Origin of the sequence: Pseudarthrobacter sp. TAF60_1 (assembly GCF_052113505.1) — a bacterium.
Lineage (GTDB): Bacteria > Actinomycetota > Actinomycetes > Actinomycetales > Micrococcaceae > Arthrobacter.
In genome coordinates this window covers 56674-112861 of the sequence record NZ_JBFRDI010000001.1, presented here as the reverse complement: position 1 = coordinate 112861, position 56188 = coordinate 56674, and the positions used below count along the sequence as shown (strand labels likewise).

General features: G+C 63.3%; 58 protein-coding genes and 1 tRNA gene (2 of these 59 running past the window's edge). 47 read left to right on the top strand and 12 right to left on the bottom strand.

Annotated features, from left to right (window positions below; all coding sequences use genetic code 11):
- The 3 genes from AB4Y73_RS00575 to AB4Y73_RS00565 all read right to left on the bottom strand — a co-directional run.
- Nucleotides 1-523, bottom strand: partial view of an RNA degradosome polyphosphate kinase gene (locus tag AB4Y73_RS00575; RefSeq protein ID WP_441867211.1) — the start only. Its footprint begins 1727 nt before the window's first position; only the first 523 of its 2250 coding nucleotides appear in the window; its start codon is at nucleotides 521-523; the stop codon falls past the left edge of the window.
- 144 nt (nucleotides 524-667) lie between these two features.
- Nucleotides 668-1639, bottom strand: a complete 972-nt coding sequence (mshD, locus tag AB4Y73_RS00570; protein WP_441867208.1) for a mycothiol synthase — start codon at nucleotides 1637-1639, stop codon at nucleotides 668-670.
- Between the two features lie 230 nt (nucleotides 1640-1869).
- Complete coding sequence (locus tag AB4Y73_RS00565; protein WP_190987352.1) at nucleotides 1870-2568, bottom strand: winged helix-turn-helix transcriptional regulator; 699 nt, start codon at nucleotides 2566-2568, stop codon at nucleotides 1870-1872.
- Between the two features lie 378 nt (nucleotides 2569-2946).
- On the opposite strand from AB4Y73_RS00565, the gene AB4Y73_RS00560 reads away from it, so the two are divergent.
- The 6 genes from AB4Y73_RS00560 to AB4Y73_RS00535 all read left to right on the top strand — a co-directional run bounded on the left by AB4Y73_RS00560 (nucleotide 2947) and on the right by AB4Y73_RS00535 (nucleotide 8324).
- Entirely contained in the window at nucleotides 2947-3681 is a 735-nt protein-coding gene (locus AB4Y73_RS00560) for a permease (RefSeq protein ID WP_441867934.1), read from the top strand.
- A 168-nt stretch (nucleotides 3682-3849) separates the two neighbouring features.
- On the top strand, nucleotides 3850-4464 hold the full coding sequence (locus AB4Y73_RS00555; protein ID WP_441867204.1) for an FABP family protein: 615 nt from the start codon (nucleotides 3850-3852) through the stop codon (nucleotides 4462-4464).
- Nucleotides 4465-4554: 90 nt separating this feature from the next.
- On the top strand, nucleotides 4555-5277 hold the full coding sequence (locus tag AB4Y73_RS00550; protein WP_441867201.1) for a flavodoxin family protein: 723 nt from the start codon (nucleotides 4555-4557) through the stop codon (nucleotides 5275-5277).
- A gap of 42 nt (nucleotides 5278-5319) precedes the next feature.
- A complete protein-coding gene (gene ygfZ, locus AB4Y73_RS00545; protein WP_441867198.1) occupies nucleotides 5320-6402 on the top strand; it encodes a CAF17-like 4Fe-4S cluster assembly/insertion protein YgfZ in 1083 nt (360 codons plus the stop codon).
- Complete coding sequence (locus tag AB4Y73_RS00540; RefSeq protein ID WP_441867195.1) at nucleotides 6402-6797, top strand: ankyrin repeat domain-containing protein; 396 nt, start codon at nucleotides 6402-6404, stop codon at nucleotides 6795-6797. Before ygfZ ends, AB4Y73_RS00540 begins: the two co-directional genes overlap by 1 nt.
- Nucleotides 6798-6800: 3 nt before the next feature.
- Entirely contained in the window at nucleotides 6801-8324 is a 1524-nt protein-coding gene (locus AB4Y73_RS00535) for a DHA2 family efflux MFS transporter permease subunit (protein ID WP_441867192.1), read from the top strand.
- An 8-nt stretch (nucleotides 8325-8332) separates the two neighbouring features.
- On the opposite strand, the gene AB4Y73_RS00530 is transcribed toward AB4Y73_RS00535, so the two are convergent.
- The 5 genes from AB4Y73_RS00530 to AB4Y73_RS00510 form a co-directional block, all read right to left on the bottom strand.
- Nucleotides 8333-9049, bottom strand: coding sequence for a GNAT family N-acetyltransferase (locus tag AB4Y73_RS00530; RefSeq protein ID WP_441867189.1), 717 nt, complete (start codon nucleotides 9047-9049; stop codon nucleotides 8333-8335).
- Between the two features lie 27 nt (nucleotides 9050-9076).
- Nucleotides 9077-10102 carry an ATP-dependent 6-phosphofructokinase gene (locus AB4Y73_RS00525; protein WP_255768072.1) on the bottom strand — a complete coding sequence of 342 codons (1026 nt, stop codon included), beginning with the start codon at nucleotides 10100-10102 and terminating at the stop codon, nucleotides 9077-9079.
- A gap of 204 nt (nucleotides 10103-10306) precedes the next feature.
- Nucleotides 10307-10558: a PspC domain-containing protein gene (locus tag AB4Y73_RS00520; RefSeq protein WP_441867184.1), complete on the bottom strand. Its 252-nt coding sequence runs from the start codon at nucleotides 10556-10558 to the stop codon at nucleotides 10307-10309.
- A 3-nt stretch (nucleotides 10559-10561) separates the two neighbouring features.
- Nucleotides 10562-10855, bottom strand: coding sequence for a hypothetical protein (locus AB4Y73_RS00515; protein ID WP_441867181.1), 294 nt, complete (start codon nucleotides 10853-10855; stop codon nucleotides 10562-10564).
- A 1-nt stretch (nucleotide 10856) separates the two neighbouring features.
- Entirely contained in the window at nucleotides 10857-12401 is a 1545-nt protein-coding gene (locus AB4Y73_RS00510; protein WP_441867178.1) for a PspC domain-containing protein, read from the bottom strand.
- Between the two features lie 125 nt (nucleotides 12402-12526).
- On the opposite strand from AB4Y73_RS00510, the gene AB4Y73_RS00505 reads away from it, so the two are divergent.
- Both AB4Y73_RS00505 and AB4Y73_RS00500 read left to right on the top strand, forming a co-directional pair.
- A complete protein-coding gene (locus tag AB4Y73_RS00505) occupies nucleotides 12527-13987 on the top strand; it encodes an ATP-binding protein (protein WP_441867175.1) in 1461 nt (486 codons plus the stop codon).
- On the top strand, nucleotides 13984-14667 hold the full coding sequence (locus tag AB4Y73_RS00500; RefSeq protein ID WP_441867172.1) for a LuxR C-terminal-related transcriptional regulator: 684 nt from the start codon (nucleotides 13984-13986) through the stop codon (nucleotides 14665-14667). Before AB4Y73_RS00505 ends, AB4Y73_RS00500 begins: the two co-directional genes overlap by 4 nt.
- Before the next feature lie 157 nt (nucleotides 14668-14824).
- Here the strand turns inward: AB4Y73_RS00500 and AB4Y73_RS00495 are convergent, their stop codons facing one another.
- Nucleotides 14825-16042: a pyridoxal phosphate-dependent aminotransferase gene (locus AB4Y73_RS00495; RefSeq protein ID WP_441867169.1), complete on the bottom strand. Its 1218-nt coding sequence runs from the start codon at nucleotides 16040-16042 to the stop codon at nucleotides 14825-14827.
- A gap of 271 nt (nucleotides 16043-16313) precedes the next feature.
- Between AB4Y73_RS00495 and AB4Y73_RS00490 the strand changes: the two genes are divergently transcribed.
- The 9 genes from AB4Y73_RS00490 to rplL all read left to right on the top strand — a co-directional run bounded on the left by AB4Y73_RS00490 (nucleotide 16314) and on the right by rplL (nucleotide 22913).
- Nucleotides 16314-16386 (top strand) — tRNA-Trp (locus AB4Y73_RS00490).
- An 81-nt stretch (nucleotides 16387-16467) separates the two neighbouring features.
- Nucleotides 16468-16752 (top strand): preprotein translocase subunit SecE, encoded by a 285-nt coding sequence (gene secE / locus AB4Y73_RS00485; RefSeq protein WP_441867166.1) that lies wholly within the window; start codon nucleotides 16468-16470, stop codon nucleotides 16750-16752.
- A gap of 116 nt (nucleotides 16753-16868) precedes the next feature.
- Nucleotides 16869-17732 (top strand): transcription termination/antitermination protein NusG, encoded by an 864-nt coding sequence (nusG, locus tag AB4Y73_RS00480; RefSeq protein ID WP_441867163.1) that lies wholly within the window; start codon nucleotides 16869-16871, stop codon nucleotides 17730-17732.
- Between the two features lie 130 nt (nucleotides 17733-17862).
- Complete coding sequence (gene rplK, locus AB4Y73_RS00475; protein ID WP_024365990.1) at nucleotides 17863-18294, top strand: 50S ribosomal protein L11; 432 nt, start codon at nucleotides 17863-17865, stop codon at nucleotides 18292-18294.
- Nucleotides 18295-18470: 176 nt separating this feature from the next.
- Nucleotides 18471-19178 (top strand): 50S ribosomal protein L1, encoded by a 708-nt coding sequence (gene rplA, locus AB4Y73_RS00470; RefSeq protein WP_306903109.1) that lies wholly within the window; start codon nucleotides 18471-18473, stop codon nucleotides 19176-19178.
- Between the two features lie 143 nt (nucleotides 19179-19321).
- On the top strand, nucleotides 19322-20434 hold the full coding sequence (locus tag AB4Y73_RS00465; protein WP_441867157.1) for a GNAT family N-acetyltransferase: 1113 nt from the start codon (nucleotides 19322-19324) through the stop codon (nucleotides 20432-20434).
- Nucleotides 20435-20442: 8 nt separating this feature from the next.
- Nucleotides 20443-21561: a GNAT family N-acetyltransferase gene (locus AB4Y73_RS00460; protein ID WP_441867932.1), complete on the top strand. Its 1119-nt coding sequence runs from the start codon at nucleotides 20443-20445 to the stop codon at nucleotides 21559-21561.
- A 294-nt stretch (nucleotides 21562-21855) separates the two neighbouring features.
- On the top strand, nucleotides 21856-22455 hold the full coding sequence (gene rplJ / locus AB4Y73_RS00455; RefSeq protein WP_441867154.1) for a 50S ribosomal protein L10: 600 nt from the start codon (nucleotides 21856-21858) through the stop codon (nucleotides 22453-22455).
- A gap of 80 nt (nucleotides 22456-22535) precedes the next feature.
- Nucleotides 22536-22913, top strand: coding sequence for a 50S ribosomal protein L7/L12 (gene rplL / locus AB4Y73_RS00450; protein ID WP_164205871.1), 378 nt, complete (start codon nucleotides 22536-22538; stop codon nucleotides 22911-22913).
- A gap of 118 nt (nucleotides 22914-23031) precedes the next feature.
- On the opposite strand, the gene AB4Y73_RS00445 is transcribed toward rplL, so the two are convergent.
- Nucleotides 23032-23535, bottom strand: a complete 504-nt coding sequence (locus AB4Y73_RS00445; protein WP_441867150.1) for an aminoacyl-tRNA deacylase — start codon at nucleotides 23533-23535, stop codon at nucleotides 23032-23034.
- Nucleotides 23536-23551: 16 nt separating this feature from the next.
- Nucleotides 23552-24751 carry an acetyl-CoA C-acetyltransferase gene (locus AB4Y73_RS00440; protein WP_441867147.1) on the bottom strand — a complete coding sequence of 400 codons (1200 nt, stop codon included), beginning with the start codon at nucleotides 24749-24751 and terminating at the stop codon, nucleotides 23552-23554.
- A 222-nt stretch (nucleotides 24752-24973) separates the two neighbouring features.
- Here AB4Y73_RS00440 and AB4Y73_RS00435 point away from each other — a divergent pair, with 222 nt between their 5' ends.
- From AB4Y73_RS00435 to AB4Y73_RS00395, 9 genes are all read left to right on the top strand, one after another.
- Entirely contained in the window at nucleotides 24974-25441 is a 468-nt protein-coding gene (locus AB4Y73_RS00435; protein WP_441867144.1) for a hypothetical protein, read from the top strand.
- A 296-nt stretch (nucleotides 25442-25737) separates the two neighbouring features.
- A complete protein-coding gene (rpoB, locus tag AB4Y73_RS00430; protein WP_441867141.1) occupies nucleotides 25738-29247 on the top strand; it encodes a DNA-directed RNA polymerase subunit beta in 3510 nt (1169 codons plus the stop codon).
- Between the two features lie 97 nt (nucleotides 29248-29344).
- Nucleotides 29345-33244, top strand: a complete 3900-nt coding sequence (locus AB4Y73_RS00425; protein ID WP_441867139.1) for a DNA-directed RNA polymerase subunit beta' — start codon at nucleotides 29345-29347, stop codon at nucleotides 33242-33244.
- 348 nt (nucleotides 33245-33592) lie between these two features.
- A complete protein-coding gene (gene rpsL, locus AB4Y73_RS00420) occupies nucleotides 33593-33967 on the top strand; it encodes a 30S ribosomal protein S12 (protein ID WP_011692814.1) in 375 nt (124 codons plus the stop codon).
- Nucleotide 33968: 1 nt separating this feature from the next.
- Nucleotides 33969-34439, top strand: a complete 471-nt coding sequence (gene rpsG / locus AB4Y73_RS00415) for a 30S ribosomal protein S7 (RefSeq protein WP_011692813.1) — start codon at nucleotides 33969-33971, stop codon at nucleotides 34437-34439.
- Between the two features lie 69 nt (nucleotides 34440-34508).
- Nucleotides 34509-36623 carry an elongation factor G gene (gene fusA / locus AB4Y73_RS00410; RefSeq protein ID WP_441867134.1) on the top strand — a complete coding sequence of 705 codons (2115 nt, stop codon included), beginning with the start codon at nucleotides 34509-34511 and terminating at the stop codon, nucleotides 36621-36623.
- 264 nt (nucleotides 36624-36887) lie between these two features.
- Nucleotides 36888-38078 carry an elongation factor Tu gene (gene tuf, locus AB4Y73_RS00405; protein ID WP_441867131.1) on the top strand — a complete coding sequence of 397 codons (1191 nt, stop codon included), beginning with the start codon at nucleotides 36888-36890 and terminating at the stop codon, nucleotides 38076-38078.
- Nucleotides 38079-38232: 154 nt separating this feature from the next.
- A complete protein-coding gene (locus AB4Y73_RS00400) occupies nucleotides 38233-42696 on the top strand; it encodes a hypothetical protein (RefSeq protein WP_441867128.1) in 4464 nt (1487 codons plus the stop codon).
- 38 nt (nucleotides 42697-42734) lie between these two features.
- Nucleotides 42735-42860, top strand: coding sequence for a hypothetical protein (locus AB4Y73_RS00395; protein WP_441867125.1), 126 nt, complete (start codon nucleotides 42735-42737; stop codon nucleotides 42858-42860).
- A gap of 9 nt (nucleotides 42861-42869) precedes the next feature.
- Here AB4Y73_RS00395 and AB4Y73_RS00390 read toward each other — a convergent pair whose 3' ends face one another.
- Nucleotides 42870-44306: a GH1 family beta-glucosidase gene (locus AB4Y73_RS00390; protein ID WP_441867122.1), complete on the bottom strand. Its 1437-nt coding sequence runs from the start codon at nucleotides 44304-44306 to the stop codon at nucleotides 42870-42872.
- Between the two features lie 456 nt (nucleotides 44307-44762).
- Between AB4Y73_RS00390 and rpsJ the strand changes: the two genes are divergently transcribed.
- The 21 genes from rpsJ to secY all read left to right on the top strand — a co-directional run.
- Nucleotides 44763-45071, top strand: coding sequence for a 30S ribosomal protein S10 (gene rpsJ, locus AB4Y73_RS00385; RefSeq protein WP_038464699.1), 309 nt, complete (start codon nucleotides 44763-44765; stop codon nucleotides 45069-45071).
- 17 nt (nucleotides 45072-45088) lie between these two features.
- The gene (gene rplC / locus AB4Y73_RS00380; RefSeq protein WP_108599010.1) at nucleotides 45089-45739 is read left to right on the top strand and encodes a 50S ribosomal protein L3; all 651 of its coding nucleotides are present in this window, start codon (nucleotides 45089-45091) and stop codon (nucleotides 45737-45739) included.
- A gap of 4 nt (nucleotides 45740-45743) precedes the next feature.
- Nucleotides 45744-46367 carry a 50S ribosomal protein L4 gene (gene rplD, locus AB4Y73_RS00375; RefSeq protein WP_190987323.1) on the top strand — a complete coding sequence of 208 codons (624 nt, stop codon included), beginning with the start codon at nucleotides 45744-45746 and terminating at the stop codon, nucleotides 46365-46367.
- Entirely contained in the window at nucleotides 46364-46669 is a 306-nt protein-coding gene (gene rplW, locus AB4Y73_RS00370) for a 50S ribosomal protein L23 (RefSeq protein ID WP_090950936.1), read from the top strand. The genes rplD and rplW overlap by 4 nt, the downstream gene beginning before the upstream one ends.
- A 29-nt stretch (nucleotides 46670-46698) precedes the next feature.
- Nucleotides 46699-47538, top strand: a complete 840-nt coding sequence (rplB, locus tag AB4Y73_RS00365) for a 50S ribosomal protein L2 (RefSeq protein WP_164205891.1) — start codon at nucleotides 46699-46701, stop codon at nucleotides 47536-47538.
- A 12-nt stretch (nucleotides 47539-47550) separates the two neighbouring features.
- On the top strand, nucleotides 47551-47832 hold the full coding sequence (rpsS, locus tag AB4Y73_RS00360; RefSeq protein WP_011692805.1) for a 30S ribosomal protein S19: 282 nt from the start codon (nucleotides 47551-47553) through the stop codon (nucleotides 47830-47832).
- 38 nt (nucleotides 47833-47870) lie between these two features.
- Nucleotides 47871-48236 (top strand): 50S ribosomal protein L22, encoded by a 366-nt coding sequence (gene rplV, locus AB4Y73_RS00355; protein WP_003803798.1) that lies wholly within the window; start codon nucleotides 47871-47873, stop codon nucleotides 48234-48236.
- Nucleotides 48237-49070: a 30S ribosomal protein S3 gene (rpsC, locus tag AB4Y73_RS00350; protein ID WP_441867114.1), complete on the top strand. Its 834-nt coding sequence runs from the start codon at nucleotides 48237-48239 to the stop codon at nucleotides 49068-49070.
- Nucleotides 49071-49487, top strand: a complete 417-nt coding sequence (rplP, locus tag AB4Y73_RS00345) for a 50S ribosomal protein L16 (RefSeq protein ID WP_190987321.1) — start codon at nucleotides 49071-49073, stop codon at nucleotides 49485-49487.
- Between the two features lie 2 nt (nucleotides 49488-49489).
- Nucleotides 49490-49819, top strand: coding sequence for a 50S ribosomal protein L29 (gene rpmC / locus AB4Y73_RS00340; RefSeq protein ID WP_066293285.1), 330 nt, complete (start codon nucleotides 49490-49492; stop codon nucleotides 49817-49819).
- On the top strand, nucleotides 49816-50124 hold the full coding sequence (gene rpsQ / locus AB4Y73_RS00335) for a 30S ribosomal protein S17 (protein WP_190987320.1): 309 nt from the start codon (nucleotides 49816-49818) through the stop codon (nucleotides 50122-50124). The genes rpmC and rpsQ overlap by 4 nt, the downstream gene beginning before the upstream one ends.
- A gap of 606 nt (nucleotides 50125-50730) precedes the next feature.
- A complete protein-coding gene (gene rplN, locus AB4Y73_RS00330; protein WP_024366126.1) occupies nucleotides 50731-51099 on the top strand; it encodes a 50S ribosomal protein L14 in 369 nt (122 codons plus the stop codon).
- A gap of 3 nt (nucleotides 51100-51102) precedes the next feature.
- Nucleotides 51103-51462: a 50S ribosomal protein L24 gene (rplX, locus tag AB4Y73_RS00325; RefSeq protein ID WP_024366125.1), complete on the top strand. Its 360-nt coding sequence runs from the start codon at nucleotides 51103-51105 to the stop codon at nucleotides 51460-51462.
- The gene (gene rplE, locus AB4Y73_RS00320; RefSeq protein ID WP_190987319.1) at nucleotides 51462-52043 is read left to right on the top strand and encodes a 50S ribosomal protein L5; all 582 of its coding nucleotides are present in this window, start codon (nucleotides 51462-51464) and stop codon (nucleotides 52041-52043) included. The genes rplX and rplE overlap by 1 nt, the downstream gene beginning before the upstream one ends.
- A gap of 92 nt (nucleotides 52044-52135) precedes the next feature.
- The gene (gene rpsH, locus AB4Y73_RS00315; RefSeq protein WP_018773673.1) at nucleotides 52136-52534 is read left to right on the top strand and encodes a 30S ribosomal protein S8; all 399 of its coding nucleotides are present in this window, start codon (nucleotides 52136-52138) and stop codon (nucleotides 52532-52534) included.
- Between the two features lie 18 nt (nucleotides 52535-52552).
- On the top strand, nucleotides 52553-53089 hold the full coding sequence (gene rplF / locus AB4Y73_RS00310; protein ID WP_056344361.1) for a 50S ribosomal protein L6: 537 nt from the start codon (nucleotides 52553-52555) through the stop codon (nucleotides 53087-53089).
- Between the two features lie 2 nt (nucleotides 53090-53091).
- Nucleotides 53092-53475 (top strand): 50S ribosomal protein L18, encoded by a 384-nt coding sequence (gene rplR / locus AB4Y73_RS00305; RefSeq protein ID WP_441867105.1) that lies wholly within the window; start codon nucleotides 53092-53094, stop codon nucleotides 53473-53475.
- The gene (gene rpsE / locus AB4Y73_RS00300) at nucleotides 53472-54203 is read left to right on the top strand and encodes a 30S ribosomal protein S5 (protein WP_275212248.1); all 732 of its coding nucleotides are present in this window, start codon (nucleotides 53472-53474) and stop codon (nucleotides 54201-54203) included. The genes rplR and rpsE overlap by 4 nt, the downstream gene beginning before the upstream one ends.
- A 3-nt stretch (nucleotides 54204-54206) precedes the next feature.
- Nucleotides 54207-54413: a 50S ribosomal protein L30 gene (gene rpmD / locus AB4Y73_RS00295; protein WP_013601818.1), complete on the top strand. Its 207-nt coding sequence runs from the start codon at nucleotides 54207-54209 to the stop codon at nucleotides 54411-54413.
- Nucleotides 54414-54896 carry a 50S ribosomal protein L15 gene (gene rplO / locus AB4Y73_RS00290; RefSeq protein WP_441867100.1) on the top strand — a complete coding sequence of 161 codons (483 nt, stop codon included), beginning with the start codon at nucleotides 54414-54416 and terminating at the stop codon, nucleotides 54894-54896.
- 217 nt (nucleotides 54897-55113) lie between these two features.
- Nucleotides 55114-56188: the 5' portion of a preprotein translocase subunit SecY gene (secY, locus tag AB4Y73_RS00285; protein ID WP_441867097.1), read on the top strand. 236 nt of this gene lie beyond the right edge of the window; only the first 1075 of its 1311 coding nucleotides appear in the window; it begins with the start codon at nucleotides 55114-55116; the stop codon falls past the right edge of the window.

Genomic DNA, 56188 nt, shown 5'->3' with positions numbered 1-56188 from the left:
ACTGCTTGGCGGCGTCGTCCAGTTCATCCCAGTGCATCAGGTGGATGTGCTCGTAGGCCAGTGCGGGCCGGATCTGTTCCGCGTAGACCTGCGCATGGCGCTGCTGGAGGCGGTGGGCCTCGTCGCCGATCTTTTCAAGGACTTCCACGGGGCTGAGGCCGGCGGGGGAGGGCACTGCGAGGCCGGTGGCGATACGCCGCTTCAGGCCGGCCACGCGGACCATGAAGAACTCGTCCAGGTTGGACGCAAAGATGGAGAGGAAGGCGACACGCTCCAACAGGTGGAGGGTCGGGTCCTCGGCCAACTCCAGGACCCGGGAGTTGAAGGCAAGCCAGCTCAGTTCACGGTCCAGGAAACGGTCGGGCCGGATGTCGCCTTCCGGCACGAGGTTGGGTGCAAACTCCGGAATGTCGATCCGGTCCTGCGTGGCGCGCGAAGCTGGCACTTCAGATGAGCCGAAGCGCGCCCGCGCCGGTGCTGGAGCACCCTCAGACGTGGCTGTTCCCGCGGGTTTCGGTTTCATGGTGTCTCCTCTTACCTGGCGCTAGATGCTGGCCCAGGGCCGGCGCGGTTCCCTACCAACCTTACAAGCAAACAGGGGCCGCGGACCCTGTAATTCAGGCCGCGGGCCTTTCGTCCGGCGAGTGGGATAACTCACCCGAAGGGCCTAAGCCGTGGTCACGGGCCCGTACTGTACGTCCATGTCCCAGCGCGTGAAACCCAGGCCGCGGTAAAGGGCGACGGCCGGGGCGTTGTCCGCGTCCGTGTACAACATGACGGCATGGAGCCCCAGGCCCTGCAAGTACCTGATCCCGGCAACGGTGAGCGCCTTGCCCAGGCCCATGCCCTGTGCGGCCGGGGTGACTCCCACCGCATACACTTCACCGATCGCCGGGTGTTCCCCGTGCCGTGGGTGGACCTTGGTCCAATGGAAGCCCAGCAGCTGGCCTTCCCCGTCCACGGCCAGCAGGAAGCCGGCGGGATCAAACCAGTCCTCGGCCATCCGGGCATCCAGGTCTGCGCGGGTCAGCGAACCCTGTTCAGGATGATGGGCGAAGGCGGCGCGGTTCGCTGCAAGCCAGCCGTCCTCATCCTGGCCGGGCACGAAGGCGCGCAGCGTGACGCCGTCAGGAAGGCCGACGTCGGGCAGTTCAGCGGTGGCGGTGGTCAGCCTCATCTTCCAGAGCTCCCTCACGGGGCCATAGCCGTAGCGGGCGGCGAGGTCCGCTGCCGCCTCATGGTTGCCGTGCGACCACGCTTTCAGGCCATCCAAACCCCGTTCGGATTTCAGGGAACCTACCAGGCGGTCCGCCACACCTTGGTTGCGGTAGCTGGGGTGGACAGCAATCTCCAGCACGCCGCTGCCGTCGGCCTCCTCAACCACAACCGCGAACCCGGCCAGGTCCTGGCCGGAGGAAGGGTCTGAGTCCTCGTCCGGGGCATAGAGGGCAAGGGTCAGGAGCGAATGTTCGGCGGAATCGCCGGCGCGGAGCGTCACCACTGTCTGCTCCGAAAGTGAAGGGTTGCCGTCGGATTCCTCGGCGGCGGTCAGGAGCCCCAGGCAATCCTTCAGTAATTGCTCGTCCACACCACCGTGGACAACGAGGACGGGCCATTTTTGCGGGTGCGCTGGACTCATGAAGCTAGGCTATACGGCCGGACCGGAACGTGCCCCGATTTGATGGGTCTCCGGCGGTTACGTATAATAAATACCTCACCCGGCAGTAAACTGGCGGGAGCGAGGGGGATCCACCAGTGGGGTGGCCTCGATACGTTCGACCCGTATGTCCTCCACGAACAGTCAAAAGCACCAGCCCCGGACCACTTGAAGTGGCCCGGGGCTGGTGCTTTAAGACGGGATGCCGGCGCTCAGGCTTCCGTCAGCTCGTCCTCCTGCTGCCGCACCAAGGTGAGGCGATAGCCCACGTTGCGGACGGTGCTGATCAGGTTTTCGTGGTCTGCGCCGAGTTTGGCCCGGAGTCGGCGGACGTGGACGTCAACGGTGCGGGTGCCGCCGTAGTAGTCATAGCCCCATACCTCGGTGAGCAGCTGCTGACGGGTGAAGACACGGCCGGGGTGCTGGGCCAGGTACTTGAGGAGTTCGAACTCCTTGAAGGTTAGGTTCAGGGGCGCGCCGTTGACGCGGGCCGTGTAGCTGGCTTCGTCGATCACGACGCCGGCTGCCCGGATCTCCGTCGGGGCGTCGTCCTGTTCGGGAACAGCCCGCGCCACCGAGAGTCTGATACGAGCTTCCACTTCGGCCGGACCGGCGGAGTCCAGCACGATGTCGTCCACAGCCCAGGCCGAGGAAACGGCAGCCATGCCGCCCTCGGTCAGGATCAGGACAAGCGGTGCGCTCAGGCCGGTGGCCTTCAGTAACTGGGTAAGTGAACGGGCGCCCACGAGGTCCTTGCGGGCATCCAGCAGCACGATGTCGCAGGGGTCAGTCTCCAGCAGGGCGGTAGGCTCAGCGGCGAGGATGTGCACGCGATGATTCAGTAATTCGAGGGCAGGCAGAATGTCCACCGATGACCCGGTGCTGTTCGTCAATAGCAGGATGTGCGACATTGTTCCTCCAAGGGGCGTCCGCGCATCTTCGGGCGACTGAACCGGGTTCTCACCGGCCGGAACCAGCTACCTGCCATGATTTGGACCGGCAAAACATCTGTCCGGCCGGCAACCGTTGCAGGAAACGTAGCTGAACTCTGAGTATACCGAACGGGGTTCCCGCGAACAGGGATTCCGCCCCTGCGGACCTTCGTTTTGCGACATATCCGAGTCATATAAGGCAGGATTGAGCCGTGGGGCAGAATGCCCTCCCGCGGAGGGGAAGCCGCCGGGTTATAGCCAGAATGGGAATGCAACGAATTGAGTGCAGTGTCGAAGCGGCGGACCGGAAGGACTGGGATCAGCGTGGGCGGGGAAGAGCAGGCTCCGGCGCGGTCACTGCGCTCGTGGGTCATTGGCCTGATTGGCGTGGCGGGGCTAGCAGCCATCATTGTTGGCACGTACGTCTCGCGGGAGGCACTGGTCGGCGTCGCGAGTGCCATTGCCTTGGCGGTAGGCGTCGGGTGGCCCCACTTCCTGCGCATTCCGGCGAAGAAAACGCTCGCCACTGTCATTGCCCTTCCTGGCGTGGGATCCGCAATTGCCGCCGGCTTGGTTCCGGCCCCGGGTTTCCTGGACTGGACACCCGCCTTCATGGCGCTGGGAATGATGGCCGTCTTTGTGGTGCAGCTCATCCGTGGCACCGGGCAGGCCCAGCGGCTGGAATCCACGCTGGGCTGCTGCGTCGGGGTGCTCCTGTCCTGCCTCGGCGCCGGATGGATTGCCAGCGCCCGCTTCAATGGGGTCCGCGAGATGATCCTGGTGGCAGCCATCAGTGCCGCCGTTGCCCTGTTTGCCGGGCTGATCCGCTGGCCGGACAGGGTGGTTGCTCCCCTCGGCATCGTCCTGGCGGGACTTGCCGGACCGCTCGCAGGGCTGGTCTTCTCCGACCTGGCTGTACTCCCCGCCGCGATCTTCGGCGTGGTGGTTGGCGCCGTCCTGGTCAGTTTCCGCCGCCTTGTCACACTTCGCGGGGCTCCGCTGAATCTCGCCGCGGCCCTTAGCATGGGTCTGGCACCTGTGTCCGCTGTGGGTTCCCTTGCCTACTTCATAGACAAACTACTCATCTACTAACGGTTAGGATGGCATCATGTCCGTACTTGCATTTGAAATCTTCTTCCTTGTCCTGCTCGGCGTCGCCAGCCTTTCCATGGCCTGGTTTGCCGGTTTTGTGGTTTACCGCCTTTTCAAAGGCCAGAAGTAAAACCGTCCCTTCCGTGAGCGATTTCCTGAGGAATTGTTGTGCCGATTGAGATTCCTACAGATCTGACACCGGAACTTGTTCCGCTTTCCTGGCTCATTGGTGAGTGGGAGGGCAGCGGCCGGCTCGGCAGCGGGGACGAGGATTCGGAGCACTTCGTCCAGCACGTCTCCTTCACCCACAACGGCCTGCCGTACCTGCAGTACCGTGCGGAGAGCTGGTTGACGGACGACGACGGAACGCGCCTTCGGCCGCTCACGGTAGAGACCGGTTTCTGGGCGCTTGAGCGCAAACAATTGGACGCCGACGGCGGCCCGGGCCTGGTTCCGGCCGACATCGTTCCGGCGCTCAAGAGCGCCGACGAGGTCGAGGCCCTGCGCAACAAGGACGGCGGCTTCGACATCTCCGTGTCCATCGCGCATCCCGGTGGTATCTCGGAGCTGTACTACGGGCAGATCAAGGGCCCGCAGATCCAGCTCTCCACCGATATGGTGATGCGCGGAAGCCACTCGAAGGAGTACAGCGCCGCCACGCGCATCTTCGGCCTGGTGGACGGCAACCTGCTCTGGCGCTGGGACGTCGCCGCCGGTGGGACCGCAAAGCCCGGCAGCGGGCTTGAAGCGCACGCTTCCGCGTTCCTGAAGAAAGTCTCCTGACACGCCCCCTGGTTCACGGACCATCAGTAGACTTGGCTTCTACAGCCCAGTCCGCACGGGTCAGCCTGTGCCTGTGAATCAGGGAGCATCATGGCGGCACCGCAGAACACCACCGACTACAGCGACCTGAAGGCACTGTTCTTCAACGGGACGCTGAAGAGGTCCCCGGAAACCAGCAACACCGAGGGCCTCATTGAGGTCAGCCGCCGCATCATGGAAAAGCAGGGCGTGAGCACGCGGGTGATCCGGACTGTGGATCACGATATCGCCAGCGGCGTGTATCCGGACATGACTGAGCACGGCTGGACAACCGACGAGTGGCCGGCACTGTACCCGGCTGTCGAAGAAGCCGACATCGTGGTGGTGGCCGGTCCCATCTGGCTCGGCGACAACTCCTCGCAGACCAAGAAGCTCATTGAGCGGCTCTACGCCCACTCGGGCCAACTCAACAGCAAAGGGCAGTGGGTGTTCTACCCGAAGGTTGGCGGCTGCCTCATCACCGGGAACGAAGACGGCATCAAGCACTGCTCCATGAACGTCCTCTACAGCCTGCAGCACATCGGCTTCTCCATCCCGCCCCAGGCGGACGCCGGCTGGATCGGACCCGTGGGTCCCGGACCGAGCTACCTGGACGAGGGTAGCGGCGGCCCCGAGTCCGACTTTACGAACCGCAACACCACCTTCATGACCTGGAACCTGCTGCATCTTGCCCGGCTGCTCAAGGACGCCGGCGGGATTCCCGCCTACGGGAACCTTCCTGAAGAGTGGAAAGCCGGTACACGATTCGATTTCGAAAACCCGGAGTACCGCTAACCCGGCCGGAATACCCACTGACCCAAGGACGTTGCCCCAAGTATGACTACCCCCAGCCCACTCCTGTCGCGCCCTGCCGCCGTCGAGGCCGCCGGCGCGGACGCCGGCGTCGCAGCCCACTACGGTGAGCCGCTGCGCGAGCAGCGCGCGCTCGCCGCCGGAACCGCCGTCGTCGACCTTTCCCATCGCGGCGTGGTGACCGTCAGCGGTCCGGACCGCCTGACGTGGCTGAACACGCTGTCCTCACAACAGGTCACCGGCCTGCAGCCGCGGGAATCCAGTGAGCTGCTCCTGCTGAGCATCCAGGGCCGGATCGAGTTTGACGCCCGGGTGGTGGACGACGGCGGGACCACCTGGCTGATTGTTGAGGCCGCCGAAGCTGCCCCGCTGGCTGAGTGGCTGAACAAGATGAAGTTCATGCTCCGGGTGGAAATCTGCGATGTCTCCGGCGACTGGGCAGTGCTCGGGTCCACCAAGGACGTAGCGGACTGGTCCGGGCTGCTCGCCTGGCGCGACCCGTGGCCGCACGTGGGCGCCGGCGGGTACTCCTACTCGGTGGTTCCGGAGGAAGGGCACCCCGGGCTGGAACGGCCGTGGATTGAGTACCTGGTGCCGGCCGCCGAACTCGAACAGACGGTGGGGGACCGCCCGCTGGCCGGGATGCTGGCCGCAGAAGCCCTCCGCATTGCCGCCTGGCGCCCCCGGCTGGGCGCTGAAACCGACGACAAAACCATTCCGCACGAACTGGACCTCCTCCGCACCGCCGTCCACCTGGCCAAGGGCTGCTACAAGGGCCAGGAGACCATCGCACGGGTGCACAACCTGGGCCACCCGCCGCGCCGCCTGGTGTTCCTGCAACTGGACGGGTCCCAGCACACCATGCCTGCGCCGGGCAGCCAGGTCCTGCTCGGCGAGCGCAAAGTAGGCACAGTCACCTCCGTGGCGCAGCACTACGAAATGGGTCCGATTGCCCTGGCGGTCATCAAGCGTTCCGTGTCGCCGGACGAAATACTGACCGTGCTGGACGGCGAGGAACCCTACACCGCCGCCCAGGAAGTAATTGTTGCCCCCGACGCCGGCCAGGTAGTCGGGCGCCAGACAGGATTCCTCAGGGGGACCCGCTAATGACCGAAAACGTTGCGCCCGACGCGGAAACCCTAGCGTTGGCAGAGAAACTCTTCCAGGCCGCCCGGGACGGGGACACGGCGCTGCTGGGCGCGTACCTGGATGCCGGCGCCCCGGCTGCCATGACCAACGCTGCCGGGGACTCCCTCCTGATGCTGGCCGCCTACCATGGCCACGCCGAGACGGCGCAGCTGATCCTCCGCCACGGGGCCGAGGCAGACACGGCAAACGACCGCGGCCAGACGCCGCTGGCCGGGGCCGCCTTCAAGGGGTACACGGACGTCGCCAAAGTCCTGCTGGAGGCCGGTGCAGATCCGGACGCCGGCACACCCTCAGCACGCGCGGCGGCGCAGATGTTCGCCCGCACGGAAATCCTCAACCTCCTGGAAAGCTGACCTTTGGAAAATGTAGCAAGGCCGTGGCCGGCCCTCTGGTCGCTCGTGATCGGGTTCTTTATGATCCTGATCGATACCACCATCGTCTCCGTGGCCAATCCCAGGATCATGGAAGGCCTCAGTGCGGACATCAATTCCGTCATCTGGGTGACCAGCGCGTACCTTCTCGCGTACGCCGTCCCGCTGCTCATCACGGGCAGGTTGGGCGACCGTTTCGGACCTAAGAAGCTCTACCTTTCAGGGCTTGTAGTCTTCACCCTCGCGTCGTTGTGGTGTGGCCTGTCGGGTGACATCGGTACCCTCATCATGGCCCGCGTTCTGCAGGGCTTCGGTGCGGCCGTGATGACGCCGCAAACCATGGCAGTAATCACCCGGATCTTTCCGCCGGACCGCCGCGGCGCAGCGATGGGAATCTGGGGAGCAACCGCCGGGGTGGCCACCCTGGTGGGGCCCATCCTGGGCGGCGTCCTGGTGGACGGCCTCGGCTGGGAGTGGATCTTCTTCATCAACATTCCGGTGGGTGTCGTCGGGTTCATCCTTGCGTGGCGGTTCGTTCCGTCGCTGAGCACGCACCCGCATAAATTCGACATCCCCGGCGTGCTGCTCAGCGCCGCCGGCCTCTTCCTGCTTGTTTTCGGCATCCAGGAGGGCGAGACCTACAACTGGGGGACCATCACCGGGCCCATCACGGTGTGGGGACTCATCATTGCCGGCATCGCCGTCCTGGTGGTGTTCGTTCTGTGGCAGCGCTTCAACAAGGGTGAGCCGCTACTGCCTCTGGGACTCTTCAGCGATCGCAATTTCTCGCTCGCGAATATCGGCATCACCACCGTGGGTTTCACGGTCACAGCCTTTAGCCTGCCCCTGATTTTCTATTACCAGGTGGTCCGCGGCCTGACACCCACCCAGTCCGCGCTGATGATGGTTCCCATGGCCGTGATTTCCGGCGGTCTTGCCCCGGTGGTGGGCAAGATCATTGACCGCGTCAATCCTAAGTACATCACCGCCGCAGGCCTGGTCCTGATGTCCGTGGCGCTCTTCTGGAACTCGGCACTGATGCATCCGGATACCCCCATCTGGCTGTTCCTCCTGCCAAGCGCCGTGCTGGGGTTCGCCAACGCCGGCATCTGGGCCCCTATGAGCACAACGGCCACCCGGAACCTCCCGCCGCGCCAGGCGGGTGCCGGGTCAGGCGTCTACAACACCACCCGGCAGATCGGCGCGGTGCTGGGCAGTGCCGCCATCGCAGTGCTGATTCAGGCGAGGCTTGCGGCCGAACTGCCTCCTGCACCCGGCGGCGCGGGCGGCGCGGGTCCCATGTCGTTCGGGGGGACCCTGCCTGAGGCCCTGCATGAAGGATTCTCGACGGCGATGGGCCAGTCCATCATGCTGCCGGCTGCAGTGATCCTGCTCGGGGCGGCCGTTGCCCTGTTCTTCGCCAAGCCAAAAGCCGTTAACGGTTGGGGTGCAGGGGCGGCCCGTGCGGCGGCCGGGGAAGCCGCGGAAGACGCTGCCCGGCCCGCGTAGCGGGACCCTCAGCCCAGCTGCACGCTGGTATGGATGCCGCCCGCGGTCAGGCCGAGTTGGCGGGCCAGGGCTACTGCGCCGGTGTTGCTGACTTCGGCCCGCCACTGGACAGTCAGGCCGGCAGCAAGTGCCTCGTGGGCGGCGATCGAGGCGGCCAGGGAACCCAGCCCGCGGCGCCGCCACTCGGGGTCCACCAGAACTCCCAAGTGGCCCAGCAGGCCCTCCCATTCGGCGTACGCACCGCACGCCACGGGGACCCGCCGGCCGTCCACCTCGTGCACGATCGTGTAACGGTTTTCAAGCTCGGACAGGCCCACTTCGTTGACGTCATCCGGCGGGCAAAGCCCTTCCAGTTCGATCGCCTCGGGGTTGCCATGGGACACCGTCAGCTCTTCGGACGGCTGGCGGAGCGGTAGGTCATCGGCGAAGAACAGCGCCGCAGCCCCCAGACCATGTCCCCCGTGGGAGCGTGTCAGGGTCAGAAGGGTCACGTGCTGGGCCATCTCGTCATCCGGGATGCCGGCGGCGGCCTCAATCAGCCATTGGGGACCCACCAAGGCGGAGCTGCCAAACAGCCTGACGAACTCCACCGTCCTGGCCGCTTCGTCGGCCCGGACCACACGCTCCCCGGAAGTCAGGGATCTACCGAAAGCGTCGTCGTCGAGCCCCAGGTGCCGGGCCCAAGCGAGCTGGATGATGGCGGCGGAACCGGGGTCAAGAGTCATATCCCCAGCCTAGGGGGAGTGCGTGGCTCAGCCGAACAGGACCGCGGCCTCGTCGTACCGGTTCTGCGGGACGGTTTTGAGCTGGCCCAGGGCCTTCTCGAAGCCGACGTGCTCGATGTCGGTGCCCTTGAGCGCCACCATGGTCCCCCAGTAACCTTCCACCACCGAGTCGATGGCGGCCATGCCCAGCCGGGTGGCCAGGACGCGGTCGAAGGCGGACGGCACTCCGCCGCGCTGGATGTGACCCAGGATCGTTGCCCTGGTTTCAATGCCGGTGCGGGCCTCCAGTTCGGGGGCGAGCTGGTCCGCGATGCCGCCCAGGCGGGGCCGTCCGAAGGTGTCCAGGCCGCGCTCGGAGTGGGGGGATTCCATGTGCTCCGGAACGAAGCCCTCCGCCACCACCACCAGCGGCGCGCGGCCGCGGTCGTGGGCTTCCTGCACCCACTCGGTGATCTGCTCGATGCTGACCTTCTGCTCCGGGATGAGGATGGCGTGGGCGCCGGCGGCCATGCCCGCGTGCAGGGCGATCCAGCCCACGTGCCGGCCCATGACCTCGGCGATCATGCAGCGGTGGTGGGATTCGCCGGTGGTGCGGAGGCGGTCGATTGCCTCGGTGGCAATCTGGACGGCGGTGTCAAAGCCGAAGGTGTAGTCCGTGGCGTCGAGGTCGTTGTCCACGGTTTTGGGGACGCCCACGATCTTCAGTCCTGCGTCGGTGAGGCGCTTCGCAGCTGCCAGGGTCCCTTCGCCGCCGATCGCGATGATGGCGTCGATGCCGAGCCGGTCCATGTGGGCCTTGATGACTTCGGGGCCGCCGCCGTTTTCGAACGGGTTGGTGCGGGACGTGCCCAGGATGGTGCCGCCCTGCTTGGCGATGCCGCGGACCATGGTGCGGGGGATGTCGATGATGTCGCCTTCAACCACACCGCGCCAGCCATCCAGGAAGCCTACGAATTCGTGCCCGTGGATGGCGATGCCCTTGAGGACCGCTCCGCGGATCACGGCGTTCAGTCCCGGGCAGTCCCCACCGCTGGTGAGAATTCCAATTTTCATGTCTCTGCTCAAATCCTGGTGTGAAGGGGGTAACGGGCAGAGCGCCACGCTGAGCTCACCTAGATTGTAGTCGGCAGTGTGCGTTACGACACAAACCGGTTACAAAGGGCACCCGGCTCGCGAGTCAGCACAAGGCCCCGCTCCGGAGGAGGTTCTCCGGACCGGGGGCCTATGTCTGCCGGTCCTGCCTGCCTGGTGCCGGGATCAGCTAATGGAGCGGCGGTCCAGGAAGTTCTGCAGGGGGATGGAGTTGCGCTGGTCAGGGAGGACGAGCCACGCCGCGAGATAGAACACGACGGCGGGACCTGGCAGGAGGCAGAAGACCAGGAAGGCGATCCGCACAAAGGCTGCATCCACATTGAGCTTGGCTGCGATGCCGCCGCATACGCCTCCCACCCAGCGTTCGGGACCGCGTTTCAGGCCGAAGCCCCTGACGATGCTAAAGAACTTGTCCATGATTCAAGACTTCCCTGTTGTGGGTTGGTTGTCACGTTTCCGGGCTGAGAGCAGGCCGCCGATGACGAGTGCCGCGCCGGCCCCGATCATGAGCCCGATCAGCACATAGGTGCCGTTCAGAGTCACGATACCCAGCTGCGCAACGATAATGAGGGCTGCCAGCGCCAGGACGATGAGGCTCCAGACGATGGTGCCGACGCGGGCGGATGGCTGCTGCGGTGCGTCGGTTCCGGAGGGGGTTCCCGGCGTCGTGCTTTCCGACTTGTCTGAATCCGGTGCCGGATCAAAGCTGCTCATGTCAGTTTCCTTCCTGAATCGTGATGTTGCTGAAGGTGCCGTCAATCTGCACGATCAGGCTGGCACCGCTTTTGTCGGTGTTGTACTTACTCTCGCGGGTGGTTATGCCGCTGCGGCTGTCGGCGCCTTCGTGGATGTTGCCCATGGTCATGTCGGCCCTGACCGTCACGGGGACGTTCGCGGGGATCACGACCGTGACGTTGCTGGCTGTGACGTCAAGGGGAACCACGACGTCGGACGTCAAGGGGGCGCTGACGTTCAGGTCGGTGAGGTCAAGAGTCCCGCGGCCTGCGGTGACGTTGAAGCCGTCCCGGGCCTGTTGGATGCTTACTGGCGTCCAGCTGACATCAGTGAAGCGGACCCTGTCCCCGTTGCCCACCACGTTGTAGATACCGCCTGTGATCAGGGCTACCACTGCGAAAAGGCTGAGAATGCCTGCCGTCTTGCCGCGGAGGCCGGCAATGAGGATGCCGAGGCCCACCACGGCTGCGCCGCTGGCCCAGACGACGGCGTTGGGGGATTGGCCGAGGTCGATGACGTTGAAGGCGTCGAGGGCCTTCAGGCCGCCGCCCACCAGGAGCGCTACGCCCGCGGTGACCGCGACGGCGGGAGCGCCGGGGCCGGAGGGACGGGGCCGGGGCGCCTGGGCGGGGCCTTGTGCCTGATAGCCGCCGCCGTAGGTACCACCGCCGGAGTTGCCGCCGTCGTAATTTCTTCCCCCGGAGCTCCCGCCTCCGTAGCTCCCGCCATAGTTGTCGCCGCCGGGGAAGGTAGCGCCGGTGGAGCCTGCGGACGGCGTCGGGGTGTAGGCCGTAGTTGCGGCGGAGCCGGTATCCGTCCCGGCATAGGGAGGGGTGTACGGGGTCGCGGGGTACTGCGGGGCATAGGGCGCCGCGAAGGCGGCATTACCGCCGGGGCCGGCAGGCCGGGGAGTGGCGTTCATGGGAGTTCCGTTCCGGGCTTTGTTCCGTTGGGTGAGGTAGTAGATGAGGTAGATGGCGCCGCCCACCCAGAAGACGGTCCAGAGGAATCCGCCGAAACCGTTGTGGCTCCAGCCCCAGAATCCGCCGCCGAGGCCGGTGAGTCCGAGCACCGTGGTGATCAGCGCGCCGGTCATGCCGCTTGACCAGCGGCCGGCACCGGCCTCCTGGACGTGGATGCGCCCGTCGGGCTCGGGCAGGAGGGCCCAGGCCAGCCCGTAGAGCAGGACGCCGATTCCGGCGAAGAGGGTCAGGACGATGAAGATGCCGCGGACGATCAGGGGGTCGATGCCCATCCGGTGTGCGATGCCGCTGGCGACGCCGCCGATCCACCGGTCGCGTCCGCGGTAGATGCCGTGGCTGCGGATCCAGGGAAAGAAGTCAGTTGGCTGGCCGGGCGCCTGCGGGCCGGCGTGCTGGCCTGCGGCCGGGGGCGGCGGCAGGAGGGGTTCGGTGGGCTGGCCCTGTCCGCGGGGCGGGAGGGGCTCGGTGGGCTGGTTCTGACCGTCTGGTGGGACCGGTTCGGTGGGCTGGCCGTCGTCGGGGGTAGGGGTCTGCGAGTTCATACTTCGATCCTGCCGTGGGCAGCAGCTGGGCTCTACTGGGGAACACCCTGACTCGTCCCTGAGTCACCCCCGGTTCCGGCCCCAAACCGGGCCCGGGTGACCCTGATCCGTGTTTGGATTGACTCATGACCACAGCATTTACCCGCCCGCCGCTGGTCCGCAGCACCGACCGCGTCATCGCGGGTGTGTGCGCGGGCCTCGCGGAGCATCTGGGCTGGCCGGTGCGAAACGTCAGGATCGGCATGGCGCTCGCAACACTCGCCGGCGGGGCAGGGCTCGCTTTCTACGCGTGGCTGTGGATCATGGTCCCCACCGCGGACGAAAGCGCCCGGCGCAACGCGCGGCGGCCGGTGTCGCCCATTGCCCCGGCAGTGAGCCTCATGCCCGCGCCCGCAACGGCGTCGCACTTCACCGGCCGTGCGCCGTCGGCGCCGGTGTGGGGAATGCCCGACGCCGGTGCTTCCGCGCCGGGGGTGCCTTCCAGCGCGGACGCGGAGGGTACTTTCCCGGGCGCCGCTGCCCTGCCCGTGGCTGTCCCGCCCGTGGCTGTCCCGCCCGTCGCTGGAGACGGTGGTGCCGGCAATCCGCCGTGGTTCAGCGTCCGCGGAGTGCGCTATGGCAAGGAGATCCTGCTGGGAGCCGGTCTCCTGCTGGTGGCGGGCATCATGATCGCGCAGCTCCTGGGCGTGGACGTGCCGCTGGGGACCCTCATCCCCGCGGCCGCCGTGCTTGGCGGTGCCGCCATCGCCTGGATGCAGCTCGACGAAAGCCGGCGCGCGGGGCTGGTGGACAAAACCAAGGCAGATCAGGCCGGTGGCTGGGGACGCCTCGCTGCCGGCCTGGCGCTGGTGGTGGCCGGTGTACTGGTGATGGTGTCCGGCTCGGGATCCTGGGAGCAGACCTGGCTGGCGCTGCTGGCATCGGTGGCGGTCCTGGGCGGCGTGGTGCTGGTGCTGCTGCCGTGGGGGCTGAAGTTCTGGCGGGACTTGGAAGCGGAGCGCTCGGGCAGGATCCGCGAAACGGAGCGGGCCGAGATCGCGGCACACCTGCACGATTCCGTGCTGCAGACCCTTGCGCTGATCCAGCGGCGCGCCGCCAATGAGCACGACGTGGTCCGCCTGGCCAGGGCACAGGAGCGTGAACTGCGGGGCTGGCTCTTCCATGACCCGGGCAAGGAAACCGGCCAGCTTTCGGACCGGATCAAGGCTACAGCCGCCGAAGTGGAGGATGCCCTGGGCAACGCCGTGGAGGTGGTCAGCGTGGGGGACACCGCCATGACAGAAGCCCACGAAGCCTTGGTCCAGGCCAGCCGGGAGGCGATGCTGAACGCGTCCCGGCACGGCGGCGGAACCGTCTCCGTCTACCTGGAGGTCTCGGATGGCCGCGCCGAAGTTTTTGTCAAGGACCGTGGCCCCGGCTTTGACCTGAATGAGGTGCCTGAGGACCGGCTGGGCGTCCGGGAATCCATCATCGGACGCATGAAGCGCCACGGGGGGACAGCCGCCATCACCAGCACCCCTGACGGAACCGAGGTGCGGTTGGGCCTGCCGGCGCGCCATCCGGATAACGCAGAAGGAAGATTATGAACAACGCACAAGGCGCCGGACCCGGCCGCCCCGCACAGTCCGTCCGCGTAGCGATCGTGGACGACCACGCCATTTTCCGGTCCGGCCTCAAAGCCGACCTCGACGCCCGCATCCAGGTGGTGGGCGAAGCGGCCACCGTGGAGCAGGCCATTGCGGTGATCGCCCAGGAACAGCCCGAAGTGGTGCTGCTGGACGTACACCTGCCAGGCGGCCTGGGCGGCGGCGGACGCGAAGTCATCGCAGGCTCCGCAGCGCTCCTCGGGACCACCAAGTTCCTGGCGCTCAGCGTCTCGGACGCGGCCGAGGACGTGGTGGCAGTCATCCGGGCCGGCGCCCGGGGTTATGTCACCAAGACCATTTCCGGCGCTGAAATCACCGACGCCGTGTTCCGGGTGGCGGGCGGCGACGCAGTGTTTTCGCCCCGGCTGGCCGGCTTCGTGCTGGACGCCTTCGGGACGGCCCCTGCCGACATCGCCGACGACGAACTCGACAGGCTGTCCGCCCGCGAGCTGGAAGTAATGCGCCTGATCGCGCGAGGTTACAGCTACAAGGAAGTGGCCAAGGAGCTGTTCATCAGCATTAAGACCGTGGAAACCCACGTGTCCGCGGTGCTGCGCAAGCTCCAGCTTTCAAGCCGGCACGAGCTCACCAAGTGGGCCGCGGAGCGCCGCCTCCTCTGACCCCACGCCCCGCCAACCCCGGGACGTTCTCTCACTTAACGTGGGTTTTTCCCCAACGCTCTCTCACTTAATGTGGCTTGAACGCAATCGCTCTCTCACTTTCGTAAAGAAAGTGAGAGAGCGATTGCGTTTTACCTGCGTTAAGTGAGAGAGCGTTCTACTTGGCTTTGCCGAGGAAGTCCTGGAGCCGGGCGACGCCGGTGGCCAGGTCATCGTCGCCCAGGGCGTAGGAGAGCCGGAGGAACCCGGAGGGGCCAAACGCCTCACCCGGAACCACAGCTACCTCGACCTCGTCGAGGATCAAAGCAGCAAGCTCGGCGGAGGTCGACGGCGTCGCGGTGCCTGCCGCCGTCGGGAATTCCTTCCCGAGCAGCCCGCGGACGTCCGCATACACGTAGAAGGCGCCCTTCGGCGTCGGGCATTCCACCCCGTCGATGGCGTTCAGGCCGGCGACGATTGCCTTGCGGCGGCGGTCAAAGGCCACCTTCATCTCGTCGACGGCGGTCAGCGGCCCGGAAACGGCGGCCAGGGCGGCGATCTGCATGATGTTGGAGACGTTCGAGGTTGCGTGGGACTGCAGGTTGGTGGCGGCCTTGATGACGTCGGCCGGCCCGATCATCCAGCCGACCCGCCAGCCGGTCATCGCATAGGTCTTGGCCACGCCGTTGAGGATGACCACTCTGTCGCCGAGTTCCGGGGCTGCGGTGGCGATGGACGTGAACGGGACGCCGTCGTAGGTCAGGTGCTCGTAGATCTCGTCGGTGACCACCCAGAGGCCCTTGGACGCGGCCCATTTGCCGATTTCGGCGACCTGCTCGGGGGAGTACACCGCGCCGGTGGGGTTGGACGGCGAAACAAAGAGCAGGATTTTGGACTTCTCCGTGAGTGCCGTCTCCAGCTGCTCAACGGTGACAAGGTAGTCCTGCTCGGGGCCGGCGAAGACCTCTACGGGAACGCCGCCGGCGAGCCGGATGGCCTCCGGGTACGTGGTCCAGAACGGGGTGGGCACAATCACTTCATCACCCGGATCCACCAACGTGGCGAAGGTGTTGTACACGGCCTGCTTGCCGCCGTTGGTCACCAGTACCTGGGACGGGTCAACGGTGTAGCCCGAATCGCGCAGGGTCTTTTCCGCAATGGCCTTCTTCAGCTCGGGCAGGCCGGCGGCGGGTGAGTAGCGGTGGTACTTGGGCTGGCTGGCTGCCTCAATGGAGGCCTTCACGATGTAGTCCGGGGTGGGGAAGTCCGGTTCGCCCGCACCGAAGCCAATGACCGGCCGGCCGGCTGCCTTCAGCGCCTTGGCCTTGGCGTCAACAGCCAGGGTTGCGGATTCGGCAATGGCGGATATGCGCTTGGAAACGCGGGCGGAAGACATGGCGGGTCCGTTCTTCGCTTGCAGCCCGAAGGCTGAATGGTGGAATTCGACGAGATCTACTCTATGCTGTTCACCGGATCGTTCGGATTGTCGGCGTGGATGTGACTGCAGGCCAGGGGCACCCACGAGGGCGGCACGGATGTCCGGAACGAGGCTGGTTCGACGTAAGCGAAGTTCTTGCGTAGACTTGTTCTCCGGTGTTGAAACACGGATGATGGCGTGCGCCCCAGTGAAAACTGGCAGTCGCGGCAGGATCTCGTTTTCCTCCCAAAGGGTAGTGGCGCAATTGGTAGCGCAGCGGTCTCCAAAACCGCAGGTTGCAGGTTCGAGTCCTGTCTGCCCTGCGCAAGCTGTTCCGGCGTAAAGGCGGAGCACGCGCAGTAACCATGGTTCTGATCTGGACCGGGTAATCCAACATTGCAAAGATGAGCGAGGACCAGGTGACCGAAACAGCTGCCAGCAGCTCCAAGGGCCGCCCAGCTAAGAAGGACGCCAAGGCAAACTTCTTCGCTCGTATTGCACTCTTCGTCCGCCAGGTCATCGGCGAGCTGAAGAAGGTTGTTGCACCAACCCGCAAGGAACTGATCAATTACACGCTCGTGGTGCTGGTGTTCGTGGCCATCATGATGGTCATCGTCAGCCTGCTCGATCTCGGTTTTGGAACTGCGGTCAGCTGGGTCTTTGGCGGGATCGCTCCCGGGGACCGCTAAGGCGCACCAACCGCAGGCCACGTGGCACCGACCGGGTAACCGGTAAGAATCCACGGGGTGTGCGGAATTGAGCCATTTAAATAGGCATGTTAGGCAATGAGGAAGCAGGAGACCAAGTGTCTGAGCAGGAGCTCGAGGTAACCGAGACTGAGCTGGAAGAGTCCACGGACAACACGGCGGCCCCCACGGTCGAAGCCAGTGAAGAGTCCGAGGTTGAGTCCGCTGCGCCCGAATCTGCCGACGCTGACGACGATTCCGACGCCGATACGGTAGTTGCGGAAGATGCCGCTGACGAGGATTCCGATTCAGAAGGCGACGCCGAAGAAGGCGAGGACGCCGAGGCAGACGCCCTGGCAGCTGCAGCCGCCAAGGCCGACGTCGATCCCGCCGACGAATTCAAAGCCAAGCTGCGCCGCCAGGAGGGTGACTGGTACGTCATCCACTCCTACGCCGGTTACGAAAACCGCGTCAAGGCCAACCTTGAGACCCGCATCCAGACCCTGGACATGGAAGATTACATCTTCGAAATCCAGGTTCCCATGGAAGAAGTCGTGGAAATCAAGAACGCACAGCGCAAGGTCATCAACCGCGTCCGGATCCCCGGCTACGTCCTGGTCCGCATGGACCTGACGGATGCCTCCTGGGGCGCCGTCCGCCACACTCCCGGCGTCACCGGCTTCGTGGGCAACGCCCACAACCCGGTTCCGCTGCGCCTCGACGAAGTATTCTCCATGCTCGCGCCGGTCTTCGAAGAAGAACAGGCCGAAAAGGGCAAGCCCGTCAATAAGCAGTCGCAGGCCCCCGTTGATGTCGACTTCGAGGTCGGCGAGTCGGTCATCGTCAAGGAAGGCCCGTTCGAGACCCTCCCCGCCACGATCTCCGAGATCAAGGTCGAATCCCAGACTCTCGTGGTCCTCGTGTCCATCTTCGAACGTGAGACCCCTGTCACCCTGGCGTTCAACCAGGTCAGCAAGATCTAGCAACCCCCACAGATTTCGTTCCGGACTGCCCGCTTAGCAGCCCCGGAACGGCCGGCCGCCTCGCCATGGCGGCCAACAACCTGAGGCACGCTCCTGTGTCCCAGGAAGATATTGAGAGAAGGACCTTACATTGGCTCCCAAGAAGAAGGTCACCGGCCTCATCAAGCTGCAGATCCAGGCAGGCGCCGCTAACCCGGCTCCGCCGATCGGTCCTGCGCTTGGCCAGCACGGTGTCAACATCATGGAATTCTGCAAGGCGTACAACGCTGCCACAGAAGCCCAGCGCGGAAACGTCATCCCCGTGGAAATCACGGTCTACGAAGACCGTTCCTTCACGTTCATCACCAAGACCCCGCCGGCTGCAGAGCTCATCAAGAAGGCTGCAGGCGTTGCCAAGGGTTCACCCACCCCGCACACCGTCAAGGTTGCAAAGCTGACCCAGGCCCAGGTCAACGAGATCGCCACCACCAAGATGGAAGACCTCAACGCCACGAGCCTCGAAGGCGCAGCGAAGATCATCGCCGGCACCGCCCGCTCCATGGGTATCACCGTAGAAGGCTAGTCAGCTTCCGCCACCCACACTCGGGCAATTGACGACGACGGGCGGCACCGCCGGGGAACCGGCACCACCGAAATTGAAATGTTGGGAACCGGGCACGGATTTCGAGCCCGCTCACCAACTGTGGCAGGGCCCAGCGCGGTCCGCAGACCACAACTGCACAAGGAGAAATAAGCAGCATGGCAAAGCGCAGCAAAGCATATGAGGCAGCAGCCGCCAAGATCGACGCGGAAAAGTTCTACGCGCCGTTCGAGGCAGTAACGCTCGCCAAGGACACCAACCCGTCCAAGTTCGACGCCACCGTTGAGGTTGCCTTCCGCCTGGGCGTTGACCCTCGCAAGGCTGACCAGATGGTCCGCGGCACGGTCAACCTGCCCCACGGCACCGGCAAGGTCTCCCGCGTCCTGGTTTTCGCAACGGGCGACAAGGCTGAAGCAGCAATCGCTGCCGGCGCCGACTTCGTTGGTTCCGATGACCTGATCGAAAAGATCCAGGGCGGCTGGACCGACTTCGACGCAGCCGTTGCCACCCCTGACCTCATGGGCAAGGTTGGCCGCCTCGGTAAGGTCCTGGGTCCGCGTAACCTGATGCCGAACCCGAAGACCGGCACCGTTACCGCTGACGTCGCCAAGGCTGTCAACGACATCAAGGGCGGCAAGATCGACTTCCGCGTCGACAAGCACTCGAACCTGCACTTCATCATCGGCAAGGTTTCCTTCGACGCCATCAAGCTGGCCGAGAACTACGCAGCAGCACTGGAAGAGGTCCTTCGCCTGAAGCCGTCCGCTTCCAAGGGCCGCTACATCCAGAAGGCCACCGTGGCCACCACGTTCGGTCCCGGCATCTCCGTTGACCCGAACGTCACGAAGGTCCTGACCGAGGTCTAATCCTCAACAGCGACTCCGCCGGACCTGTCCGGCACACCAAGGACCGCCCGGCGAAATGCCGGGCGGTCCTTGTGCTCTAAGCCCGGGCGGTCCTTGTGCCTGTGGCCACTCGACTGAACAGCGGGAATGGCTAGGCTGGGGTAATGTCCGCGCTGGCCATCACCCCGGTAAACATCCCGCCAACGCCCGACGCCGGCACTTACGTCGCCGATGGACGTCCGGACAGTGCCGCGGAGTTCCGGGAATGCCACGCGCTGCTCGAAGCGCACGAACTGGAAAAGTGGGGCAACCTGGACCGCTGCCCCACTCTCCCCGAAAACATGGAGTACTGGCGGGGAAGCGAATACGAGGAGCGGCACCTTTTCATAGCGCGGCGGGGCGCGGACACCGTGGGCACGTGCTCGGTGACGCTGCCAGTACGCGAAAACACCTCCACGGCGGGTATCAACGTCCTGGTGTCGGCCGCTCACCGGCGGCAGGGCTGGGGACGCCGGCTGTTGGAGCACGCGGAAGCCGTCGCCATGGCGCATGGCAGGTCCTCGCTGGACGGCTATTGTGAGTTGCCCGCCGAAAAGCTGGAGGGGGCCGTTCGACTTGTTCCCGCCAAATCGGGGGCCGGGGGACTTCCCGCCGATGATGCCAGCGTGGCTTTTGCCGCTGCCGCCGGCTATGAACTGGAGCAGGTGGAACGGGCCAGCCGCTTGACGCTTCCGGTCCCGGCTGACCACCTTCAGGAACTGGAAAGCAAGGCGCTCTTGCGGGCAGACGGCTACGCCCTGGTGGCCTGGGCTGACAAGTGCCCGGAGCGGCTCGTGACCGAGTACGCGATCCTCAGGAACCGGATGAGCACCGACGTGCCCACCGCAGGATTGGACTGGGAAGCGGAGGATTGGGACGCTGCCCGGGTACGGCACGAGGAGCGGGCAAACAGCCGCGGCGGGGTGCAGGTGCAGGTCGCAGCGGCCCTGCAGGAGCGCACCGGCCAGCTCGTGGCATACACGGTCCTGACCTGGCGCCCCGGCGTTCCCGCGTGCATCATCCAGCAGGACACCCTGGTGACCGCGGAGCATCGCGGGAAGAAACTGGGGCTGCTGACCAAGGCTGCGAACCTGCGGGCTGCCCAGGAGCGGTGGCCCGCGGCGCGGTCGGTGCTGACATGGAACGCTGTGGAAAACCGGCATATGCTGGCGATCAATATATCGCTTGGATTCAAGCTTGCTGGTTATGAGGGTGAATGGCAGAAACGGCTGGGATGATGCCCTTTATGGCTAAAGACGTGCGGATCGAGCAGCTGTGGGTCCCGGACACCCTTGACGCGCCCGACGCTGAGGATTTCCTGGCAGCAGTGGAGGTGGGCCGCAAAGTCAGGATGCAGACCTGGGGGAGTGATGACCTCGCGTACACGCCTCTGGAAAAACTGCTTGAGCTGGCCGACCCCTACGAGCGCCAGGTCATTCTCGTAGCCAAGGTCGACGGCGACATCGTGGGCGCCGTGGACATCGCACTGCCGCTGACGGACAACCTCGATCTGGCGGAATTTACGCTGGATATTCTTCCCGAATTCCAGCGGCAGGGGGTGGGCCGCAAGCTTCTCCAGGCCGCCGAACACCTTGCCCGCAGTGAGGGCCGCACGCTGATCCTGGTGGACACCAACCATCCGGGGGCGTCGCTGCACGAGTTTGAGGAGGCGCAACTGGTCCCGGGTTCGGGGCAGGGGTTTGTGCCGCTGGAAAGCCGCGAAGTGGAGTTTGCCCGCAAAACCGGGTACACCCTCCAGCACATCGAGCAGTTCAGTTCCTGCGCACTTCCGCTGGACACCAAGCTCGTGGCGGACCTGCAGGCCGAAGCAGAGGAAGCCAACAACGGCCGCTACCGGCTCCACCACTGGACGGATCGCTGCCCGGATGAGTGGCTCGAAGCGGTGGCCGTGCTCGAGAACCAGGCGGGCGCCGTCGTCGACCCTGCCCTGGAGTCGCCCATTGAACAGGGCATGGTGTTCGACGGCGGGATCCTCCGGGAAGCGGAAGAGGTCACCATCGCGCAGGGACGGCGCACGGTGGTGACCGCCGTCGAGCATCTCACCAGCGGGTCCCTCGTGGGCCTCACGACGATCAGCGTCCTGGCCCACCGGCCGGACGTGGTGTTCCAGGACGACACGCTGGTGCTGCAGGCGCACCGCGGAAACAAGCTCGGCCTGCTCATCAAGGTGGCCAACATGGAGCGGCTCACTGAGCAGTTCCCCGACGCCCGTGTCATCTACACCTGGAACGCGCCGGAGAACCGCTACCTGCTGACGGTCAACCAGCAGCTCGGTTTCACTACGGCCGGCGTGACCGGCATCTGGCAGAAGGAGCTACCAAGCCTGAAGTCAAGCGTCAGCTGAAGCCGATTTGGTGGACCGCGGCGCGTCCCGTAAGCTTGGACTACCAAAGACCGTCGGTTGTTGGAAATCCATTCTCCTGAACGCAGCTCAACTCTGCAGTTGTGCGCGGGAGGCCAAATGGGTTTCTGGACGAAGGACCCTGACATAGGGCGGCCGGCGCAGGTGAACGAAGCAAACGCTCCAAGGCAATAGCCATGTTGAGCCAAGCCCCGTGCATCTGCGCGGGGCGTTTTTAGTTTTAGCTCATCTGAGCGGGGACCGTCGCATACCGGCACTATCCCCGGAAGGAGGGTTATGGCAACGCCTACAAAGGTTTCAGCAGTAGCTGAGATCACTAACGATTTCAAGGAATCGAACGCCGCTGTCCTGACCGAATACCGTGGGCTCACCGTTGCACAGCTCAAGCAGCTGCGTGTTTCTCTCGGCCAGGACACCAAGTTCTCGGTCGTCAAGAACACCCTGACCGCCATTGCAGCCAAGGAAGCCGGCGTTGAAGCATTCAACGACCAGCTCTCCGGCCCCACTGCAATCGCGTTCATCAAGGGTGACGCAGTTGCCGCTGCCAAGAGCCTGACGGATTTTGCCAAGGCCAACAAGCAGCTGGTCATCAAGACCGGTTACTTCGAGGGCAAGGCATTGAACGCCAGCGAAGTTGCTGCCCTGGCAGCACTCGAGTCCCGCGAGCTGCAGCTCGCCAAGGTTGCAGGCATCCTCAAGGCTCCTGCTGCCGCCGCTGCACGCATCATTGACGCACTGCGCCTCAAGCTTGAAGAAGAGAACGGTGCACCGGCAGCTGCCGAGGCTCCCGCCGCTGACGAAGCTCCTGCAGCTGAAGAGGCCCCCGAAGCAGCTGCAGAGGCTCCCGCCGAAGCACCCGCTGCCGAAGAGAACTAGTTTCTCTTTACCCACCAGACTCCGGTGCGAAGGCAACGGCCCAGGCCGCCAAGCACCACCTATAGGAAGGACGCCACACCATGGCGAAGCTCACCAACGAAGAGCTCATTGAAGCTTTCAAGGAACTGACCATCATCGAGCTCTCCGAGTTCGTCAAGCTCTTCGAAGAGACCTTCGAAGTAACTGCAGCTGCTGTTGCTGTTGCCGGCCCCGCCGGTGGCGGCGCTGCTGAAGAAGCAGAAGAGAAGACCGAATTCGACGTCGTTCTCGAATCTGCTGGCGAAAAGAAGATCGCAGTGATCAAGGAAGTTCGCGCCATCACTTCCCTCGGTCTCAAGGAAGCTAAGGACGTTGTTGACAGCGCTCCGAAGGCTGTTCTCGAAGGCGTCACCAAGGAAGCTGCCGAGAAGGCAAAGGAGCAGCTCGAGGCTGCCGGCGCTACCGTTACCCTCAAGTAACTCACGCTGCTTCACGGAAAACCCCGTCCACTTCGGTGGGCGGGGTTTTCCTGCATCTGGGCCCAACTACGTAGCAGTAGATGTCGTTTTGAGGGCTCAGAACGACATGTGCTGCTACTTACATGGGGTTTGGTTCGGAAATGTCAGCCACGACGGCGCCGAGGGCCGTGGTGAGCTCGTCCGCTTCAACAAAGGCGCTGTAGCCGTGCTCGCCGGCGCCCATGGAGATCCGCCGGCCCGTGATCGTGGCATCCGCGTAGACAGGCCACGCCGTGGTGCTGCCGAGCGGGGTGATAGTGCCGCGCTCGTACCCCGTCGCGTCCAGGGCCACGTCCGCCGGCGGTAGCGACAGCTTATTCACGCCCACCAGCGCACGCAGTTTCGGCCAAGAGATCTGCCGGTCACCCGGAATCAGGGCAAACAGGAACGTGCCGTCCTTGTGCTTGACCACCAGCGACTCCACGATGTCCGCCGGAGTGATGCCCAGGATCCCGGCCGCCTCCGCCAGGCTGCGCGCGGCAAGCCGCTCCACGATCTTGACGTCCAAACCGCGCGCTGTGGCATCAGCAAGGAAGCGCTGACGTCCGACGGCGGCGCTTCCGTTTTCGGGTTCCCCCACCATCAGTCTTTCCCCACCATCAGTCCCGGTACAGCAAGAGGGCTTCACCCTGGCCGCCGCCGCCGCACAGGGAGACGGCGGCTTTGCCGCGGCCCCGCCGCTTGAGTTCGTGGGCTGCGTGCAGGGCAAGCCTCGCACCGGACGCCCCGAGGGGGTGGCCCAGGGCGATGGCGCCACCGTGGATGTTGCACTGCTCCAGCGGGTAGTCCAGGTCCTTCAACGACTGCACCGCAACCGAACCGAATGCTTCGTTGATTTCGATGAAATCCAGGTCCTTGGTGCTCCAGCCCGCGCGCTCCAGGGCGTTCATGATCGCGTTTGACGGCTGGGAATGCAGGGAGTTGTCCGGACCCGCCACCTGGCCGGGCTTGCCCACCACAGCCAGGTATTCCAGCCCGTTTTCCTCAGCGAACTGACGTGTTGCAAGCACCAGTGCGGCGGCGCCGTCGGACAGGGGAGAGGAGTTTCCGGCGGTGATGGTCCCGTCCGTGACGAACGCAGCCCGGAGGCCGGCGAGAGTCTCGATGGACGTGTTCGGCCGGACGCCTTCGTCGGTGGCGACAACCAAGGGATCACCCTTGCGCTGCTTGACGCTGATAGGCGCAATTTCGTCGTCGAAAATTCCGTCTTTCGCGGCAAGGGCGGCGCGCTGGTGCGATTGGGCCGCCACGTTGTCCTGCGACGTCCGGTCGATGCCGAGGGTCAGATTCTTGGTCTCGGTGGAAAGGCCCATGGACTGGCCGTCGAACGCATCAGTGAGGCCATCGTGGGCGGCGACGTCCAAGGCTTGGATGGCGCCGTAGGTCCAGCCCTGGCGGGAACCGGGGAGCAGGTGGGGTGCGCGGGTCATGGACTCCTGTCCGCCGGCCACCACCACCGTGGCGTCCCCGCTGCGGATCAGGCGGGCGGCGTCTATCACGGCGGTCAGGCCGGACAGGCACACCTTGTTGATGGTCACGGAGGGGACGTTCCAGCCGATGCCGGCGCCGATGGCGCTCTGCCGCGCGGGGTTCTGCCCGGCACCGGCCTGCAGCACTTGGCCCATGATGACCGCGTCCACCTTGCCGGCGTCCACGCCACTCGCGGTGAGCGCGGCCTTGATGGCGTGCGCGCCGAGTTCGACGGCGGTGAAGCTCGCCAGTTGTCCGTTGAGGCGGCCTTGCGGGGTCCGCGCTGCTGCCAGGATGACAACGTCAGTGTTGTTCATGGAGTTGCCCATTGTGATCTCTTCCGCTCTGTAACGTGTAGGCCAAGGCTATCGTGAGCCTCCTCACACATTAATTCAAACGCTGAAGCGGCGTCCGGGATTCCGCCCTTGGGCGTCCGTCACCGGGATAGGGGAGAACTACCCATCTCTGTGATGTGCACCGCCGCGCCGCGGTGCGTAGGGTGGACGGCGAACGCACAGCTTCAGGCAAATGAAGAAACAGGGAGCAGAATCTTGAAGAACATCCTCGCCGCGGCGGCCGTGGTCTGCCTTGCCGGACTCACGGCCTGCAGCGTTACCACGCCAGCTCCGGGAGGCGCTTCTTCGACGACTGCTCCGATAACGACCAGCGCCGCGCCTTCCCAGGCGTCGCCGTCGCGCTCCACGGGCACAGCCGCTCCCCAGGCCGGACAGGTCAAGGAAGCGTGCGAGCTGTTTAATTCCCTCTTCGCCGAGTACAGGGTCAGCGCGCCCACGTCCAACGCCTACGAAGAGATTTACTCGAAGGCCTGGAAAGCCAAGGATTCCTACACGGGGAACCTGAGGGGACTGTTTTCGTCGCTGAGCGCCCTGACCATCAGCCACTCCGCCGTCGTCGAGAAGGGCGGCCAACCGGACCAGGTCACGAAGGATGCTGTGCGTGACGCGGTCTTTGCGAATGCTGGAGCCTGCACGGCCCAGGGCGTGACGCTCACGCTCTGAGGCCGTATCTGCACCGAAAAAACGGTGCTTGCAAAACGTGCGGTTGTGGGGTAGACACGTAATGGGTTTTGCCGTATCGTAGATATTTGCGTCTTCCCTGTTTACCTTCAGCCTTCATATAGCGGTGGGCTTTGCCTGGCAGCTGACCATCAACGTGCCGTCAACAACGTCATTGTATGGTCGGCCCCGGCCCCGGGTCATATAGCGGAACCGGATGGTAGCACTGCGGAGTCATTTCGCAGGGTGCACAGCGGGGGAGATCTGAAAACGCCTGAAGGTCTGTGGAAGGATCCCTCTTGGTCGCCTCGAGCACCTCTAATAACCAAACCGCTAACACCGCCGACAGCACTGATGGTGCCACTCGCCGGCTCTCATTCGCAAAGATTCACGAACCGCTTGACGTTCCGAATCTGCTTGCCCTGCAGACGGACAGCTTTGACTGGCTGGTCGGAAACGAACGCTGGCAGGCGCGCGTAGCGAAAGCCGTCGAAGAAAACGACCTCAGCGTCGCCACCACGTCCGGACTGTCGGACATCTTCGAAGAAATCTCCCCGATCGAGGACTTCCAGGGCACCATGTCCCTGAGCTTCTCCGATCCGGAGTTCGCTGATCCCAAGTACACCATGGCCGAGTGCAAGGACCGGGACGCAACTTACTCGGCTCCGCTGTACGTCAAGGCCGAGTTCATGAACAACAACACGGGCGAAATCAAGCAGCAGACCGTGTTCATGGGCGACTTCCCGCTGATGACAGAGAAGGGCACCTTCGTCGTCAACGGCACCGAGCGTGTCGTCGTCTCCCAGCTGGTCCGTTCACCGGGCGCCTACTTTGAGCGCACCGCTGACAAGACCAGTGACAAGGACATCTTCACTGCGAAGATCATCCCGTCCCGCGGTGCCTGGTTTGAACTCGAAATCGACAAGCGCGATCAGGTCGGCGTCCGCCTCGACCGCAAGCGCAAGCAGTCGGTCACCGTTCTGCTGAAGGCCCTGGGCTGGACCGAAGGCCAGATCCTCGAAGAGTTCGGCCAGTACGACTCCATGCGTGCAACGCTGGAGAAGGACGCCACCGAAACCCGCGAAGACGCGTTGCTGGACATCTACCGGAAGCTGCGACCGGGCGAGCCGCCCACAGTCGAGGCTGCCCAGTCCCTGCTGGACAACCTGTACTTCAACTCCAAGCGCTACGATCTGGCCAAGGTTGGCCGTTACAAGATCAACCGCAAGCTTGGTATCGACCGCTCCCTTGGCGACAAGGAAGCTTCGGTCCTGCACGTTGAAGACATCGTGGCCATGATCAAGTTCCTGGTTGCCCTGCACGCCGGCGAGAAGACCCTCACGGGCAAGCGCGACGGCCAGGACCATGAACTGCGCGTCGAGATCGATGACATCGACCACTTCGGCAACCGCCGCATCCGCGCCGTCGGCGAGCTCATCGAAAACCAGGTCCGCACCGGCCTGTCCCGCATGGAGCGCGTTGTCCGCGAGCGTATGACCACCCAGGACGTCGAGGCCATCACGCCGCAGACCCTGATCAACATCCGCCCGGTTGTCGCAGCCATCAAGGAGTTCTTCGGAACGTCCCAGCTGTCGCAGTTCATGGACCAGAACAACCCGCTTTCGGGTCTGACCCACAAGCGCCGTCTGTCCGCGCTTGGCCCGGGTGGTCTGTCCCGTGACCGCGCAGGCATGGAAGTTCGAGACGTTCACCCGTCCCACTACGGACGTATGTGCCCCATCGAAACTCCTGAAGGCCCGAACATTGGTCTGATCGGTTCGCTGGCATCGTACGGCCGCATCAACCCGTTCGGTTTCATCGAAACTCCTTACCGTCTTGTGTCCGAGGGCGTTGTCTCTGATGAGGTCCAGTACCTGACGGCCGACGACGAAGCAGAGGTCCTGATCGCACAGGCCAACGCTCCGCTGGATGAGAACAAGAAGTTCGCCGAAGAGACCGTCCTGGTCCGTGCCCGTGGTGGTGGAGGCGAGCCCGTGCTGGTTCCCGCCGCCGACGTCGAGTTCATGGACGTTTCCCCGCGCCAGATGGTGTCCGTGGCTACGGCCCTGATCCCGTTCCTCGAGCATGACGATGCTAACCGTGCACTCATGGGTGCCAACATGCAGCGCCAGGCCGTGCCGCTGGTCCGTTCCGAGGCCCCGTTCGTGGGTACCGGCATGGAGCGTGCAGCCGCTGTCGACGCCGGTGATGTCACCATCGCGAAGAAGGCAGGTGTGGTTACCGAAGTCTCCGCTGAGCTGGTCATCATGCTCAACGACGACGGTACGGAAACCAACTACCGCATCAACAAGTTCGCGCGTTCCAACCAGGGCAACTGCTACAACAACCGCGTCCTGGTGAACGAAGGTCAGCGCCTCGAGGTCGGCGGCATCATCGCCGACGGCCCGGCAACGGACCAGGGCGAGCTCGCCCTCGGTAAGAACCTGCTCGTGGCATTCATGTCATGGGAAGGCCACAACTTCGAGGACGCCATCATCCTCTCGCAGCGCATTGTTGCTGAGGACGTTCTTTCCTCCATCCACATCGAGGAGCACGAGATCGATGCCCGCGACACCAAGCTTGGTGCCGAGGAAATCACCCGTGACATCCCCAACGTGTCCGAGGAAGTCCTGGGCGGCCTTGACGAGCGCGGCATCATCCACATCGGTGCCGAAGTTGAAGCCGGCGACATCCTGGTCGGAAAGGTCACCCCGAAGGGTGAAACCGAGCTGACCCCGGAAGAGCGCCTGCTGCGCGCCATCTTCGGTGAAAAGTCCCGCGAAGTGCGCGACACCTCCCTGAAGGTTCCGCACGGCGAGTCCGGCACCGTCATCGGTGTCCGCGTCTTCGACCGCGACAACGACGACGAACTGCCCCCGGGCGTCAACCAGCTGGTCCGCGTTTACGTGGCCGCCAAGCGCAAAATCACCGACGGCGACAAGCTCGCCGGCCGTCACGGCAACAAGGGTGTTATCTCCAAGATCCTCCCGATCGAGGACATGCCCTTCCTTGCAGACGGTACCCCCGTTGATATTGTCCTGAACCCGTTGGGTGTTCCGGGCCGTATGAACGTCGGCCAGGTGCTCGAAACGCACCTCGGCTGGGTTGCCAAGACCGGTTGGAAGATCGAAGGCGAGCCCGAATGGGTCAAGCAGCTGCCGAACCTGCCGCGCGAGAGTGGTCCCACCACTGTTGCAACGCCGGTGTTCGATGGCGCCCGTGAAGAAGAAATCACGGGCCTGCTGGACTCCACCAACGTGACCCGCGACGGCGACCGCCTGATCAACTCCTCAGGCAAGACCCGCCTGTTCGACGGCCGCTCCGGCGAGCCGTTCCCGGATCCGATCTCCGTGGGCTACATGTACATCCTGAAGCTCCACCACCTGGTGGACGACAAGATCCACGCCCGCTCCACCGGCCCGTACTCCATGATCACGCAGCAGCCGCTGGGTGGTAAGGCACAGTTCGGTGGCCAGCGCTTCGGTGAAATGGAAGTGTGGGCGCTCGAAGCTTACGGCGCCGCGTACACGCTCCAGGAACTCCTCACCATCAAGTCGGATGATATCCACGGTCGTGTGAAGGTCTACGAAGCCATCGTCAAGGGCGAGAACATCCCCGAACCGGGCGTTCCTGAGTCCTTCAAGGTCTTGATCAAGGAAATGCAGTCGCTGTGCCTGAACGTGGAAGTACTCTCCACGGACGGAACCACAATTGAAATGCGTGACTCTGATGACGCAGTCTTCACGGCTGCGGAAGAACTGGGCATTGATCTGTCTCGTGCAGAGCCCAGTTCCGTAGAAGAGGTCTAGCAGAGCGTCCGACGGCGGCGATTGCCGCCGTCGGGCCTCTCCCTCCTCCCGCACCCAAGACTTCAGAATTTAGAGAACAAGAGAGAACAGGGACCATATGTCCAGCGAATCCTCCTTCGGCCTCATGCAGATCGGCCTCGCCACCGCGGATGACATCCGTGGCTGGTCTTACGGCGAGGTTAAGAAGCCGGAAACCATCAACTACCGCACGCTCAAGCCCGAGAAGGACGGCCTCTTCTGCGAGAAGATCTTCGGCCCGTCCCGCGACTGGGAATGCTACTGCGGTAAGTACAAGCGCGTGCGCTTCAAGGGCATCATCTGCGAACGGTGTGGCGTTGAAGTCACCCGTGCGAAGGTCCGCCGTGAGCGCATGGGCCACATCGAGCTGGCCGCCCCGGTCACGCACATCTGGTACTTCAAGGGTGTTCCGTCCCGTCTGGGCTACCTCCTTGACCTGGCACCGAAGGACCTCGAAAAGGTCATCTACTTCGCCGCCTACATGATCACCAGCGTTGACGCTGATGCCCGTCACGAGGAACTGCCCAACCTGCAGGTTGAGCACGACATCGAGAAGAAGCAGCTGATCGACAACCGCGACTCCGACATCGCCACGATCGCCCGCGACCTCGAAAACGAGATCGCGCGCCTCGAAGGTGAAGGCGCCAAGGCTGCCGACAAGAAGAAGGCCCGCGACTCCGCCGACCGCCAGATGGCGAACGTGCGTAAGCGTGCCGACGCCGAGATCGAGCGCCTCGAGCAGGTCTGGGACCGCTTCAAGAACCTGAAGGTCGCTGACCTCGAAGGCGACGAAGGCCTCTACCGCGAACTGCGCGACCGCTACGGCATGTACTTCGAAGGCTCCATGGGTGCCGAAGCCATCAAGAAGCGTCTTGAGAACTTCGACATGCAGGCCGAGTCCGACCTGCTGCGCGACATCATCGCCAACGGCAAGGGCCAGCGCAAGACCCGCGCCCTGAAGCGCCTGAAGGTGGTCAACGCGTTCCTGACCACCAACAACAGCCCGCTCGGCATGGTTCTGGACGCCGTCCCGGTGATCCCGCCGGAACTGCGCCCGATGGTCCAGCTGGACGGCGGACGCTTTGCGACCTCCGACCTCAACGACCTCTACCGTCGCGTGATCAACCGCAACAACCGCCTCAAGCGCCTGCTTGACCTCGGCGCGCCGGAGATCATCGTCAACAACGAGAAGCGCATGCTTCAGGAAGCTGTTGACAGCCTCTTCGACAACGGCCGCCGCGGCCGCCCGGTCACCGGACCGGGCAACCGTCCGCTGAAGTCCCTGAGCGACATGCTCAAGGGCAAGCAGGGCCGTTTCCGCCAGAACCTCCTCGGCAAGCGCGTGGACTACTCGGGCCGTTCGGTCATCGTGGTCGGCCCGCAGCTGAAGCTGCACCAGTGCGGACTGCCCAAGCAGATGGCTCTGGAGCTCTTCAAGCCGTTCGTGATGAAGCGCCTGGTTGACCTCAACCACGCCCAGAACATCAAGTCGGCCAAGCGCATGGTTGAGCGTTACCGTCCGCAGGTCTGGGACGTGCTCGAAGAGATCATCACCGAACACCCGGTGCTGCTCAACCGTGCACCTACCCTGCACCGCCTCGGCATCCAGGCGTTCGAACCGCAGCTTGTTGAAGGTAAGGCAATCCAGCTCCACCCGCTGGTTTGTGGCGCCTTCAACGCTGACTTCGACGGCGACCAGATGGCAGTCCACCTGCCGCTGAGCCCGGAAGCCCAGGCTGAGGCACGCATCCTGATGCTGTCCTCGAACAACATCCTGAAGCCCTCCGACGGCCGTCCGGTCACCCTGCCCTCGCAGGATATGATCATCGGTCTCTACCACCTGACCACCAAGCGTGTCGGTTCAGCTGGCGAAGGCCGCGTCTTCTCCTCGGTATCGGAAGCCATCATGGCCTACGACCTCCGCGAACTGCACCTGAACTCGCAGGTCAAGATCCGTCTTGAGGGCTTTGTTCCTTACGCAGGCTGGGAAGCTCCGGAAGGCTGGGAGCCCGGTCAGCCGGTGCTCGTCCAGACCTCCCTGGGCCAGGTCATCTTCAACCAGACCCTGCCCGAGGACTACCCCTGGGTTGAGAACGTTGCGGACAAGGGCGAACTGTCCACGATCGTCAACGATCTCGCCGAGCGCTACCCGAAGGTCATCACGGCGGCAACGCTGGATAACCTGAAGGATGCCGGTTTCTACTGGGCCACCCGGTCCGGCGTTACCGTGGCCATCTCGGACATCGAGGTGCCCAAGGACAAGCCGCAGATCCTTGCCGGCTACGAAACCATGGCTGCCAAGATCCAGGGCCAGTACGACAAGGGCCTGATCGACGACGACGAGCGTCGCCAGGAACTGATCGAGATCTGGAACAAGGCAACGAACGAGATCGCCCAGGCGATGCGTGACAGCCTGTCCCCGATGAACACCATCAACCGCATGGTGTCCTCCGGTGCACGTGGTAACTGGATGCAGGTCCGTCAGATCGCGGGTATCCGTGGCCTGGTGGCCAACCCTAAGGGTGAGATCATCCCGCGCCCCATCAAGTCCTCCTACCGCGAGGGCCTGTCGGTGCTGGAATACTTCATCGCCACGCACGGTGCCCGTAAGGGTCTGGCCGACACCGCGCTGCGTACCGCCAACTCGGGTTACCTGACCCGTCGTCTGGTGGACGTCTCGCAGGACGTCATCGTCCGTGAAGAGGACTGCGGCACCGAACGCGGCCTCGTCACTCCGATTGCCGTACCGGACGCCAACGGTGAACTGGTCCTGGACGAGAACGTCGAGAACAGCGCCTACGCCCGTACGCTCGCTGTTGATGTTGTGGACTCCAAGGGCAACGTCCTTGCGGCCGGCGGCACCGACTGCGGCGACGTCGTTATCGCCGAGCTGTTTGCAGCCGGTATCACCGAGGTCAAGGTCCGCTCCGTACTCACCTGTGAGTCCAGCGTCGGCACCTGCGCCCTGTGCTACGGCCGTTCACTGGCCACCGGCAAGACTGTGGACATCGGTGAGGCCGTCGGCATTATCGCTGCACAGTCCATCGGTGAGCCCGGTACCCAGCTGACCATGCGTACGTTCCACACCGGTGGTGCTGTTTCGGCCAGCGGTGGCGACGACATCACCCAGGGTCTGCCCCGTATCCAGGAGCTCTTCGAAGCCCGTACTCCGAAGGGTGTCGCACCGATTGCTGAAGCAGCCGGCCGCATCGCCATCGAAGAGTCCGAGCGCCAGATGCGCCTGGTCATCACACCGGATGACGGATCTGAAGAGATCGCGTACCCGGTACTGCGCCGTTCACGCCTCCTCATTGAGGATGGCGAGCACGTCACGGTAGGCCAGAAGCTCATCAACGGCCCGGTTGATCCGAAGCAGGTTCTGCGCATCATGGGTCCCCGTGCCGCGCAGAAGTTCCTGGTGGACGAGGTCCAGGGCGTGTACCGCAGCCAGGGCATTGGTATCCACGACAAGCACGTCGAGGTTATCGTCCGCCAGATGCTGCGCCGCGTCACGGTCATCGAGTCCGGCGAATCTGATCTGCTGCCCGGCGAGCTCGCCGAGCGCAGCCGCTTCGAGGAGGCCAACCGCCGCGTTGTGTCCGAGGGCAAGGCACCGGCTTCCGGACGTCCTGAGCTCATGGGCATCACCAAGGCGTCCCTGGCCACCGAGTCCTGGCTGTCCGCAGCTTCCTTCCAGGAGACCACCCGCGTCCTGACGCAGGCGGCCATGGAAGGCAAGAGCGATCCGCTGCTCGGCCTCAAGGAGAACGTCATCATCGGTAAGCTGATCCCGGCCGGCACGGGTCTCCCGCGCTACACCGAGGTCACCGTCGAGCCCACTGAAGAAGCAAAGGCCAACCTGTTCACCGGCCCCAGCGCATTCAGTGACTTCTCGTACGACTCCCTGGGCGGCGACGGAGCTCCTGAGTTCCACGCCATCCCGCTGGATGACTACGATCTCGGCAACGACTTCCGCTAGCCGTTCCTGAATAGGCCCCGTCCCCCTCTGCCACAATTTCGGCAGCGGGAGGCGGGGCCTTTCGTATACACCCGATTAAGGCTCAGGATCAAGCCGTGCTAGAATTTTGGTAATTGTTCTGTGTGGCAGTGGATGAAGGCCGCCGCAGCATCATTTTGGTTTTGTTCTCATGATGTTGGGTGTGAGCTTGTTTCCGGGTTGCGGGCTAGGTGCGCAACGAATGCCACTCTTTTGCACGCCTAGGCGAGATTTGAGACACCGAGGCTGCAGGGACAACGCCAAAACCGATGCAACGAAGGCTGACGCCCGAATGTGCCGGTAGAGATCAAACCAACGGAGAACACGAGAGTGCCTACGATTAACCAGCTGGTCCGCAAGGGCCGCACGCCGAAGGTCAAAAAGACCAAGGCTCCTGCCCTGAACGGCAGCCCGATGCGCCGCGGTGTTTGCACCCGCGTTTACACCACCACCCCCAAGAAGCCGAACTCGGCTCTGCGTAAGGTCGCACGTGTGCGCCTCAACGGTGGCGTTGAAGTTACCGCTTACATCCCCGGTGTAGGCCACAACCTGCAGGAGCACTCCATTGTGCTCGTTCGCGGTGGTCGTGTTAAGGACCTCCCCGGTGTCCGCTACAAGATCGTCCGTGGCGCCCTCGATACCCAGGGTGTTAAGAACCGTAAGCAGGCACGCAGCCGTTACGGCGCAAAGATGGAGAAGAAGTAATATGCCTCGCAAGGGTCCGGCCCCGAAGCGGCCGCTCGTACTAGATCCCGTTTACGGCTCCCCGCTGGTCACGCAGCTGATCAACAAGGTGCTGGTTGACGGCAAGAAGTCCACCGCAGAGCGCATCGTTTACGGTGCCCTCGAAGGCGCCCGCGCCAAGTCCGGCGGCGACCCCGTAGCAGCCCTCAAGAAGGCCATGGAGAACGTCAAGCCTTCCCTCGAGGTCCGTTCACGCCGCGTTGGTGGCGCCACCTACCAGGTTCCGGTTGAGGTCAAGCCGGGTCGCTCCACCGCCCTCGCCCTGCGTTGGCTGGTTGGCTACTCCAAGGCCCGCCGCGAGAAGACCATGACCGAGCGCCTCCAGAACGAAATCCTGGATGCCTCCAACGGTCTCGGTGCCGCTGTGAAGCGTCGCGAAGACACCCACAAGATGGCCGAGTCCAACAAGGCCTTCGCACACTACCGCTGGTAATACTTCCCGGACGCCGCCGGCTCACCTGAGCCGGCGGCGAACGTGCAGTCCATCCGAAAGGGAGACACCGTGGCACAGGACGTGCTTACCGACCTTAGTAAGGTCCGCAATATCGGCATCATGGCCCACATTGATGCTGGCAAGACCACCACCACCGAGCGCATCCTGTTTTACACGGGTGTGAACCACAAGATTGGCGAAACGCACGACGGCGCTTCGACCACTGACTGGATGGAACAGGAAAAGGAACGCGGCATCACCATCACGTCTGCCGCCGTGACCTGCTTCTGGGAAAACAACCAGATCAACATCATCGACACCCCGGGCCACGTTGACTTCACCGTTGAGGTTGAGCGCTCACTGCGCGTCCTCGACGGCGCTGTCGCCGTTTTTGATGGCAAGGAAGGCGTTGAGCCGCAGTCTGAGACCGTTTGGCGCCAGGCTGACAAGTACAACGTTCCGCGCATTTGCTTCGTCAACAAGATGGACAAGCTCGGTGCTGACTTCTACTTCACGGTAGACACCATCATCAGCCGCCTCGGCGCCAAGCCTTTGGTTATGCAGCTGCCCATCGGTTCCGAGAACGACTTCATCGGCGTCGTGGACCTGCTGTACATGCGTGCACTGGTCTGGCCCGGCGACTCCAAGGGTGACGTCACCATGGGTGCCAAGTACGAGATCCAGGAGATCCCGGCTGACCTCAAGGAAAAGGCTGAAGAGTACCGCGCACACCTCGTTGAGGCCGTTGCAGAGTCCTCCGAAGAGCTCATGGAGAAGTACCTCGAAGGCGAAGAGATTTCCGTCGACGAGCTCAAGGCCGGCATCCGCAAGATGACCATCAACTCTGAGCTCTACCCGGTCTTCTGTGGCTCCGCGTTCAAGAACCGTGGCGTTCAGCCGATGCTCGATGCTGTCATCGACTACCTGCCGAACCCGCTCGACGTCCCCCCGATGATCGGTCACGATCCCCGCGACGAAGAGAAGGAACTGACCCGCAAGCCGTCTTCCGAGGAGCCGTTCTCGGCTCTGGCGTTCAAGATTGCTGCGCACCCGTTCTTCGGCCAGCTCACCTTCATCCGCGTGTACTCCGGTCACGTGGAAGCAGGCGCCCAGGTGGTCAACTCCACCAAGGGCAAGAAAGAGCGCATCGGCAAGCTGTTCCAGATGCACGCCAACAAGGAAATGCCCGTCGAGGGCGCTACCGCCGGCCACATCTACGCAGCGATCGGGCTGAAGGACACCACCACGGGCGACACCCTGTGCGACTCCGCCAACCAGATCGTCCTCGAGTCCATGAGCTTCCCGGAGCCCGTGATCTCTGTTGCCATCGAGCCGAACACCAAGGGTGACCAGGAGAAGCTCTCCACGGCCATCCAGAAGCTCTCCGCTGAGGACCCGACCTTCCAGGTCTCCCTCAACGAAGACACCGGCCAGACCATCATCGCCGGCATGGGCGAGCTCCACCTGGACATCCTGGTGGACCGCATGCGCCGCGAATTCAAGGTCGAGGCAAACGTGGGCAAGCCGCAGGTTGCTTACCGCGAAACCATCAAGCGTGCTGTAGAGCGTCACGACTACACGCACAAGAAGCAGACCGGTGGTTCGGGTCAGTTCGCAAAGATCCAGATCGCGATCGAGCCGATGGACACTGCCGACGGCGAGCTGTACGCGTTTGAGAACAAGGTCACTGGTGGCCGCGTTCCTCGCGAGTACATCCCGTCTGTGGATGCAGGTATCCAGGATGCGCTCAACGACGGCGTCCTGGCCGGTTACCCGGTTGTGGGCATCAAGGCAACGCTGATTGACGGCGCTTACCACGATGTTGACTCCTCGGAAATGGCGTTCAAGATCGCCGGCCGTATGGCTTTCAAGGAAGCCGCACGCAAGGCGAACCCTGTCCTGCTTGAACCGCTGATGGATGTCGAAGTCCGCACCCCTGAGGAATACATGGGTGAAGTTATCGGCGACATCAACTCACGCCGTGGCCAGATGCAGTCCATGGAAGATGCACAGGGTGTCAAGGTCATCCGTGCGCACGTCCCGCTGTCCGGCATGTTCGGCTACATCGGTGACCTGCGTTCGAAGACCCAGGGCCGCGCTGTGTACTCCATGACGTTCAACAGCTACGCCGAGGTCCCGAAGGCAGTTGCCGACGAGATCATCCAGAAGACCCGCGGCGAATAGTCCTTCGGACTTTTCACAGCGACAAACTCGGGTGCGTTTCCGGTTGACGGAAGCACGCCTGGTGCAGGTGGCCGGAACACGGTCAGATGCAGTCCGGTCCAGCCGGGTTGCGGCCATCTGCACGAACAGGCTCTAGGCACTAGTATTAGTTCCTGAATCTGCAATTTCACCAATCCAAAGCCCCCCAAGTAGACTTACCTGAGTTTCTGCCGCGATAAGCGCGGTTGAAGGGTAAGTCATTTGAAAACGTTCTAGGAGGAACCTGTGGCAAAGGCAAAGTTCGAGCGGACTAAGCCGCACGTTAACATCGGCACCATTGGTCACGTTGACCACGGTAAGACGACGTTGACGGCCGCCATTTCCAAGGTGCTGTACGACAAGTACCCGACTCTCAACGAGAAGCGTGACTTCGCGTCCATTGACTCTGCTCCCGAAGAGCGTCAGCGCGGCATTACCATCAACATCTCCCACGTTGAGTACCAGACCGAGAAGCGCCACTACGCACACGTAGACGCTCCGGGTCACGCTGACTACATCAAGAACATGATCACCGGTGCTGCACAGATGGACGGTGCAATCCTGGTGGTTGCCGCCACTGACGGCCCGATGGCACAGACCCGCGAGCACGTTCTGCTCGCCCGCCAGGTTGGCGTTCCCTACCTGCTGGTCGCGCTGAACAAGGCCGACATGGTTGACGATGAGGAACTGCTGGACCTCGTTGAAATGGAAGTTCGTGAGCTCCTGAGCTCGCAGGGCTTCGATGGCGACGAAGCACCGGTTGTCCGCGTTTCCGGCCTCAAGGCTCTGGAAGGCGACCCGGAGTGGGTCAAGTCCGTTGAAGAGCTCATGGAGGCCGTGGACAATTCTGTTCCGGACCCCATCCGCGACCGCGACAAGCCCTTCCTGATGCCGATCGAAGACGTCTTCACGATCACCGGCCGTGGCACCGTTGTTACGGGCCGCGCCGAGCGTGGAACCCTTGCCATCAACTCCGAGGTCGAGATCGTCGGCATCCGCCCGGTCCAGAAGACCACGGTTACCGGTATCGAGATGTTCCACAAGCAGCTCGACGAAGCATGGGCCGGCGAGAACTGTGGCCTCCTGCTCCGCGGTCTGAAGCGTGATGACGTAGAGCGTGGCCAGGTTGTCGTCAAGCCGGGTTCCATCACCCCGCACACCGACTTCGAGGCCAACGTCTACATCCTTTCCAAGGATGAAGGCGGACGTCACAACCCGTTCTACTCGAACTACCGCCCGCAGTTCTACTTCCGCACCACGGACGTAACCGGCGTTATCACCCTGCCCGAGGGCACGGAAATGGTTATGCCTGGCGACAACACTGAGATGACCGTTGCGCTCATCCAGCCCATCGCCATGGAAGAGGGCCTCGGCTTCGCTATCCGCGAAGGCGGCCGCACCGTTGGTTCAGGACGCGTTACCAAGATCATCAAGTAACAACTTGCTGACCTAGTGTTGGCGGGCCGCTTGACGGTCCGCTGAGACTTATCAACAGCCCCGCTGCGTATCTACGCGGCGGGGCTGTTGTTTGCTATCGTTAATCCAGTCACTGGATTAATTGTGCGGGCTGGTCTGCGCTGGAGGTATTACCGTGAGGGACGAATCATATGAGGCGGGCTACCGCGCCGGGCACCTCCAGGGATGGATCGACGCCATGGCCAAACTCTCGGCGCAAGGCGAGCCAGGTGCGGCGCTTGGCCGGTTGACAGGCACTCCTCCCACCGGGCCGATTCCCGGGGAACGCACGACGGCGGCACGCGGCGGTGTGTCCGCGCCGCCTTCGGTTCCCGCCACCGATGTCCCCGTTTCGTTGGTGCCGGCGTCTCCTTCGCCGGCCGCATCGATAGTGCCGCCCGCTGCGCCGGCGCCGGGCCCACCGCCGCTGCCGCCGCAGTCCCCAGCCGCAGCCTTCCGGAACTACCCGGAGACTCCAGCCGAGCGGCAGGCCCGGCGCGAAAAGCGTGACCGCCAGAACATTAACATCACGCTGTATGTCGCCAGCCTTCTTCTCGTGGCTGCCGCGGCATTGTTTATCGGCACCAGCCTTCCGCCAACGATGCGGTTCGCCGGCGTCGTCAGCGTCACGGCGCTGTTCTACGCTTCGGGCTTTGTACTCCATGCACGAGTGCCGCGGCTCCGGCCGGCTGCCGTCGCTTTTACTGGCACCGGCCTTGCCCTTGTTCCCGTGACGGGCCTGGCGCTGTACAACTTTGCCCTGCCGAACGGTCCCACGGCCTGGCTGTTGACGTCGTTAGTAGGGACGCTTGCCTACGTCGCGGCGGCAGTCCGGCTTGAGAGCCGGGTGCTGGTCTACCTTTCGCTGACCTTTCTCACCTCTTCGGCGTTCTCTGGAGTCTCTGTCCTGGGCGGCGCCCTGGTCTGGTATTTCGCGTCGCTGATAGGTGTGGCCGCAGTGCTGACGGCCCTTGCCCTGGCACGGCCCGGCTGGCTGCCGCCCGTTTATATCAGGCCTCTCATGGTCCTGCACCCCTATCTGGTCCCGGCAGTTGCCGCCGCTGCCACTTGCGTCCCGCTGTACCTGGAGAAGTCCGAATACGCGCTCATCCTTGCTCTGTGCGGCGCCTACTTTGCGTTGATGTCTGTTGTCCCCGGGCCGTGGCGGCTCCGCAACTTCTACGCCGCCCGGGCTGCCCTCACCGTGGCGGCAGCCGTCGCCATTTGGGACTTGACCGGCCGGGGGAGCGACGCCCTGCTGGTGGCCAGCGTCCTGCTCGCCGCCCAGACGCTTGGCCTGGCAGTGTTGTCCGCCCGGCTGGCGGCAGTATTTGCCGGGACGAAGCTTTCCGGCCGGAGTGCCGGGGCACCCCAGCGAGCTTCCCAAGGTCCTCCCGCCGAGGCTTCGCGCAGCGCTGCCGTTGCCCGCTGGCAGGCCGATGCCGTAGTCACCTTTGGGCTGCAGCTGGCGGCCACGGTGGCATTTGGGGTTGCCCAGGAGGTCGCCAGCTTTGTCCAGGGATTTGTGAGCAAGAGCCTGGCGGACAGGGAGCTGGCAGTGCCGCTGTGGATTCCGGTGGCATGCTCACTCGTTGCCGGCATGGTGCTGGCTGCCAGATGGCGTGGGCGCACCGAGTGGGCGCCCGTAGCTGCCCTTGCCGTGGCGGGGCTGCTAAGTGGACCCATGGGCGCGTGGCCCCTGGCCGTGATGCTGCTTCTGGGCGCCGGTTATTGGGCTGCCCGCGGAGCCTTCTCGGCAGAACCAGCCCGTGGACGCCATGTGCTGGGAGTCCGGGCCGCCCTCACACTGGCCGTACCCGTGACTGTTGCGGCCGTGATCGGGCATGAGCCAGAGCGGGACGAAGCCTCGGCTTTCGCACTTTTAGTAGCACTGGTGTGCCAGCAACTCCTCACGGCCGCCCTGCAGCGTTCCGGGGTGGCCGCTTTTGCCCCGCAGAGGACACTCGGTGCATTCGGCTCCGCAGCAGCCCTCGTCCTGATCGGGTTGCCGTTCATCGAAGCCTCACAGGACCACACACTCACAGCCGTCGCCCTGATGGTCCAACTGCTCGCGGCGTTCGGCGTTGGGGCCCTGACGCTTCCGCGGCCTGCCACGGAGAAGGACTGGTACGGCACCGCGTGGGAGGCCGGGCCGCTTGCACTCTCCGTGATGGCAGTTGCCGTGGCTTTCCAGTCGGTGTCGCAGGCTGCCGGAAACGTGGCGCTGCTCCTGGTGGTGGCCTACCTGGTGATCACGGCGATGCGCCTGCCGCTGCGCCAGCACCGGTGGGCTTACTGGTGGTTCGCCCGGGCAGCAGCAACGGTCTTAGCCCTGACGGCCTTTGACCAGTTCCAACGGGACGCTGGCCCCGTTGTCATCGCGAATGAGGGCGTGCGCCCGGCCACGGTCCTCGTGACGGTACTGGCACTCCAGCTTGCGCTGCCGCTGGTAGCGGCAGCACGCCGTCGTACTCCCCGCGGAGTTGCCGCAGACGCGGCCGCAGTAATCCTCCTTCAGCTGGTGGCCACCGCCCTTCTGGCGCAGGCTGATTCCGCAGGATGGCAGCACACTTCCGCTACGGTACTGGCGGCCTTGGGCGCCGCGGCGTCAGGTTACTTCCTCCGCCGTCAGGGAGGTGCCGTCTGGTTGGCCCCGTTCGCGTTCGGCTCGCTCGTGGCCTTCAGCCACGGCACCCTCCTCGCCCTCGAGCTGATCCTGGGCATTTTCGCCGTCTACGCCACCCTGATGGTGGTCGCCGAGCCGCGGCGTATCCGGAAAGGTTGGTATTTCGTCGCAGCCCGGATCCTGACCGCCGGGCTGGCGTTGGTACTGAGCTACGACATCACGGCTTCAGCCACCGCGGTCTCGGTGACATTTGCCCTCGTACTCGCTGCCCAGCACGTGCTCCGGTGGACGATGCGCGCACGGCTGGCCGAAGTCCCGTTCCAGCAGGCCGCGGTGTGGATCACGTTGACGGGACAGGCGATCCTGCCGCTCGTGTACATGGCGGGTCAGCGGACCGCCGCACTTCGGGCACCGGATGACGACGGTGGCCGCTGGGTAGTGCTGTTCGAGCTGCTTCTGCTCCTGGTATCGGCAGCCGTGGCCCGCAAACTGTTCACTGCCCGGGGTGCCCTCTACTTCGCTGTGTACGCTGCACTGTTCGGCGTTCTCGCGCTGGGACCGCTGGTCACTTTCGGCGGGACGTTCTTGGTTTCCGAGGTGCTGAGCCACGCCGGGACCGCTGTGGTGCTGCTATCTGTAGCGTTGCTTGCGGTTGTCGCCGGAGTCCTGCAGCGAAGGCGGAACGTGGACGCTGGAGATATCGAGCATTGGCTCTGGCTGGTGACCGCGGGCTCCTTCGCCGGCGCGGGCCTGCTCGTCTCGCCGTTGGCGGCAGACTGGGTGACGGCTGCTGCCGTTCTGGTTCTTGCCGTGGTGTTGTTTGCAGCTTCGCACGTCGAAAACCAGGCGCTGCTGTACCCGCCGGCGGCATTGGCAACCCACTGGGGTGCCGTTGCACTGGCAGAGGCGGCCTTCCCGGATGGCGCCGGCGCGTGGGGCAGCTTCTTGCCTTGGCTGGTAGGCGCGGGCTCGGCTTCGGCGTCCCTCTATGCTGGGCGGCTGATTCGCGCCGACGCATTCAACGCCGGCACATGGAACGCTGGTACGTTGACCGTCGAAGGATTGACCACTGGCACAGCGGACAAACCGAACTCCGGCACATTGAACCCGGGCCGCCCGGGAGGCGACCCGGTGCGTCGCTGGACCCTTGCGGGAGGCGCCTTCCTCGGGCTGGTCGTTGTGGCCATGGCCGGAACCAAGCACGATGCCACCTCGTGGACGGCCGCAGCCATCCTGGCCGCCGCCGTAGGAATCGCATACCGGGAGGCGCCTGCAAAGGCGCGGCGGATTGTCCTGGAGGTGGGCGCCCTGGTGCTCACTGCCGCGGTCCAGCGCGCCGCCATCTTTGCCTTGGACGGACCGGACAGACTCAATGGCCGGGAGCTTGGCGGTTATCCGGATCCGTTCTGGGTGGCTCAATGGTACGTAGTCCTGGGCGCTGTCCTCGGCGGGTGGCGCTACATCTCCGGCCATCAGCAGGCGGGACGGTTCCTGGTGGGTGCTGCAGCCGGGCTGTTGTCACTTGGTGGTCTGGGTGTCGTGTTCGGCGGCACCGGCGCGCAACAGTTGTGGGTGCTCGTGCTGCTGGCGCTGCTGCTGGTCGTTGGCCTTATTGCGGGCGAACGGCTGTATGTCTGGTGGGGTGCGGCCGGCGTGGCAGCCTGCCTTCTGTGGGCGATGAGACATTACACGTTCCTGCTCCTGGCGGTGATTGCCGTGGGTCTTATCGCCTTTGCCGTCTGGCGCCTGAACCGTGGGACGGCCGGCGGGGCACCCCACGCTGGGCCGGGCTCCGGGCCGCTAGCCGGGCCGACGGTGGGGCCGTTGGAGGGCCCCGAAGCCAGGCAAGGCCCGGTGGCCGACTCCTGGGCCGGCGGTGCAAGTGGACAGCCGTTCGGCCCCCGTCCGGGCAGTGACGGAGATCTGCCTGGGGCGGCGGGCGACAGCCCAGCGGTGACAAAGAAGCGTGCCTAGGGCACTGATACTGTTGCTAAGAGCGAGAGGAGTGCACCATGGAATTCTTGATTTTTCTGGTCATCGCTGTTGCCGTGGTCGGCGGAGTGTTCTGGGCCAAGAAGTATTTCCGCAACGAGATCGACCGCGCCAAGCGCATCAACCGCGCCAACAAGAACCTGTAACCCGGGCGCTCAGCCGGCCAACGGTTTCCGGGCTCGGCTGAGGGCCCGGTACCAGTAGAACGATTCCTTCGGTGTGCGCTCCAGGGTTTCGAAATCCACGTGCACCAGGCCGAAGCGCTGCGAATATCCGGCAGCCCATTCAAAGTTGTCCATCAGCGTCCAGACGTAATAGCCGCGCAGTTCTACATCGTCAGCGATGCCACCGGGTGCTGTTGCCTCCATGGCATGCTGCAGATGTCCCGCGATGTAATCGATCCGTTGCTGGTCTGGCACGGGGCCAGTGACGTGCTCGGGCTCAGGGAAGCTGGCCCCGCTTTCTGTGATGTAAATCGGCGGCAGGGCATCCTGGTAGCGGTCTTTGAGTTCACGCAGCAGGATCCCCAGGTGGTCCGGAGCTACCGGCCAACCGAAACCCGTTGTCTCGTACTCCTCGAACGGCACCTGATGGGCGGGAATCCTGATCATCGCCTCTGCCGGCACTGTCAGATCATCCCCGGTGCCCTGCCCGGCCGCCACCTTCACGGGCTGGTAGTAGTTCACGCCGTAGAAGTCCACCGGCTGATGGATGGTGCGGAGATCGGCGTCGGAAATCCTGGGCAGCGAACGCAGCCATGGCTTCGCGAGCCTCAGCGAGAACGGGTAGCGGCCCAAAAGGATCGGATCGGCGTAGATCCGGTTCAGCATCAGGTCGAACACTTTGGCTGCGGCCCGGTCGGTGATTCTTCCGGAGGCTGGCCGGACGGGGGAGTGCAGGTTAGTCACCCCTATCCCACCCCGGACGCCCTCCGCCCGTAGTGCCTGGGTGGCCAGGCCGTGAGCCAGCAGCTGGTGGTGCACGGCGGGAAAGGCGTCGAAGAGAAGGTAACGTCCCGGCGCGTGGGTGCCCAGGGCATAACCATTCAGCACCACCGAGGCCGGCTCGTTCAGCGTGACCCATTGGTCCACCCGGTCGCCAAAACGCCTGCCGGCCGCCGCCGCGTACTCAGCGAACCGTTCGGCAGTGACCCGGTTCATCCAGCCCCCGCCATGCTCCAGGGGCAGCGGCGTATCCCAGTGGTACAACGTGGCCATGGGGGAGATGCCCGCTTCAAGGAGCTGATCGATCAGGCGGTCGTAGAAATCCAGTCCCTGCTCGTTGAAAGCGCCGCGGCCGTCCGGCTGGATCCGCGGCCAGGAAATGGAAAAGCGGTAGGAGTCGACGCCGAGTTCGCGCATGAGCCTTACATCTTCAGCCCAGCGGTTGTAATGGTCGCAGGCCACCGCAGGCGAGTGCCCGTCCCAGATGGCGCCCGGCTTTTCCACGAAGGCATCCCAGCCGGAGGGGCCCCGGCCGCCGGCGGCCAGGCCGCCCTCGATCTGGAAAGCGGCGGCAGCGACTCCCAGGGTGAAGGTGCGTGGCAGGCGGCCTGCCAGATCCTGAACGGAAACGTCATTTTCGACCGTCATTCCCCCATCATCCATTCGGATGTTGATGAAGGCAATGATTCCCAACTAGGTAGCAGTAACTGTCGTTATGGCCCCTCACAACGACACCTACTGCTACCCAGTTGGGGGAGGAGGAGGCAGATTCGCTTCTCCGGATAATATCCGGCATACTAGATGAGTTGTTCAAGCGCTTCTTCGTGTCCCGATCCGGATAATGCCGGGTGTCAGGGTCCAAGTGGAAGACCAAACATAACCCACTCCCCATGGAACTGCGGATTTGTATGCGTGCTAAGCGCGACACGCCCGACCGCGGGGGTCGGTTACGTCGGCAGGTTGAGGAACCCGGATTCATCCGGATTCAGCTTGTGCGGCGGGTGGTAGTTCAGACTTCAAATGCTTCGGCAGCCACATGCAACACGAATAGTGAACAGAGCAGCCCTACTCAGAGCAGCACTAACTGAAAGAGAGTCAGGCGACATGGCGGGACAAAAAATCCGCATCCGGCTGAAGTCATACGACCACGAGGTCATTGACGTTTCAGCACGGAAGATCGTTGAGACGGTCACGCGCGCAGGCGCAACGGTAGTTGGCCCCGTGCCGCTGCCTACGGAGAAGAACATCTACTGCGTAATCCGCTCTCCGCACAAGTACAAGGACAGCCGCGAGCACTTTGAAATGCGCACGCACAAGCGTCTTATCGACATCATCGATCCCACGCCGAAGGCTGTTGACTCGCTTATGCGCCTCGACCTGCCGGCCGACGTGAACATCGAAATCAAGCTGTAGGGAGGTGCTGAGAGACTATGACCGCAACCCGTAACGTAAAGGGCCTGCTGGGCACGAAGCTCGGCATGACCCAGGTCTGGGACGAGAACAACAAGCTCATCCCCGTCACTGTGGTCCAGGCAGATTCGAACGTCATCACCCAGCTGCGCAACGCAGACACTGATGGCTACGTCGCTGTACAGATCGGCTACGGCCAGATCGATCCCCGCAAGGTCACCAAGCCGCTGGCTGGTCACTTTGAAAAGGCAGGCGTCACGCCTCGCCGCCACGTCGTCGAACTGCGCACTGCAGATGCTGACACTTACGAGCTGGGCCAGGAGCTTTCTGTTGAGCTCTTCGAAGCCGGCCAGAAGATCGACGTTATCGGCACCACCAAGGGTAAGGGCTTCGCCGGCGTTATGAAGCGTCACGGCTTCCACGGCGTTGGAGCTTCCCACGGTGCCCACAAGAACCACCGTAAGCCCGGTTCAATCGGTGGCGCATCCACCCCGAGCCGCGTCTTCAAGGGCATGAAAATGGCCGGCCGCATGGGCGCCGTTCGTCACACCACGCTGAACCTCACGGTTCACGCAGTTGACGTCGAGAAGTCGCTGCTCCTGATCAAGGGTGCCGTCCCCGGCGCCCGCGGCCAGGTCGTACTCGTACGCACCGCCGTGAAGGGAGCCTAGTTCAATGACTAGCACTGTCAAGGTTGACCTGCCTGCAGAGATCTTCGACGTTCAGACCAACGTGCCGCTGTTGCACCAGGTCGTCGTTGCCCAGCTCGCTGCTGCTCGCCAGGGTACCCACAAGACCAAGACCCGCGCCGAGGTTTCCGGTGCAGGTCGCAAACCGTTCAAGCAGAAGGGCACCGGCCGCGCCCGTCAGGGTTCAATCCGTGCTCCTCACATGACCGGTGGTGGCGTTGTCCACGGTCCCACACCGCGTGACTACAGCCAGCGCACCCCCAAGAAGATGATTGCTGCTGCACTGCGCGGCGCACTGTCTGACCGGGCACGCAACGGTCGCATCCACGTTGTTGCTGAACTGGTGGAGGGCACCAAGCCGTCCGTCAAGACCGCACTGGCAACGCTGCGCGGAGTTTCCGAGCGCAAGAACCTGCTGGTTGTCATCGAGCGCGCCAACGATGTTGCAGCACTTTCCGTGCGCAACCTCGCCGGTGTTCACGTTCTGTACGCAGACCAGCTGAACACCTACGACGTACTCGTCTCTGACGACGTTGTCTTCACCAAGGCTGCCTACGAAGCATTCGTTGCTGACAAGGCAGTGGCAAAGAACGAGGAGGATGCCAAGTGAGTGCAGCCACCATCAAAGACCCGCGCGACGTCGTGCTTGCACCCGTCGTATCGGAAAAAAGCTACGGCCTGATCGATGAGGGCAAGTACACCTTCCTGGTGGACCCCCGCTCGAACAAGACCGAGATCAAGCTGGCCGTGGAGAAGATTTTCTCCGTCAAGGTCGAATCGATCAACACCATCAACCGTGCCGGTAAGCGCAAGCGCACCAAATTCGGATGGGGTACCCGCAAGAGCACCAAGCGCGCAATTGTGAGCCTCAAAGAAGGCACCATCGACATCTTCGGCGGTCCGCTCTCGTAGCGGAGACCACTTTAACGAGGAAATAAATTATGGGAATCCGTAAATACAAGCCGACTACACCGGGCCGTCGTGGCTCGAGCGTAGCGGACTTCACCGAAATCACGCGGTCGACGCCGGAAAAGTCGTTGGTACGTCCGCTGCCCAAAAAGGGCGGCCGTAACAACACCGGTAAGATCACGACCCGTCACAAGGGTGGTGGCCACAAGCGCCAGTACCGTCTGATCGACTTCCGTCGCCACGACAAGGACGGCGTCAACGCCCGCGTTGCCGAAATCGAGTACGATCCGAACCGCACGGCTCGCATCGCCCTCCTGCACTACGTTGATGGCACCAAGCGTTACATCATCGCCCCCAACAAGCTCTCCCAGGGTGACGTCGTTGAGGCAGGTGCCGGTGCTGACATTAAGCCCGGTAACAACCTGCCCCTGCTCAACATCCCGGTGGGTACTGTCATCCACGCAGTTGAACTGCGCCCGGGTGGTGGCGCCAAGATGGGCCGCTCCGCCGGCGCATCGATCCAGCTTGTTGCCAAGGAAGGCCGCTTCGCCCAGCTGCGTCTGCCTTCCGGTGAAATCCGCAACGTTGATGTGCGCTGCCGCGCAACCATCGGTGAGGTCGGCAACGCCGAGCAGTCGAACATCAACTGGGGCAAGGCCGGCCGTATGCGGTGGAAGGGCGTTCGCCCGACCGTCCGTGGTGTCGCCATGAACCCGGTTGACCACCCGCACGGTGGTGGCGAGGGTAAGACGTCCGGTGGACGTCACCCCGTCAACCCGAACGGTAAGCGTGAGGGCCGCACCCGCCGCCCGAACAAAGAGAGCGACAAGCTTATTGTGCGTCGTCGTCGTACTGGCAAGAACAAGCGATAGGAGCCTGGACACATGCCACGCAGCCTGAAAAAAGGTCCTTTCGTTGACCAGCACCTCTTTGTGAAGGTGGACAGGGAAAACGAAAAGGGCACCAAGAACGTCATTAAGACCTGGTCCCGCCGTTCGATGATCATCCCCGACATGCTCGGGCACACGATCGCCGTACACGACGGACGCAAGCACATTCCGGTGTTTGTCACTGAGTCGATGGTCGGGCACAAGCTCGGCGAATTCGCTCCCACGCGGACATTCCGCGGCCATGTCAAGGACGACCGTAAGGGCAAGCGCCGCTAGGCGCCTGCACTTACGTCAAAGACGAGAGAAGGAAAGCAATGGAAGCCAAGGCAATTGCGCGTCACATCCGCGTAACGCCTATGAAGGCCCGGCGCGTCGTCAACCTTGTTCGTGGTAAGCAAGCGAATGAGGCTCTGGCAATTCTGAAGTTTGCCCCCCAGGCAGCTTCAGAGCCGGTATTCAAGGTAGTTCAGTCGGCAATCTCCAACGCCCGGGTCCTCGCGGACCGCGACGGCGTGGCGTTTGACGAAGGTGACCTCATCATCAGCGAAGCGTTTGTTGATGAAGGCCCGACCATGAAGCGGTTCCAGCCGCGCGCCCAGGGTCGTGCATTTCAGATCAAGAAGCGCACGAGCCACATCACCGTGGTAGTCGCTACCCCGGAGAAAGAGGAGGCTCGCTAAGTGGGACAGAAAGTTAACCCGCACGGGTTCCGACTCGGCATCACCACCGATCACGTATCGCACTGGTTTGCTGACAGCACCAAGGCCGGACAGCGGTACAAGGACTTCGTTCGCGAAGACATCCGTATCCGCCAGCTCATGTCCACGGGCATGGAGCGCGCCGGCATCGCCAAGGTTGAAATCGAGCGCACCCGTGACCGTGTCCGCGTGGATATCCACACGGCGCGTCCCGGCATCGTCATCGGCCGCCGCGGCGCTGAAGCAGACCGCATCCGCGGCGAGCTTGAGAAGCTCACGGGCAAGCAGGTCCAGCTGAACATCCTCGAGGTCAAGAACCCCGAGATGGAAGCACAGCTTGTTGCCCAGGGCGTTGCTGAGCAGCTGACTTCCCGCGTGGCTTTCCGCCGTGCGATGAAGAAGGCCATGCAGTCCGCACAGCGTGCAGGTGCCAAGGGCATCCGTATCGCTTGCTCCGGTCGACTGGGCGGCGCTGAAATGTCCCGCTCGGAGTTCTACCGCGAAGGCCGTGTGCCCCTGCACACCCTCCGTGCGAACATCGACTACGGCTTCTACGAGGCCAAGACCACCTTCGGCCGCATCGGCGTGAAGGTCTGGATCTACAAGGGTGACGTCACCGCCAAGGAACTGGCTCAGCAGGCAGCTGCTGCTCCGTCCCGCGGCCGCGGCCCCAGCGATCGCCCGGGCCGCCCGGGTGGCGCCGACCGTGGTGACCGCCGTCGTCGTACCGACCGTCCGGCAGCAGAGGCAGCTCCGGCCGCCGCTGCCCCGGCAGTTGAGGCTGCACCCGCTGCAGTAGAAGGAGGACAGGCTTAAATGCTTATCCCACGTCGAGTCAAGCACCGTAAGCAGCACCACCCGGGTCGTTCCGGCGCTGCTACGGGCGGCACCAAGGTCTCCTTCGGTGAGTACGGCATCCAGGCCCTGAGCCCGGCATACGTAACCAACCGTCAGATCGAGTCTGCCCGTATCGCGATGACCCGCCACATCAAGCGTGGCGGCAAGGTCTGGATCAACATTTACCCGGACCGTCCGATCACGAAGAAGCCTGCCGAAACCCGCATGGGTTCCGGTAAGGGTTCACCGGAGTGGTGGGTCGCTAACGTCAAGCCGGGACGGGTTCTCTTTGAGATCTCCGGCGTCGAAGAATCGGTAGCTCGCGAGGCCCTGCGCCTGGCAATCCACAAGCTCCCGTTGAAGGCACGCATTTTGCGTCGCGAAGGTGGTGAATAGAAATGGCAGTAGGATCCAAGGAACTTGCATCCGCACAGCTGGACACGTTCGACAATGAGCGCCTCGTTGAAGAACTCCGTAAGGCTAAGGAAGAGCTGTTCAACCTGCGTTTCCAGTCCGCCACCGGTCAGTTGGAGAACCACGGTCGTCTGCGCGCGGTAAAGAAGGACATCGCACGCATCTACACCGTTCTCCGTGAGCGCGAGCTGGGCATTCGTGCCGAGGTTGCCGCACCCGTTGTGGAAGCCAAGGAAGAAAAGAAGTCCAAGAAGGCAGCAACCAAGAAGGCCGAAAAGGCTGAAACGGTTGAGACCGAGGAGGATGCCAAGTGACTGAAAAGGACGAGAACGTGACGGAAACTGTTTCCGCGGCAGCTACTGCTGCCGAGCGCGGTGACCGTAAGACGAAGCGCGGCTACGTGGTCTCGGACAAGATGGAAAAGACCATCGTTGTCCAGGTTGAGGACCGCGTGAAGCACGCCCTTTACGGCAAGGTCATCCGCCGCAACACCAAGATCAAGGCTCACGACGAAGAGAACAGCGCCGGCATCGGCGACCTCGTTCTCCTCGCCGAGACCCGGCCGCTGTCCGCTACTAAGCGGTGGCGCCTGGTCGAGATCCTCGAAAAGGCCAAGTAACACCCCGCAGCCTGCTTGCAGGTCCTGCACCGGAAACCCTCGTTCCCTTCTGGGAGCGGGGGTTTCCTCGTTTTGCCGGGGACGACGGGATTGTCGCCCAAGTTGGGCCGATGGCGTACCGTGCGTGCCGCCGTCGTCCGCCTCGCCTGGACACGCTCTCTCACTTAATGCGGTTTTTTAACGGTCGCTCTCTCACTTTCCTGAAGAAAGTGAGAGAGCGCTGCTCGAGAAGGCCCATTAAGTGAGAGAGCGTCCGACGGCGGCGGGCTGGGACCCCGCGGGAGCGTCCGACGGCGGCAGGGAGTGGGCAGGGACTGCCGGGGTGTGATATGGGAGTTGGCCCAAACTGTGCTAAGATTTTGAGTTTGTATGGCGCCGTTCGTGTGCCGACATCAACCTCGTAAACAATCGTGCCACGGCATAGTGCCCCCTAGCGCTTCGGACCTGTCTGAAGCCGCCTGGGAAGCAAATGTTTTTGGCACGGGAGTTTAGGCCTGGCCTGGCAAAATCCAGGCAGGTCAAGAGACACCCCGATCAACCGTTCCGCAAGGCTCATTCCGTAGCAAGATCACGGCCTGAGAACCGGCGCGACGCAAGGAGTAAATAGTGATTCAGCAGGAGTCGCGACTCAAGGTCGCCGACAACACGGGTGCTAAGGAAATCCTTACCATTCGCGTTCTCGGTGGATCTGGCCGTCGCTACGCAGGCATTGGCGACGTCATCGTCGCTACCGTCAAGGACGCAATTCCGGGCGGCAACGTAAAGAAGGGCGATGTTGTTAAGGCAGTCATCGTCCGTACCAAGAAGGAACGCCGCCGTGCGGATGGTTCCTACATCAAGTTTGACGAGAACGCAGCTGTGATCCTGAAGGCTGACGGTGACCCCCGCGGTACCCGTATCTTCGGACCGGTTGGTCGTGAACTCCGTGACAAGAAGTTCATGAAGATCGTTTCTCTGGCTCCGGAGGTGCTCTAGTCCATGGCTAAGATCAAAAAGGGTGACCTCGTTCAGGTCATCACTGGCGCCAAGGCTGAGCGCGGCGGCGACAAGGGTAAGCAGGGCAAGGTTCTGCGCGTATTCCCCGAGACCAACCGCGTGTTGGTTGAAGGCATTAACCGCGTAACCAAGCACACCAAGGTCGGTCAGTCGCAGCGCGGCACCAAGACCGGTGGCATCGAGGTCGTCGAAGCTTCGATCCACATCTCCAACGTGGCTCTGGTTGACCCGTCCACCAAGAAGCCCACCCGTGTCGGTTTCCGCACCGAGACCGTGGAGCGCGATGGCGTGAAGCGCGAAGTGCGTGTACGCGTGGCCAAGAGCTCCGGGAAGGACATCTAATGACTGAGACTCTCGAGACTCCGGCAGCGAAGATCGTTCCTCGTCTGAAGACCAAGTACGCCGATTCCATCAAGAGCACGCTCGTTGAGGAATTCAAGTACACCAACGTCAACCAGGTTCCCCGTCTGGTGAAGGTCGTTGTGAACATGGGTGTTGGAGATGCCGCTAAGGACTCCAAGCTGATCGACGGCGCTGTCCGCGATCTGACCCTGATCACCGGCCAGAAGCCGCAGGTAACCAAGGCCCGCAAGTCGATCGCTCAGTTCAAGCTGCGCGAAGGCATGCCCATCGGCGCACACGCAACTCTGCGTGGAGACCGCATGTGGGAATTCCTGGATCGTCTGGTCACGCTGGCTCTGCCCCGTATCCGCGACTTCCGCGGCCTCAGTGGCAAGCAGTTCGACGGCAACGGCAACTACACCTTCGGTCTGACCGAGCAGGTTATGTTCCACGAAATCGACCAGGATTCCATCGACCGCACCCGCGGCATGGACATCACGGTTGTCACCACTGCCAAGACCGATGACGAAGGCCGCGCGCTGCTGAAGGCGCTTGGTTTCCCGTTCAAGGCCGAAGACTAATCTAACTACGTAACAGGTCCTTCGGTGCAGCCCTGCAGTTCCTGCAGGGGCCGGACCGAGGAAACCGTTATGAGGAAGGGCACGAGCCCACCATGACAATGACAGATCCTGTCGCAGACATGCTTACGCGTCTGCGCAATGCAAACTCGGCATACCACGATTCCGTGACCATGCCGTACAGCAAGCTCAAGGCACGCGTTGCCGACATCCTGAAGGCCGAAGGTTACATCGCCTCCTGGAAAGAAGAAGACGCTGAGGTTGGCAAGAAGCTGACCCTCGAGCTCAAGTTCGGTCCGAACCGCGAGCGTTCAATCGCTGGTGTTCGTCGTATTTCCAAGCCGGGCCTGCGTGTTTACGCAAAGTCCACCAACCTCCCGCACGTGCTCGGTGGCCTGGGTGTCGCAATCCTGTCCACCTCTTCCGGCCTCTTGACTGATAAGCAAGCCGGCAAGAAGGGCGTGGGCGGCGAAGTCCTCGCCTACGTCTGGTAACGGGAAAGGAAGAGAATAATGTCACGTATTGGACGTCTCCCCATCACCGTTCCCGCCGGCGTTGAGGTCAAGGTTGACGGCTCTGTCGTCAGCGTCAAGGGTGCCAAAGGCGAGCTGAACCACACTGTGGCCAGCCCGATCGAGGTTTCCCTGGAAGCAGAGACCCTGACTGTCGCCCGCCCGAACGACGAGCGCGCCTCCCGTTCACTCCACGGCCTGACCCGCACCCTGATCTCCAACATGATCGAGGGCGTTACCAAGGGCTATGAGAAGAAGCTTGAAATCGTTGGTACTGGTTACCGCGTTCAGGCCAAGGGATCTGACCTTGAGTTCGCTCTCGGCTACAGCCACCCGGTAAATGTCACCGCACCGGACGGCATCACCTTTGCAGTTGAGACCCCGACCAAGCTCTCTGTTTCAGGTATCAACAAGCAGCAGGTCGGCGAGGTTGCTGCCAACATTCGCAAGCTGCGGAAGCCGGACCCCTACAAGGGCAAGGGCATCCGCTACGCAGGCGAAGTCATCCGCCGCAAGGTCGGAAAGGCTGGTAAGTAACCATGGCCATCTCAATTAACAAGAAGCGTACTAACAAGAGCAAGTCTGCTTCGCGCAGCCGCCGCCAGCTTCGTATCCGCAAGCGCATCTCCGGTACGCCTGTACGTCCTCGTCTGGTCGTCAACCGTTCCGCACGCCACGTATTCGTCCAGGTTGTCGATGACACCAAGGGCCTGACCGTAGCAAGCGCCTCCACCCTGGAAGCCGATCTTCGTGCATTCGAAGGCGACAAGACCGCCAAGGCCAAGCGCGTTGGCGAACTCGTAGCCGAGCGTGCGAAGGCTGCCGGTATCGAAGCAGTTGTCTTCGACCGCGGTGGTAACAAGTACCACGGCCGGATTGCTGCTGTCGCTGACGGCGCACGTGAAGGTGGGCTGTCACTGTGACGGAAGCAAACAAGGAAAAGGACACTGTGTCTGCAGATCAGAAGGCGACTGAAGCCGTAGCTGCTCCGGCCACTGAGACCACTGCTCCCGCGGCCGCTGCTGATGACCGCCGTGGTGGCGCTCGTCGTGGCGAGCGTGGAGACCGTGGCCAGGGCCGCGGCGACCGTGGTGGCCGTGGCGGCCGCGACGGCGGCCGTGAAGCTGAGAAGAGCCAGTTCATCGAACGCGTTGTCACCATCAACCGCGTTTCCAAGGTGGTCAAGGGTGGTCGTCGCTTTAGCTTCACCGCTCTGGTCGTCGTTGGTGACGGTAACGGTATGGTCGGCGTTGGCTACGGCAAGGCTAAGGAAGTTCCTGCCGCAATCGCGAAGGGCGTTGAAGAGGCTAAGAAGTCCTTCTTCCGCGTTCCCCGCATCGGCAACACCATCCCGCACCGCGTTCAGGGTGAGGCTGCCGCAGGCGTCGTAATGCTGCGTCCGGCCTCCGCCGGTACCGGTGTTATCGCCGGTGGCCCGGTCCGTGCAGTACTGGAGTGCGTGGGCATCCACGACATCCTCTCCAAGTCGCTCGGTTCCGCCAACGCCATCAACATCGTTCACGCGACCGTTGATGCCCTGAAGCGCCTCGAAGAGCCGGCAGCAGTGGCAGCACGCCGCGGCCTGCCTCTCGACGAGGTTGCTCCGCCGGCAATGGTGAAGGCAATCCTGAACCAGAAGGCGGGTGTCTAAGTCATGGCTAAGAACCTGATTCCCTCCGACTCCCAGTTGGAGATCACTCAGATCAAGTCCGCCATTGGCGGCAAGCAGAACCAGCGCGACACCCTTCGGTCCCTCGGCCTGAAGCGGATCGGACACACCGTTGTCCGCACCGCCGACGCCGTGACCGTTGGAATGCTCAACACGGTTCCGCACCTGGTAAAGGTAGAGGAGGCGAAGTAAATGGCAGAGAAAAAGACCGCCGCAGAGGTAGCTGAGAAGCAGAACGCTCTGAAGGTCCACCACCTGCGTCCCGCCCCGGGTGCCAAGACCGCCAAGACCCGCGTTGGTCGTGGTGAAGGTTCCAAGGGTAAGACCGCTGGTCGCGGTACCAAGGGTACGAAGGCCCGCTACCAGATCAAGGCTGGCTTTGCCGGCGGCCAGTTGCCGCTGCACATGCGCCTGCCGAAGCTGCGCGGCTTCAAGAACCCGTTCCGCGTTGAGTTCCAGGTTGTAAACCTGGACAAGCTCAACGAACTGTTCCCCGAAGGTGGCGCTGTCACCGTGGAGAACCTGGTCGAAAAGGGTGCCGTTCGCAAGAACCAGCCCGTCAAGGTGCTGGGCACCGGCGACATCACCGTCAAGGTTGACGTCACCGCCCACGCATTCTCGGCCAGCGCCGCGGAAAAGATTGCTGCAGCCGGCGGAAGCACCACCGCTCTCTAGAGACGGTGGGCAGTAGCCCGTTGTGAAACTCCCGGCGTGCAGGACCCCAGGGCCCTGTACGCCGGGAGTTTTTTCGCATCCGCCCGCCGAATAATTCCCGCCGTCCGTCGCGCGATTGGCCTAGCGGATTATTCGCATGGCCGATCCACCCGTTAGACTCGGTTGTTGGGATTATTGACACCCATCACACCACCCCATTTACAACACAGGAGGACGCTTGCTTAGCGCATTTGGCCGGGCCTTTCGCACGCCTGATCTGCGACGCAAGTTGTTGTTCACGCTGGGAATCATCACAATCTTCCGCTTGGGTGCCTTCATTCCCTCGCCTGGTGTGAACTACCAGAATGTCCAGCAATGCTTGCACAACGGTCAGACGTCAGGCGGGCTCTACCAGCTCGTCAACCTGTTCAGCGGTGGTGCCTTGCTTCAGGTGTCCATCTTCGCGCTGGGCATCATGCCGTACATTACGGCCAGCATCATTGTGCAGTTGCTCCGGGTGGTCATTCCCCGTTTCCAGGAGCTGTACGAGGAGGGCGCCTCCGGGCAGTCCAAGCTCACCCAGTACACCCGATACCTCACCATTGCCCTTGGCCTGCTGAACGCAACGACGCTGGTGTCGCTGGCGCGTTCAGGCCAGCTGCTACCGGGCTGTGCGCTGCCGATCATTCCTGATAGCAGCATCATCACCACGATCCTGATTATCATCACCCTCACCGCCGGCACCGGGCTCATCATGTGGATGGGCGAGCTTGTCACCGAAAAGGGTGTGGGCAACGGTATGTCGCTGCTCATCTTCACCTCCATCGCTGCGCAGTTCCCCACTTCGCTTGGTGCCATCTGGACCTCGCAGGGACCGGGGACCTTCTTCCTGGTGCTGGCTATCGGTCTGGTGACAGTTGCCCTGGTGGTGTTTGTGGAGCAATCCCAGCGCCGCGTTCCGGTGCAGTATGCCAAGCGCATGATCGGACGCCGCACAGTGGGTGGTACCAGCACCTACATCCCCATCAAGGTGAACATGGCAGGCGTGATCCCCGTGATCTTCGCTTCCTCCATGCTTTACCTGCCGGGGCTGATTTCACAGTTCAACCAGCCCAAGGCCGGCGAGCAGCTTCAGCCGTGGGTTGAGTGGATCAACAACAACCTCACACGAGGAGACCACCCGATCTATATGGCGCTGTACTTCGCCATGATCGTGTTCTTCACCTACTTCTACGTCGCGATCACCTTCAACCCTGAAGAGGTCTCCGACAATATGAAGAAGTACGGCGGTTTCATCCCGGGTATCCGTGCCG

What these genes read in the sequence shown, in the direction of transcription:
- AB4Y73_RS00460 (WP_441867932.1), top strand. Translation starts at nt 20,443, where the DNA reads ATGGCTAAAGACGTGCGGATCGAGCAGCTGTGGGTCCCGGACACCCTT.
- rplX (WP_024366125.1), top strand. Translation starts at nt 51,103, where the DNA reads ATGGCTAAGATCAAAAAGGGTGACCTCGTTCAGGTCATCACTGGCGCC.
- rplD (WP_190987323.1), top strand. Translation starts at nt 45,744, where the DNA reads ATGACTAGCACTGTCAAGGTTGACCTGCCTGCAGAGATCTTCGACGTT.
- rplL (WP_164205871.1), top strand. Translation starts at nt 22,536, where the DNA reads ATGGCGAAGCTCACCAACGAAGAGCTCATTGAAGCTTTCAAGGAACTG.
- ygfZ (WP_441867198.1), top strand. Translation starts at nt 5,320, where the DNA reads ATGACTACCCCCAGCCCACTCCTGTCGCGCCCTGCCGCCGTCGAGGCC.
- rplO (WP_441867100.1), top strand. Translation starts at nt 54,414, where the DNA reads ATGGCAGAGAAAAAGACCGCCGCAGAGGTAGCTGAGAAGCAGAACGCT.
- rpmC (WP_066293285.1), top strand. Translation starts at nt 49,490, where the DNA reads ATGGCAGTAGGATCCAAGGAACTTGCATCCGCACAGCTGGACACGTTC.
- secE (WP_441867166.1), top strand. Translation starts at nt 16,468, where the DNA reads ATGAGCGAGGACCAGGTGACCGAAACAGCTGCCAGCAGCTCCAAGGGC.
- AB4Y73_RS00390 (WP_441867122.1), bottom strand. Translation starts at nt 44,306, where the DNA reads ATGACGGTCGAAAATGACGTTTCCGTTCAGGATCTGGCAGGCCGCCTG.
- AB4Y73_RS00505 (WP_441867175.1), top strand. Translation starts at nt 12,527, where the DNA reads ATGACCACAGCATTTACCCGCCCGCCGCTGGTCCGCAGCACCGACCGC.
- rplC (WP_108599010.1), top strand. Translation starts at nt 45,089, where the DNA reads ATGACCGCAACCCGTAACGTAAAGGGCCTGCTGGGCACGAAGCTCGGC.
- rplA (WP_306903109.1), top strand. Translation starts at nt 18,471, where the DNA reads ATGGCAAAGCGCAGCAAAGCATATGAGGCAGCAGCCGCCAAGATCGAC.
- AB4Y73_RS00540 (WP_441867195.1), top strand. Translation starts at nt 6,402, where the DNA reads ATGACCGAAAACGTTGCGCCCGACGCGGAAACCCTAGCGTTGGCAGAG.
- rplV (WP_003803798.1), top strand. Translation starts at nt 47,871, where the DNA reads ATGGAAGCCAAGGCAATTGCGCGTCACATCCGCGTAACGCCTATGAAG.
- mshD (WP_441867208.1), bottom strand. Translation starts at nt 1,639, where the DNA reads ATGAGTCCAGCGCACCCGCAAAAATGGCCCGTCCTCGTTGTCCACGGT.
- AB4Y73_RS00425 (WP_441867139.1), top strand. Translation starts at nt 29,345, where the DNA reads ATGTCCAGCGAATCCTCCTTCGGCCTCATGCAGATCGGCCTCGCCACC.
- AB4Y73_RS00565 (WP_190987352.1), bottom strand. Translation starts at nt 2,568, where the DNA reads ATGTCGCACATCCTGCTATTGACGAACAGCACCGGGTCATCGGTGGAC.
- rpsS (WP_011692805.1), top strand. Translation starts at nt 47,551, where the DNA reads ATGCCACGCAGCCTGAAAAAAGGTCCTTTCGTTGACCAGCACCTCTTT.
- AB4Y73_RS00515 (WP_441867181.1), bottom strand. Translation starts at nt 10,855, where the DNA reads ATGAGCAGCTTTGATCCGGCACCGGATTCAGACAAGTCGGAAAGCACG.
- rpsH (WP_018773673.1), top strand. Translation starts at nt 52,136, where the DNA reads ATGACAATGACAGATCCTGTCGCAGACATGCTTACGCGTCTGCGCAAT.
- rplJ (WP_441867154.1), top strand. Translation starts at nt 21,856, where the DNA reads ATGGCAACGCCTACAAAGGTTTCAGCAGTAGCTGAGATCACTAACGAT.
- rpsG (WP_011692813.1), top strand. Translation starts at nt 33,969, where the DNA reads ATGCCTCGCAAGGGTCCGGCCCCGAAGCGGCCGCTCGTACTAGATCCC.
- rplB (WP_164205891.1), top strand. Translation starts at nt 46,699, where the DNA reads ATGGGAATCCGTAAATACAAGCCGACTACACCGGGCCGTCGTGGCTCG.
- AB4Y73_RS00550 (WP_441867201.1), top strand. Translation starts at nt 4,555, where the DNA reads ATGGCGGCACCGCAGAACACCACCGACTACAGCGACCTGAAGGCACTG.
- AB4Y73_RS00445 (WP_441867150.1), bottom strand. Translation starts at nt 23,535, where the DNA reads ATGGTGGGGGAACCCGAAAACGGAAGCGCCGCCGTCGGACGTCAGCGC.
- AB4Y73_RS00510 (WP_441867178.1), bottom strand. Translation starts at nt 12,401, where the DNA reads ATGAACTCGCAGACCCCTACCCCCGACGACGGCCAGCCCACCGAACCG.
- AB4Y73_RS00465 (WP_441867157.1), top strand. Translation starts at nt 19,322, where the DNA reads ATGTCCGCGCTGGCCATCACCCCGGTAAACATCCCGCCAACGCCCGAC.
- rplP (WP_190987321.1), top strand. Translation starts at nt 49,071, where the DNA reads ATGCTTATCCCACGTCGAGTCAAGCACCGTAAGCAGCACCACCCGGGT.
- rpsJ (WP_038464699.1), top strand. Translation starts at nt 44,763, where the DNA reads ATGGCGGGACAAAAAATCCGCATCCGGCTGAAGTCATACGACCACGAG.
- AB4Y73_RS00440 (WP_441867147.1), bottom strand. Translation starts at nt 24,751, where the DNA reads ATGGGCAACTCCATGAACAACACTGACGTTGTCATCCTGGCAGCAGCG.
- AB4Y73_RS00395 (WP_441867125.1), top strand. Translation starts at nt 42,735, where the DNA reads ATGGAATTCTTGATTTTTCTGGTCATCGCTGTTGCCGTGGTCGGCGGA.
- rpmD (WP_013601818.1), top strand. Translation starts at nt 54,207, where the DNA reads ATGGCTAAGAACCTGATTCCCTCCGACTCCCAGTTGGAGATCACTCAG.
- rplR (WP_441867105.1), top strand. Translation starts at nt 53,092, where the DNA reads ATGGCCATCTCAATTAACAAGAAGCGTACTAACAAGAGCAAGTCTGCT.
- AB4Y73_RS00520 (WP_441867184.1), bottom strand. Translation starts at nt 10,558, where the DNA reads ATGGACAAGTTCTTTAGCATCGTCAGGGGCTTCGGCCTGAAACGCGGT.
- AB4Y73_RS00525 (WP_255768072.1), bottom strand. Translation starts at nt 10,102, where the DNA reads ATGAAAATTGGAATTCTCACCAGCGGTGGGGACTGCCCGGGACTGAAC.
- rplE (WP_190987319.1), top strand. Translation starts at nt 51,462, where the DNA reads ATGACTGAGACTCTCGAGACTCCGGCAGCGAAGATCGTTCCTCGTCTG.
- rplF (WP_056344361.1), top strand. Translation starts at nt 52,553, where the DNA reads ATGTCACGTATTGGACGTCTCCCCATCACCGTTCCCGCCGGCGTTGAG.
- AB4Y73_RS00500 (WP_441867172.1), top strand. Translation starts at nt 13,984, where the DNA reads ATGAACAACGCACAAGGCGCCGGACCCGGCCGCCCCGCACAGTCCGTC.
- AB4Y73_RS00495 (WP_441867169.1), bottom strand. Translation starts at nt 16,042, where the DNA reads ATGTCTTCCGCCCGCGTTTCCAAGCGCATATCCGCCATTGCCGAATCC.
- AB4Y73_RS00530 (WP_441867189.1), bottom strand. Translation starts at nt 9,049, where the DNA reads ATGACTCTTGACCCCGGTTCCGCCGCCATCATCCAGCTCGCTTGGGCC.